Annotated in this window: 52 protein-coding genes (2 of these 52 only partly in view); 35 read left to right on the plus strand and 17 right to left on the minus strand. The window is 48.2% G+C overall.

Annotated elements, in window-relative coordinates; translation table 11 throughout:
• Positions 1–471: the 3' portion of a trehalose operon repressor gene (gene treR, locus HAP68_RS03615; RefSeq protein ID WP_014304613.1), read on the plus strand. 246 nt of this gene lie to the left of the window's left edge; 471 of the gene's 717 nt are visible here — the last part of the coding sequence; its start codon lies beyond the left edge, outside the window; its stop codon occupies positions 469–471.
• Between the two features lie 133 nt (positions 472–604).
• Positions 605–1,270 carry an NAD(P)H-dependent oxidoreductase gene (locus HAP68_RS03620; protein WP_003155588.1) on the plus strand — a complete coding sequence of 222 codons (666 nt, stop codon included), beginning with the start codon at positions 605–607 and terminating at the stop codon, positions 1,268–1,270.
• 35 nt (positions 1,271–1,305) lie between these two features.
• Here HAP68_RS03620 and HAP68_RS03625 read toward each other — a convergent pair whose 3' ends face one another.
• The 3 genes from HAP68_RS03625 to HAP68_RS03635 all read right to left on the minus strand — a co-directional run bounded on the left by HAP68_RS03625 (position 1,306) and on the right by HAP68_RS03635 (position 7,705).
• Entirely contained in the window at positions 1,306–2,067 is a 762-nt protein-coding gene (locus HAP68_RS03625; protein WP_024085008.1) for a YibE/F family protein, read from the minus strand.
• Positions 2,064–3,203 carry a YibE/F family protein gene (locus HAP68_RS03630; RefSeq protein WP_024085009.1) on the minus strand — a complete coding sequence of 380 codons (1,140 nt, stop codon included), beginning with the start codon at positions 3,201–3,203 and terminating at the stop codon, positions 2,064–2,066. Before HAP68_RS03630 ends, HAP68_RS03625 begins: the two co-directional genes overlap by 4 nt.
• 209 nt (positions 3,204–3,412) lie before the next feature.
• On the minus strand, positions 3,413–7,705 hold the full coding sequence (locus tag HAP68_RS03635) for a multifunctional 2',3'-cyclic-nucleotide 2'-phosphodiesterase/3'-nucleotidase/5'-nucleotidase (protein WP_024085010.1): 4,293 nt from the start codon (positions 7,703–7,705) through the stop codon (positions 3,413–3,415).
• Positions 7,706–7,925: 220 nt separating this feature from the next.
• Between HAP68_RS03635 and HAP68_RS03640 the strand changes: the two genes are divergently transcribed.
• Positions 7,926–8,441 carry a type 1 glutamine amidotransferase domain-containing protein gene (locus HAP68_RS03640; RefSeq protein ID WP_003155578.1) on the plus strand — a complete coding sequence of 172 codons (516 nt, stop codon included), beginning with the start codon at positions 7,926–7,928 and terminating at the stop codon, positions 8,439–8,441.
• A gap of 20 nt (positions 8,442–8,461) precedes the next feature.
• On the opposite strand, the gene HAP68_RS03645 is transcribed toward HAP68_RS03640, so the two are convergent.
• From HAP68_RS03645 to HAP68_RS03665, 5 genes are all read right to left on the minus strand, one after another.
• The gene (locus HAP68_RS03645) at positions 8,462–9,493 is read right to left on the minus strand and encodes a LacI family DNA-binding transcriptional regulator (RefSeq protein ID WP_024085011.1); all 1,032 of its coding nucleotides are present in this window, start codon (positions 9,491–9,493) and stop codon (positions 8,462–8,464) included.
• 137 nt (positions 9,494–9,630) lie between these two features.
• Positions 9,631–10,515 (minus strand): shikimate dehydrogenase, encoded by an 885-nt coding sequence (locus HAP68_RS03650; protein ID WP_024085012.1) that lies wholly within the window; start codon positions 10,513–10,515, stop codon positions 9,631–9,633.
• 64 nt (positions 10,516–10,579) lie between these two features.
• Positions 10,580–11,341, minus strand: coding sequence for a type I 3-dehydroquinate dehydratase (gene aroD / locus HAP68_RS03655; RefSeq protein ID WP_024085013.1), 762 nt, complete (start codon positions 11,339–11,341; stop codon positions 10,580–10,582).
• 26 nt (positions 11,342–11,367) lie between these two features.
• Entirely contained in the window at positions 11,368–12,561 is a 1,194-nt protein-coding gene (locus HAP68_RS03660; protein ID WP_024085014.1) for an MFS transporter, read from the minus strand.
• Between the two features lie 334 nt (positions 12,562–12,895).
• Positions 12,896–13,111: a DUF1128 domain-containing protein gene (locus HAP68_RS03665; protein ID WP_003155571.1), complete on the minus strand. Its 216-nt coding sequence runs from the start codon at positions 13,109–13,111 to the stop codon at positions 12,896–12,898.
• 155 nt (positions 13,112–13,266) lie between these two features.
• Between HAP68_RS03665 and HAP68_RS03670 the strand changes: the two genes are divergently transcribed.
• Genes HAP68_RS03670 through HAP68_RS03680 form a run of 3 tightly spaced genes read left to right on the plus strand, consistent with a single transcriptional unit; the run spans position 13,267 to position 14,931 of the window.
• Positions 13,267–13,740, plus strand: coding sequence for a low molecular weight protein-tyrosine-phosphatase (locus tag HAP68_RS03670; RefSeq protein ID WP_014304622.1), 474 nt, complete (start codon positions 13,267–13,269; stop codon positions 13,738–13,740).
• A 13-nt stretch (positions 13,741–13,753) separates the two neighbouring features.
• Entirely contained in the window at positions 13,754–14,080 is a 327-nt protein-coding gene (locus tag HAP68_RS03675) for a hypothetical protein (RefSeq protein ID WP_021493870.1), read from the plus strand.
• 11 nt (positions 14,081–14,091) lie between these two features.
• The gene (locus tag HAP68_RS03680) at positions 14,092–14,931 is read left to right on the plus strand and encodes a YihY family inner membrane protein (protein WP_003155567.1); all 840 of its coding nucleotides are present in this window, start codon (positions 14,092–14,094) and stop codon (positions 14,929–14,931) included.
• 185 nt (positions 14,932–15,116) lie between these two features.
• Here HAP68_RS03680 and HAP68_RS03685 read toward each other — a convergent pair whose 3' ends face one another.
• Positions 15,117–16,295 carry an MFS transporter gene (locus HAP68_RS03685; RefSeq protein ID WP_014304624.1) on the minus strand — a complete coding sequence of 393 codons (1,179 nt, stop codon included), beginning with the start codon at positions 16,293–16,295 and terminating at the stop codon, positions 15,117–15,119.
• 158 nt (positions 16,296–16,453) lie between these two features.
• Here HAP68_RS03685 and cax point away from each other — a divergent pair, with 158 nt between their 5' ends.
• Positions 16,454–17,509 carry a calcium/proton exchanger gene (gene cax / locus HAP68_RS03690; protein WP_003155564.1) on the plus strand — a complete coding sequence of 352 codons (1,056 nt, stop codon included), beginning with the start codon at positions 16,454–16,456 and terminating at the stop codon, positions 17,507–17,509.
• Positions 17,510–17,579: 70 nt separating this feature from the next.
• Positions 17,580–18,374: a YfkD famly protein gene (locus HAP68_RS03695; protein WP_088005349.1), complete on the plus strand. Its 795-nt coding sequence runs from the start codon at positions 17,580–17,582 to the stop codon at positions 18,372–18,374.
• Positions 18,375–18,402: 28 nt separating this feature from the next.
• On the opposite strand, the gene HAP68_RS03700 is transcribed toward HAP68_RS03695, so the two are convergent.
• Positions 18,403–19,236: a mechanosensitive ion channel family protein gene (locus HAP68_RS03700; RefSeq protein ID WP_015388541.1), complete on the minus strand. Its 834-nt coding sequence runs from the start codon at positions 19,234–19,236 to the stop codon at positions 18,403–18,405.
• Between the two features lie 6 nt (positions 19,237–19,242).
• Positions 19,243–20,364: a radical SAM/CxCxxxxC motif protein YfkAB gene (gene yfkAB, locus HAP68_RS03705; protein ID WP_003155560.1), complete on the minus strand. Its 1,122-nt coding sequence runs from the start codon at positions 20,362–20,364 to the stop codon at positions 19,243–19,245.
• Between the two features lie 145 nt (positions 20,365–20,509).
• Here yfkAB and HAP68_RS03710 point away from each other — a divergent pair, with 145 nt between their 5' ends.
• Both HAP68_RS03710 and pdaA read left to right on the plus strand, forming a co-directional pair.
• On the plus strand, positions 20,510–20,695 hold the full coding sequence (locus HAP68_RS03710) for an SE1561 family protein (protein WP_003155558.1): 186 nt from the start codon (positions 20,510–20,512) through the stop codon (positions 20,693–20,695).
• Positions 20,696–20,795: 100 nt separating this feature from the next.
• Entirely contained in the window at positions 20,796–21,587 is a 792-nt protein-coding gene (pdaA, locus tag HAP68_RS03715; RefSeq protein WP_003155556.1) for a delta-lactam-biosynthetic de-N-acetylase, read from the plus strand.
• Positions 21,588–21,621: 34 nt separating this feature from the next.
• On the opposite strand, the gene HAP68_RS03720 is transcribed toward pdaA, so the two are convergent.
• The 3 genes from HAP68_RS03720 to corA form a co-directional block, all read right to left on the minus strand.
• Complete coding sequence (locus HAP68_RS03720) at positions 21,622–22,482, minus strand: NAD(P)-dependent oxidoreductase (RefSeq protein ID WP_024085015.1); 861 nt, start codon at positions 22,480–22,482, stop codon at positions 21,622–21,624.
• A gap of 50 nt (positions 22,483–22,532) precedes the next feature.
• Positions 22,533–23,180, minus strand: coding sequence for a hypothetical protein (locus HAP68_RS03725; RefSeq protein WP_024085016.1), 648 nt, complete (start codon positions 23,178–23,180; stop codon positions 22,533–22,535).
• Positions 23,181–23,243: 63 nt separating this feature from the next.
• Positions 23,244–24,203: a magnesium/cobalt transporter CorA gene (corA, locus tag HAP68_RS03730; protein WP_003155549.1), complete on the minus strand. Its 960-nt coding sequence runs from the start codon at positions 24,201–24,203 to the stop codon at positions 23,244–23,246.
• Positions 24,204–24,309: 106 nt separating this feature from the next.
• Here corA and HAP68_RS03735 point away from each other — a divergent pair, with 106 nt between their 5' ends.
• The 19 genes from HAP68_RS03735 to cyoE all read left to right on the plus strand — a co-directional run bounded on the left by HAP68_RS03735 (position 24,310) and on the right by cyoE (position 47,636).
• Positions 24,310–25,173 carry a DNA-3-methyladenine glycosylase family protein gene (locus HAP68_RS03735; protein ID WP_024085017.1) on the plus strand — a complete coding sequence of 288 codons (864 nt, stop codon included), beginning with the start codon at positions 24,310–24,312 and terminating at the stop codon, positions 25,171–25,173.
• A 145-nt stretch (positions 25,174–25,318) separates the two neighbouring features.
• Complete coding sequence (gene rlmD / locus HAP68_RS03740; RefSeq protein ID WP_024085018.1) at positions 25,319–26,719, plus strand: 23S rRNA (uracil(1939)-C(5))-methyltransferase RlmD; 1,401 nt, start codon at positions 25,319–25,321, stop codon at positions 26,717–26,719.
• A gap of 740 nt (positions 26,720–27,459) precedes the next feature.
• Positions 27,460–27,741 (plus strand): YfzA family protein, encoded by a 282-nt coding sequence (locus tag HAP68_RS03745; RefSeq protein ID WP_088005350.1) that lies wholly within the window; start codon positions 27,460–27,462, stop codon positions 27,739–27,741.
• A gap of 809 nt (positions 27,742–28,550) precedes the next feature.
• The gene (locus HAP68_RS03750; RefSeq protein WP_003155542.1) at positions 28,551–29,534 is read left to right on the plus strand and encodes a tRNA dihydrouridine synthase; all 984 of its coding nucleotides are present in this window, start codon (positions 28,551–28,553) and stop codon (positions 29,532–29,534) included.
• Between the two features lie 157 nt (positions 29,535–29,691).
• Positions 29,692–30,171 (plus strand): DUF6884 domain-containing protein, encoded by a 480-nt coding sequence (locus HAP68_RS03755; RefSeq protein ID WP_003155541.1) that lies wholly within the window; start codon positions 29,692–29,694, stop codon positions 30,169–30,171.
• A gap of 275 nt (positions 30,172–30,446) precedes the next feature.
• Positions 30,447–31,448: an acetoin:2,6-dichlorophenolindophenol oxidoreductase subunit alpha gene (gene acoA / locus HAP68_RS03760; RefSeq protein WP_003155540.1), complete on the plus strand. Its 1,002-nt coding sequence runs from the start codon at positions 30,447–30,449 to the stop codon at positions 31,446–31,448.
• A gap of 1 nt (position 31,449) precedes the next feature.
• Positions 31,450–32,478 carry an acetoin:2,6-dichlorophenolindophenol oxidoreductase subunit beta gene (acoB, locus tag HAP68_RS03765; RefSeq protein WP_015388536.1) on the plus strand — a complete coding sequence of 343 codons (1,029 nt, stop codon included), beginning with the start codon at positions 31,450–31,452 and terminating at the stop codon, positions 32,476–32,478.
• A gap of 14 nt (positions 32,479–32,492) precedes the next feature.
• The gene (locus tag HAP68_RS03770) at positions 32,493–33,686 is read left to right on the plus strand and encodes a dihydrolipoamide acetyltransferase family protein (protein WP_024085020.1); all 1,194 of its coding nucleotides are present in this window, start codon (positions 32,493–32,495) and stop codon (positions 33,684–33,686) included.
• A gap of 14 nt (positions 33,687–33,700) precedes the next feature.
• The gene (lpdA, locus tag HAP68_RS03775) at positions 33,701–35,080 is read left to right on the plus strand and encodes a dihydrolipoyl dehydrogenase (protein WP_024085021.1); all 1,380 of its coding nucleotides are present in this window, start codon (positions 33,701–33,703) and stop codon (positions 35,078–35,080) included.
• Between the two features lie 106 nt (positions 35,081–35,186).
• The gene (locus HAP68_RS03780) at positions 35,187–36,995 is read left to right on the plus strand and encodes a sigma-54-dependent Fis family transcriptional regulator (RefSeq protein WP_024085022.1); all 1,809 of its coding nucleotides are present in this window, start codon (positions 35,187–35,189) and stop codon (positions 36,993–36,995) included.
• A 65-nt stretch (positions 36,996–37,060) separates the two neighbouring features.
• The gene (locus HAP68_RS03785; RefSeq protein WP_024085023.1) at positions 37,061–37,243 is read left to right on the plus strand and encodes an H-type small acid-soluble spore protein; all 183 of its coding nucleotides are present in this window, start codon (positions 37,061–37,063) and stop codon (positions 37,241–37,243) included.
• A gap of 170 nt (positions 37,244–37,413) precedes the next feature.
• A complete protein-coding gene (gene glvA / locus HAP68_RS03790) occupies positions 37,414–38,763 on the plus strand; it encodes a maltose-6'-phosphate glucosidase (RefSeq protein ID WP_024085024.1) in 1,350 nt (449 codons plus the stop codon).
• 68 nt (positions 38,764–38,831) lie between these two features.
• Complete coding sequence (locus HAP68_RS03795) at positions 38,832–39,593, plus strand: MurR/RpiR family transcriptional regulator (RefSeq protein WP_003155531.1); 762 nt, start codon at positions 38,832–38,834, stop codon at positions 39,591–39,593.
• A 16-nt stretch (positions 39,594–39,609) separates the two neighbouring features.
• On the plus strand, positions 39,610–41,196 hold the full coding sequence (locus HAP68_RS03800) for an alpha-glucoside-specific PTS transporter subunit IIBC (RefSeq protein WP_024085025.1): 1,587 nt from the start codon (positions 39,610–39,612) through the stop codon (positions 41,194–41,196).
• A gap of 137 nt (positions 41,197–41,333) precedes the next feature.
• Complete coding sequence (locus HAP68_RS03805) at positions 41,334–43,067, plus strand: ABC transporter ATP-binding protein (protein ID WP_024085026.1); 1,734 nt, start codon at positions 41,334–41,336, stop codon at positions 43,065–43,067.
• Positions 43,048–44,865 (plus strand): ABC transporter ATP-binding protein, encoded by a 1,818-nt coding sequence (locus HAP68_RS03810; RefSeq protein WP_024085027.1) that lies wholly within the window; start codon positions 43,048–43,050, stop codon positions 44,863–44,865. Before HAP68_RS03805 ends, HAP68_RS03810 begins: the two co-directional genes overlap by 20 nt.
• A gap of 167 nt (positions 44,866–45,032) precedes the next feature.
• Complete coding sequence (locus HAP68_RS03815; protein WP_003155526.1) at positions 45,033–45,437, plus strand: DoxX family protein; 405 nt, start codon at positions 45,033–45,035, stop codon at positions 45,435–45,437.
• 16 nt (positions 45,438–45,453) lie between these two features.
• Positions 45,454–46,311, plus strand: a complete 858-nt coding sequence (gene catE / locus HAP68_RS03820; protein ID WP_024085028.1) for a catechol 2,3-dioxygenase — start codon at positions 45,454–45,456, stop codon at positions 46,309–46,311.
• A gap of 377 nt (positions 46,312–46,688) precedes the next feature.
• On the plus strand, positions 46,689–47,636 hold the full coding sequence (gene cyoE / locus HAP68_RS03825; RefSeq protein ID WP_024085029.1) for a heme o synthase: 948 nt from the start codon (positions 46,689–46,691) through the stop codon (positions 47,634–47,636).
• Between the two features lie 37 nt (positions 47,637–47,673).
• Here cyoE and HAP68_RS03830 read toward each other — a convergent pair whose 3' ends face one another.
• Positions 47,674–48,225: a PadR family transcriptional regulator gene (locus HAP68_RS03830; RefSeq protein ID WP_024085030.1), complete on the minus strand. Its 552-nt coding sequence runs from the start codon at positions 48,223–48,225 to the stop codon at positions 47,674–47,676.
• Positions 48,226–48,458: 233 nt separating this feature from the next.
• On the opposite strand from HAP68_RS03830, the gene HAP68_RS03835 reads away from it, so the two are divergent.
• The 5 genes from HAP68_RS03835 (at position 48,459) to bstA (ending at position 53,671) form a co-directional block, all read left to right on the plus strand.
• Entirely contained in the window at positions 48,459–49,061 is a 603-nt protein-coding gene (locus HAP68_RS03835; RefSeq protein ID WP_003155520.1) for an NAD(P)H-dependent oxidoreductase, read from the plus strand.
• Positions 49,052–50,140, plus strand: a complete 1,089-nt coding sequence (locus HAP68_RS03840; protein WP_024085031.1) for an acyltransferase family protein — start codon at positions 49,052–49,054, stop codon at positions 50,138–50,140. Before HAP68_RS03835 ends, HAP68_RS03840 begins: the two co-directional genes overlap by 10 nt.
• A gap of 256 nt (positions 50,141–50,396) precedes the next feature.
• Entirely contained in the window at positions 50,397–52,808 is a 2,412-nt protein-coding gene (locus tag HAP68_RS03845) for a PEP/pyruvate-binding domain-containing protein (protein WP_014304651.1), read from the plus strand.
• 22 nt (positions 52,809–52,830) lie between these two features.
• Complete coding sequence (locus HAP68_RS03850) at positions 52,831–53,103, plus strand: ribonuclease inhibitor Barstar (protein ID WP_003155515.1); 273 nt, start codon at positions 52,831–52,833, stop codon at positions 53,101–53,103.
• Positions 53,104–53,128: 25 nt separating this feature from the next.
• The gene (bstA, locus tag HAP68_RS03855) at positions 53,129–53,671 is read left to right on the plus strand and encodes a bacillithiol transferase BstA (protein ID WP_003155514.1); all 543 of its coding nucleotides are present in this window, start codon (positions 53,129–53,131) and stop codon (positions 53,669–53,671) included.
• Here the strand turns inward: bstA and HAP68_RS03860 are convergent.
• Together HAP68_RS03860 and HAP68_RS03865 are read right to left on the minus strand one after the other, a co-directional pair.
• Complete coding sequence (locus tag HAP68_RS03860) at positions 53,631–55,223, minus strand: MFS transporter (protein ID WP_003155513.1); 1,593 nt, start codon at positions 55,221–55,223, stop codon at positions 53,631–53,633. The genes bstA and HAP68_RS03860 overlap by 41 nt on opposite strands.
• A gap of 108 nt (positions 55,224–55,331) precedes the next feature.
• Positions 55,332–55,814: a MarR family transcriptional regulator gene (locus tag HAP68_RS03865; protein ID WP_003155512.1), complete on the minus strand. Its 483-nt coding sequence runs from the start codon at positions 55,812–55,814 to the stop codon at positions 55,332–55,334.
• 168 nt (positions 55,815–55,982) lie between these two features.
• Between HAP68_RS03865 and mprF the strand changes: the two genes are divergently transcribed.
• On the plus strand, positions 55,983–57,671 hold the 5' portion of the coding sequence (mprF, locus tag HAP68_RS03870; RefSeq protein WP_015388528.1) for a bifunctional lysylphosphatidylglycerol flippase/synthetase MprF. It continues 882 nt past the right edge of the window; the window shows 1,689 of its 2,571 coding nt (coding positions 1–1,689); the start codon lies at positions 55,983–55,985; its stop codon lies beyond the right edge, outside the window.

A 57,671-nucleotide genomic window follows, 5' to 3' on the forward strand; every position in this document is an offset into this window, starting at 1 on the left:
AGCTTCAAAGAGCTTTCGGAAACGCTCGGAAAAGAGACGCGAACGGAGGTTCACCGTCTCGGGCTGATCCTGCCTCCCTCAGAAGCCGCAAAAGAGCTTGGTACAGTGGCGGATGAAAAGGTGTGGGAAGTCGTCAGATCAAGACGGATTGACGGAGAACATATTATTTTGGACAAGGATTACTTTGTGAAAAAACATGTGCCTCTATTAACGAAGGCGATTTGTGAAGATTCGATCTATGAGTATCTCGAAGGAGAGCTCGGCCTGTCCATCAGCTACGCGCAAAAGGAAATTGTCGTGGAGCCGGCGGGGGAGGAAGACCGGAAGTATTTGGATCTCGGCGGGTTCAGCCATATGGCGGTCGTGAAAAACCGCGTCTTTTTGGAGGATACCAGCCTCTTTCAGTACACGGAAAGCCGGCACAGGCTCGATAAATTCCGTTTCGTCGACTTTGCGAGAAGAGAAAAATAAAAACGGACTGCCGCGGCAGCCCGTTTTTTTGTCAGTATCAAAATGAATACTATCCAACAAAAATGTGCGTACTGGTACTTTTAAAAATAATGGCTACAATAGTACATAACGAGATAAAAAGGAGAGATCATGAATGTCAGATAAAAAACAGCAGATCATCGAAGCGTATCAATTCAGACACGCTACAAAGGAATTTGATCCTGAGAAAAAAATTTCAGAAAGCGATTTTGAATTCATTTTAGAAACGGGAAGATTATCCCCAAGCTCACTCGGTTTGGAGCCTTGGAAATTTGTCGTCGTTCAAAATCCGGAGCTTCGTGAAAAACTCCGCGAGTTCACATGGGGGGCGCAAAAGCAGCTGCCGACCGCAAGCCATTTCGTACTTCTGCTTGCCCGGACGGCAAAGGATATCCGTTTTGACGCCGACTATGTCAAAAACCACTTGCGGGAAGTCAAAAAAATGCCGGAAGATATGTATGAAGGCTATATCAGCAAAACGGAAGACTTCCAGAAAAATGATTTCAATCTGCTTGAATCAGATCGCGCGCTGTTTGACTGGGCATCCAAACAGACTTACATCGCCCTCGGCAATATGATGACAGCCGCTGCGCAGATCGGCATCGATTCCTGCCCTGTTGAAGGCTTCAACTACAAAGAGATCCACCGGATTCTTGAAGAAGAAGGGCTTCTGGAAAACGGAAGTTTCGACATCTCTGTCATGGCCGCATTCGGCTACCGTGTCAGAGAACCGCGCCCGAAAACAAGATCTGCCTCAAAAGACGTTGTAAAGTGGGTATAAGATAAAAAAAGCTGCCGGGCGTGTCCCGGCAGCTTTTAATGTTTATTTGGTTTTGCTAAAAAACAGGCGGTGATCCAGGACGTAACGGGAATGATGATGCCGATCCCGATTCCGGCGCAAAGAATGGTGACGGCTTCCGCACTGAATACTTTTGAGTTCACTATTTTTTCAGCTGAGTATGATAAGTCTTTAAACCAGATAATTAAAGCCAAATAGCTGCCGAAAAAAGCAAAGAATAACGTATTCGTATTCGTTCCTAAAATATCTCTCCCGATGCTTAATCCGAATGTGTACAGTTCTTTTCTGCTCATGGACGGATTATGACTGTAAATCTCCCGCATGGGTGAAGTAATGGAAATCGCGACATCAGTAATCGCCCCAATCGTGCCCATGATGATCATAGCTGCGGTAACCTTCACAAAATCCACCCCGACAAACAGTGTGAATATGCCGATATCCCCCAATTCTTCTCCACCGAATCCCTGAATCGAAGTATGTTTTGTTACGGACATAATAAAAAACAGCAGCAATGCAATGGTCAGCATCGCAGAAATAAAGGCGGTTACGGTTTTGACGTTTCCTCCATTAATATAAAAAAGAGTAATGCTGCAAATCACGGCGGAAGAGAGCAATGTTAAAACAATCGGATTGATATGCGGATCTGTCATGAAAATAATGGTGAGAAAGAGAACCCCGAAATTTAAGAATAACGCAATAAAAGACCTCGCTCCTTTTTTTCCGCCGATAATGACCATTAATAGAAATAAAATCGCCGCGAGAATTACGATGACATTCATGAGCTTGCCTTCTTTCGTTTAATAAAAAAGACAGAAGCATACAGACTGGCGGGTATGGTTAATACAATTCCGATCCCCCCGGCCAATGCTCTGGCTATTTCCAAGGAAATGTTCATAGAAAGAGTGAATCCTATCGGGGAATCATTTTTCAAATACAAAAGCATCATCGGAATAGAGCCGCTTATATAAGCAAAAAACAGAATATTGGTCATCGCTCCCATGATGTCTTTTCCGATCTCCATCCCGGAACGTCTGAGAGCTTGTAATGAGATACCCTTGTTTTCTTCATATAATCCGAAGACAGATGACGTCATGGTAATGGCTACATCCATGACCGCTCCCAGTGATCCGATAAATACCCCGGCCATAAACACCGTGTGATAAGGGCGGGTTAAATACTGCATTTCCTCATATCTGAGACCTTTCTCTCCGGTTGCCAGCATCACCAGATACGTAATCAGCAGGGAAACGAAAGTGCCTGCGAGCGTCGCGGCTATGGCGGCGTATGTTTTCGCGTGAAAACCGCTGACAAGCAGCAATGATATGACCGTAAAGATGAGAATACAGATACCGCAGATAAAAATTAACCCTATATTAGGATGCTTCCTGTACAAATCTAATGCAAACGACAGTAAAACGGCGTTAAACATCAGGCTGACGATCGAAAAGAAGCCTTGTTTTTTTCCGACGATAAGCAAGGTGAAGATGAAAACCCAAGCGATCAGCAAAAGCTGTTTATCCCGTTTTTTATCTATAATGCTTCCCGATATATCTTTGTTTGATGGTTTCCCTTTATCAATAGAAACGAATACTTCATCGCCAATCGAATATTTCTGATCATTCGCTCCGGATAAAGAATACTGATTGGACAAATGAATGAGCTGCCCTTTCTGACTGCCGTTTTCAAGTCTGGCAGTGATCGTCTGATTGAAAATCTTATCTTTGTTTTTATGCATGTCCTGTACGTCAGACTGGTGTTCCAAAGTTGTTTTCGTCACTCTGGCAATCGGCCGCTCATAAAAAGAAGCGTTGTGAGTGACAAAAATGATCGAGCTGATAAAACAAAGCGCTGTTATCACGTAAAACAGCTTTTTCTTGTAAGACATGCGGTTTCGTTTGTTTCCTGTAATCTTCAAAAAAAGTCCTCCAAACAGGCGGCGCCGTGTAAAAGAGAGGCTCCGCCGTGAAGTGTTAAACGATGCGGATGCAGTCTTTCGCGAATAACGTTCATATTTTATCACTCGGCCGTACGGCTGTCGACTCAGAGGGGGACCGGCAGAAAAAGCTCTCCTGATATCAGATCAGGAGAGCTCTTGGGATGAACCGCCCGATAAAAGCGGTCTTTTTATGCTTCGTTCACTTTTTTTGCTTTTCTTCTTTGGTACAGATACAGTGCCGTTCCGAGCGCGCTGATGAGTAACCCGGCAAGAAGGATGGAATACATCGTTGTGGCTGTATCAGGAAGCAGGCCGCCTGGCGATACTCCGTCCTGCGCAGGGCCGGATGACGGTTTTTGTCCGCTTGGCTGCTTTCCGGAGCCGTGATCTCCGCTTGTCGGCGGCGCGCTCTTCGTGTTTGCGTTTAATATGGTGTATTCACTGAAATGATTTGTATAGCCCGTGACGAGATCGTGTGAAACCGAACCGTTGTCTGTTTTTGTATAGACGTTCTTTTTCCGGTCTACATGATAAATGCCGGGCTGTTTCGCCTTTTTCATATTCTCAATGCGCAGGGTGAGCTTTACCGGCGCTTTGAATGTTTTGATGTCTTTGTTTTTCTGCTTCATTGTAAAGTCGTATACATTTGAAAGCGCCCCGCTAACTTTTCCTTTCGGCGCCACGCCGAATCGTGTATCAGCTGAAGCGGCGTTTGCCATCGGCATTTTCATGCTGAACTTGTCATGCAGGATCGTAAGGGAAGAATCCGATGTTCTGTCCTTTAACAGGCCGATTTGTTTTTTGGTCACGCTGAGATCAATCGGCTTTTTGGCGCCGTCATTCTTATCGTAATACACGATCGGCGTGTTGGCGTTTTTGGCATAGACGGCAAATGCGCTGTCATCTTCAAGCGTCCACGAACCGTTTTTTTGTTTTGTCGGCAGGTACACTTCCTGCGCGCGGCCGTCAACTTTCGGTTCCACCGCTTTTCCCGCTTTTTCAAGCTGCTCAACGAAGACCTCATAGTCGGCAAAGCCAAGGTCTTCTTTATGGGATGCTTCGTTAAAGACGGAATATCCGTCTCCGCCTTCACCGACAAAGTTACTGGTGGCGACTCTGTATGTCTTCTTATCAGAAATCGGCTTTACACTGCCGTCATCCTGTACGGCCGAAGCTTGAAGAACACGGTGTCCCGGCTTTTTATTCAGTGTAAACGTGTATGTTAAACCGGCAACTTGAGGGAAGGCGCCGCCTTGAGCCTCAATTCCGCTTAATCCTTGTTCCAGGGCTTGTTTGATCTGTTTTCCGGTTAAATCCGCGACGTAAAGCGTGTTGCCGAACGGCATTACATTCAGCACGTCGCCGAGTGTGATGTCTCCTTTATCAATGCCCGCGCGGATGCCGCCCCCGTTTGTGATCGCGATTTGGGCGCCGGCCGCTTCCTTCGCTTTTTGCAGCATGCCGTCCGCGATGAAGTTTCCGAGATTGGTTTCTTTGGAGCGGACATGCTCGCGCCGGCCGTCAAGTGCGACCTTCGTTGAACCGACTTTTTCATTTTTAACTGAGACGAGCTCTTTTTTAAACGGATCAAGCTCTTTTTTCAGATCCGGGTCTTCTTTCGTCTGCTCATTCACCGGCAGCGCTTGAAGAGAGGATTGTTCCGGCAGGACGACGCCGTTTTTGTCAAATGCGACATCGACACGGCCTAAATATTCGCCGTATTCTTTTGCCTGGGCGACGATGGTCGGCTCTTCGTTTTTGACAATTTCCATTTTATCTACAAGCGTATGCGTATGTCCGCCGACGATTAAGTCGATGCCTTTTACTTTTTTGGCGAGATCGAGATCACGCTGATGTCCGATATGGGTCAGGGCGATAATTTTATTGACATGTTCCTTGTTCTGTATTTCTTTTACCGTATCTTGTGCGGATTGGAAGGCATCATGAAAGACAATGCTTTTTCCCGGGCTTGATGTGACGGACGTATCTTCTGTCGTCAAGCCGAATACGGCGACTTTTTCTCCGTTTACATCAAGCAGAATATATGGATAGATGCCTGCTTTTTTCTTTTTCCCTGCCGTAAATGTGTCTGCTTTTTTCATGAATGGTCTGAGTTTTGACTCTTTGGACACATCGACATTTGAGCTGACGAGCGGAAAGTCAGGTGCTTGAAAATTGTATTTCCCGGACGGGTCAGACGCGCTCCCGTTACCGCTCAGGAAGCTGGCGAGAGCCCCCGGACCTTTATCAAACTCATGATTTCCGAAGGTCATTGCGTCGTAGCCCATGCTGTTCATCAATTTTAAATCAGCCAGCCCCTGCCACTTTGTGAAATAGAGATCGCCTGAGAAAACGTCTCCCGCATCCAGCAAAATGCTGCGGTCGGTTTCGCTTCTGATTTCTTTGATTTTCGTCATCCGCCTCGCCGCGTTATCAAGGTGGGCGTGCGTGTCATTAGTATGCATAACGGTGAGTTTCCATGCGTCATCTTTCGGCGGATCTGTGCCCGGTTCATCATCTTTGAATTGGAGCTTGTACTGTCCGTAGCCCGCGTTTTGTGATTCACCGATATAGGCGACGTCATCTGCGCGGTCGGCAAACGGCTTTGCGGCCAAGGAAGATTCAAATGTCAGATTTGTCCCTTTGACCGGAAGGATGGACCAGTTATGATCAGCCTGCGGATTAATCGTTTTCTGCTGGATGATGTAATCCATTAAGACCTGCCTGTTCTCATCGGCAGAAGAGTATACGATTTTGTCATTGCTTAAGTGAGGGAATCCTCCGCCGCCTGAAGCGCGGTAATTATTTGTGACGATCAGAAATTCCTGCTTGGCGCTGACGGGCTTTCCTTGATAAGAAAGGTTGACGATCCGGCTTGCATCGGGATGAATGACTGTTCCGTTTTCGTTGTATTTCGCCGGTTTTGTGACATCGACCTGATAGGTGACACCGTCAATGACATCAAAATTGTATGAGCGGTAGGCGTCATTTAAAAGCGCTTGGCTGCCGCCTTTTGCCTGATCGATCTGATTAAATTGCCCCGCGGACATTTCGAGCCAGTCTTTCACTTCGCTTCCGTTCAGCTTGACGATCTGAACCGTGTTGTCATACAGGTACAAATCGCCGATGTTTTTGATGGCGAGGTCGCCAGCGGAAATGTTTGTATAGTAGTTTGAGCCGTTCCGCCCGCCGGCTTTAAACGGGGCGCCCGCCGAGAGGATAGGCAGATCTTTGTACTCCGTATCCTTCATCTTATTTTCGGCGTACCATTTTTGCGCATCCGTTACGATTTGAATGGACGGATCATCTTTGACTTGGGCGAAGAAACTGTTGATATCGGCTTTTGTCTGGCCGACGGGTTCTCTGATGTATTTCAAAGTGCCTTCGTGCGCTTTTTTGACGGTATTGACGACGGTTTCGTTTTCCGAATTCACATTGCCGGCAATCGGCTCGATGCTGCCTTTTGCATCTTCCACATGCCACGCGCTGTCTGTTTTTTCAAGCCGGAGGTCGATGACGCCCGCATATTTGCCCCAGCTGCTTGACATAACAACGGGGATGCCGTTAATCGTGCCTTTATCGACGTCGAATTGAGCAGCGCCTTTGTATTCGGCATCAGGGAAAAGCCCGTGCTGATGGCCGGATACGATCGCGTCAATTCCGCCGACTTTCGTTGCCAGGTCAAAAACGGCGTTTTCCGCTCCGGAAGACTGCGCTTTTTTTTCGATGCCGCTGTGGGCGAGGGCGATGACGATATCGGCTCCTTCAGCTTTCATTTTCGGAACGGTTTTCTTTGCGGATTCCACAATGTCCTCGACCTGAACGCGGCCTTCGAGATTTTTCTTATCCCACGTCATGATCTGGGGAGGAACAAAGCCGATATAGCCGACTTTTAGCTGATGCTTGCCGCCGTTTTCATCCGTGACGGTTTTGTCTTTTATGACATAAGGCGTATAACGGTTTTCGCCGCTTACTGTTTTCACATTGGCGTTAACGATCGGATAATCAGCGCCTTTGATTGTCCCGTCCAGGAATTCAAGCCCGTAATTAAATTCATGATTGCCGAGTGTTCCTGCGTCATAATGCAGACTGTTCATCACTTCAATGATCGGATGGGTCTTTGCGCCTGAAATGATATCATTTTTCTCATATTTTACGGCGTATTCTCCGAGGGGATTCCCCTGAATCAGGTCTCCGTTATCGACAAGCAGCGTATTCGGGTTTTCGCGCCTGTGCTTCTCAATAAGCTGAGCCGTTCGGGCCAGCCCGAATTCCGTTGTCGGTTTGTCGCTGTAGTAATCGTAGTCCATCATGTTAGCGTGAACGTCAGTTGTGGCTAAAATGCTGAGATTCACACTGGAGGATTTGTTTTCTTCTGCTTTAATGGGTGATGTTGGGAGGATCAGACTAAGTATCATAACTAGGGGCAGCAGAATACGGAGTGTCATATTGACGCTGCATCGTCTTTTCTGTATTCTCACCTGTTCTCCACCTTTCAACAAATTTTGTCATGCAGTACCATTGTAAGAATATTTTGTGAAAGTTTATATAGATTTCATGATGATTCTTGTGAAAAGATAAAAAATGAGGATAATGACCTATGTAAAACAGGCGGGCGGTAAACGCGTTACCTATGTTTGATGTTAGTGTGGCTGGGGTACATGGATTTATGTAGACTTCATCAAGCAGGAGGTAGTAACTATGGGTAAAAAAATTGCAGTTGTATTAACGGATTACTTTGAGGATGTCGAGTATACTGAACCTGCGAAAGCTTTTAAAGATGCGGGTCATGAATTAACCGTAATTGAACAGGAAAAAGGAAAAACAGTCAAAGGAAAACAAGGGGAAGCGGAAGTGAAAGTGGACGCGTCCATCGATGATGTGAATCCGAAAGACTTTGACGCATTGCTGATCCCGGGCGGATTCTCACCTGACATGCTGCGTGCGGATGACCGTTTCGTCCAATTTGCCAAAGCGTTTATGGATGATAAAAAACCGGTGTTCGCCATCTGCCACGGCCCTCAGCTTCTCATCAACGCGAAAGCATTGGACGGGCGCAAAGCGACAGGATTTACTTCAATCCGAATCGATATGGAAAACGCGGGCGCGAATGTGGTGGATGAAGAAGTCGTCGTCTGCCAGAACCAGCTGGTCACAAGCCGCACACCGGATGACATTCCGGCATTCAACCGCGAATCATTAAAACTGCTTGCGTAATATAAAAGCGGAACGCCGTATCAGGCGTTCCGCTTTTTTTGTGAAGATTCCCGGATGACCAGCTCAGGCGCCAGAATAATGCGTTGTTTTTTGTGCTGGGAATTGGTGATTTTATGATGCAGCAATTGAGCCGCTTCTTTTCCCGACTGCCGCGGAAAGGAAGAAACGGTTGTAAGCGGAGGATAAGAAATTTCAGCTTCCGGCACGTTATCAAAGCCGACAATGTCAATATCTTCGCCCGGAACGAGCCCGGCTTTTCTGATCCCTTGCATGACGCCGAACGCGACCAAATCACTGAAGCAGAAAATCGCGGTCGGGCGCTCAGACCGGCGGAGGAGCTCCGTCACGGCGTCACAGCCTGCTTCGCGGGTCGGCGCGCTGTCAATGACATATTCATTTTTCACTTCCAGATCCGCTTCACGGAGCGCTTTTTTAAACCCTTTCATACGCTTCGTCCATGTTGATGAGTGCTTCACGCCGCCCAGAAACGCAATCTCCTGATGGCCTTTCTCAATGAAATGACGCACTGCCTTATAGGTGCCTTCCTCATAATCGGCTCCGACAAAATCACAGTTGGCATCGGCAATCTCCCTGACGGCGAGCACGACCGGAATGTCAAGCTGCTCAAGGCGGGAAAGGGTTTCCTCAGCCGTCCCTGAAACCGGACACAAAATCAATCCGCCGACCCTGTGCTCCAGCATGGTCGAGATCAGCTGCTCCTGCTTGGCGACGGAATCAAATGTCGTGCCTAACAGCACCGTTAATCCGACTTCCTCAAGCGTATTCTGAACGCCGATCAGAAACTCTGAGAAAAACGTATTGGAAATGTCAGTGATAATCAATCCTACCGTTGTGGACGTCTGTGATCGTAAATTCGCGGCGATCCGATCATATACGTACCCCAGCTCCCGCATGGATTGCAGCACTTTCTCACGGGTCGCTTCGGAAATTCGGGGATTATTGCGGACAATTAATGAAGCGGTGGATGTTGAGACGCCGGCATGTTCGGCGACCTGCTGCAATGTCACCCGGCGTTTTTTTTGCTGTTTCATACGTCGCATTCCTCACTTGGTTTTTATTCGTTACATCCATTATAAGCGTTTTGGCGCATGAGAAGAAAGAGAGAGGAGGGGGAAAAAGATAAAGCGCCGGAAGACGGATTGTCCTTCGGCGCTTCTGTCACAATAGGTTATTCAAACATTTGCTCTTTAATATACTGAACCGGCATTTCACGGCCTGTCCAATATTCAAACGCCATGGCGCCCTGCCAAAGCATCATGCCGAGACCGTTAATGGTCTTGCAGCCGGCTGCTTGAGCTTGTTCAAGCAATTTCGACGTAACGGGGTTGTAAACGACGTCTGTCACAATCAAATCCGGACGGAGCATGGATGTATCTTCAATAACACTCAAGCCTTCAAGCGGTTTCATGCCGACACCTGTTCCGTTTGTGAAAATATCGCTTGAAGCGATTTCAGCACGCAGCGCATCTTGATCTTCGAGCGGGAAGACTTTCGCTTTACAAGAAGATCCCTTCATTTCTTCATTGATGATGCGGACATTTTCTTCCGCTTTTTCGAAAAACGCGTCATTGCGGGCGAAAATAGAGATTTCTCCGAGGCCTTCCAATGCGGATTGAATCGCTATCGGAGTGGCGGCCCCGCCGGAACCGACCAGCGTCATTTTTTTCCCTGTGATATCGATGCCGTGTTCTTTTAAGTTGCGGACGTATCCCATACCGTCAGTGGAGTGTCCGATCAGTCTGCCGTTTTCATTAACGACTGTATTTACCGCGCCGGTAAATTTCGCTGAATCCGCGAGTTCATCGAGATAAGGGAGAATGTTCATCTTGTTCGGCATCGAGACATTGAAGCCTCTGACGTTTAAGGCGCGCATTCCCGTTACCACATCTTCCAGCTGTTCATTGCCGACTTCAAACGCGAGGTAAGCGTAGTTCAATCCTAATTTTTTAAACGCCAGGTTGTGCATCGCCGGAGATAAAGAGTGTCCGATCGGTGTCGCGAATAATCCGATAAGCTGAGTTTTTCCGTTAATCCGTCCTAATTCTTTCTTCATGATGTATTCCTCCGTTAGTCCATTCATTTGTTTTTCCTCCCGCTTTGAGGGCAAAAAACGCTGATTACATATGTTTATTTAAAATGCTGAGTACGCTGCGCAATTCCTCAACGGGAATCTGCCCGGGCGCTGATGCTTCTTTGCCCGCTCCGAACGTGCACGCTGAGCCGAAGACTTCGCCGGCCAGCCGGCTGATCAGGCCTGTTCCCGCCATTGACATCGTGATGATCGGCCGGTCTGCGTATTGTGTTTTCATCGTGTGAGTGGCATCCAATAAGACGAAAACATCTTCAGTGCTTTGCGGCATCACCGCGATTTTCGGAATGTGCGCGCCGTACGCCTGCATGTTCCGGAGCCGGGAAATGATTTCTTCTTTTTTCGGTGTCTGATGAAAATCATGATTGGACATGACGACATATACGCCGTTGTCTTCAGCGGTTTTCACAATTGATTTGACTTCCGCTTCTCCCGTAAACAGCTCAACGTCTGCAAGGTCAATGTGTTTTGTTTCGATGGCGGTTTTAAGCAATTCAATGTAAAAGCGGTCATCAATAACTTTATTTCCGCCTTCTTTATGGGTTCTGAATGTGAAAAGCAGCGGTGTTGCGCCTGCGGCTTTCCGCAGCTTTTCAAGCATGCCTTTTACGGCGTCCAGGCTGTCAACATGCTCGTATACATCCGCCCGCCACTCAATGATATCCGGGCGAAGCCTGTTGACGGCTTCAATTTCTTCGAGCAGTTCTTTCTCTCCGGCCGCCATCAGCGGCACAATGATCTTCGGAAGCCCTTCACCGATGACCGTGTTTCTGATTGTGATAGATTGCATGATAAATCCTCTCCCTTAAAAAATAGTCAGGCTTTCATCACTTGCTTAAAGCGGATTCCGATAAACAATGCGAGGAGGGCGCTGACGGCCGCAATTCCGATATCAAGCAGAAAAACAGGCGTCAGGCCGGCGGCTTTGGATATCGCTCCCGTTACAAGCGGAATGACAATAAAAGATAAGCTTGATGCTATATTAACAAAAGATGTGATTGTACCTTTATTTTTAGGGAATAAAACAGCCATAACCGTCATCGCCAATTGCAGAATGCCCGCAGTTGAAAGTCCGATGACAAAGGAGCTGATGACCGATACGGCCGGCTGCTGAATGAAAATCAGAGCAAGCAGCGCGATTGCCGCGATCACAGGGTACAGCACCATTACCGTAATCGGCTGAATCACTCTGTTTAACAGCACAGCCAGCAATAACACGGACACAAGCGCCCCGATGCTGTAATAGCTCAACAATTTGACGGCCTGCACCTCAGGCATGCCCAAAACGGATTGCCCGAACTTAGGAAGCCATACTTGAACGAGCATAAACAGCGCCGTTGATGAAAAGCCTAACAGAATGATCGCAACGCCTTCGCGCCATATCGACGGCTGTGATGTGAACGCGTCATCAGACGGAGAGGCTTCCGTCCGGCCGCCGTCTTCTTTTTGCTTATGATTCGGAAACGGAACTTTCAACAGGAAAAAGCCGTTCAGGAAGAAAATAATGCCCGGTACGAAAAACGTCCAGCCGTAAAACAAATGCCTGTCCGCAATAAACGCGATAAAAAACGGAAGCACCGTCGCGCCGATTGATACAAATGCTTTGATTAACACGGTTGCAGAGCTTGCGTTTTTCGGAAATCCTTCAATAAGCGCCGGATATGTCCCGGAATCCAAAAAGGAATTGGCGATCCCGGCGAAAATGGCGAAGATAAACGCGGCCGTATAGTTTGTCGAAAGCGGAATCCCGATTAGGAAAATCAGATACAGAAAGGCGCCCGACACGATAAACGGCCGTCTCCCGAATGTATCCGAAAGCTTCCCGGCAAACAGAAGCGAAATCAGCTTCCCGATCCCGATGGCGGAGACCAAATAGCTGACACCGGCTGCGGAAGTATGAAGCTGTTTTGATAATGCCTCCATATTGGATGCGATAATAATATTGATCATGCCCAGCAGGAAATAGTTAATATAAAGACCCGCTGCCATTTTGGTGTATATGTTTTTCATGATGACATCCCCTAATGCGGTTAATAAAGAATTAAATTATTTTTTTAATTGATAAAAGCACAGCACCATTCCCCTTTATTGAACCACTGCCTTTCTTTGAAAACTGTTTGATACAACGGTTGCATAGACAAACTTGAATAACGCTGATATCACAATGAGTATATCGTTCTACTAAACAAAAAAAGATAAGCGGCCCGCTCATTTAGTATATCGTTCTACCAAGTTCACAGTTACTATACTCCTTCTTTTTATATGTGTCAAACCGATGAACTTTTATTTTTTACTTTTTTAAATCAAAAAAGACCCGCCGTTTTTCGGCAGGTCTGACATGGGTTTATTTCCTGAGAGAGGCGAGCTCCTCGGCAATGGCCTGCATTTCACTCGGACTGAATGATGCTTTTTTCATGACCATTTGATGAAGGTATGTAAGATCTTCTATTTTTTCATCACTGAAATCTTCCGCTCTGATGACGCCGACATTGAGCATGTTGAGCTTTTGCGAAATATCTTCAATCATTTTATTTAACGTTTCTGTTTGTTGGCTCGGCAAATTCATGCATCCTTTCATGACCGTTTTCGTACCCTTTATTCTAACAGAATTCATTTAGAATAAAAGCTTATTTCCACAGCCGCAGAAAAATTGCTAAGATGTTGATAAGGTTTTTGATCCTCAAAATGCGGGGAAAGAATAGGGAGGTTATCGATATGATACATGTGCTGTTTGTCTGTCTGGGAAATATTTGCCGGTCGCCTATGGCAGAGGCGGTATTTTCTGATATGGTGAAGAAAAACGGGCTGAACGGGCAGATTAACATTGATTCAGCGGGAATCGGCGCCTGGCATGCGGGAAATCCGCCGCATGAAGGGACAAAGGAGATCCTGAAGGAGAAAGGGATCAGCGCAAGCGGCATCACGGCGAGGCAGGTCCGTGAGTCTGATCTGACCGATTTTGATTACGTCATTGCGATGGATGCAGAAAATATCGGACATCTGCGCAGCATGGCCGGTTATAAAAAAGCGGCGCCGCGTATTGCAAGGCTGCTTGATTATGTACCGGAGTCAGACCTTGCCGACGTGCCCGATCCGTATTATACCGGAAATTTCAGCGAGGTGTACGCTTTGGTCGAGTCCGGGTGCCGTCATTTGCTGGAGACAATAAAGAAAGACCATCATTTATAAGGGGGATTGACCGATGAAGCAGACACGCATCATGGCAAAAGCCATTCTGATCGGCGCTGCCGCCGGCGGAGCACTGTCCTTATTACATAAGCCGACGAGAGAGGCATGTTTCCGGAACATGGACGCGTGCAGGCGGCGTGCGGCATTTTACCGAAAACATCCTGAAGCCCTGAAGCAGCAGGCTTCCGCAAAAATGGATCAAGTGAAAATCTTCGCCAATACCGTATCGGAAGATCTGAGTTTTTTAAACGGGCAGATCACCAAGCTGAAGCAGACGACACCGCAGGTCATTGACCTGTTAAAAGAAACGAAGGAGCATTTTTCGAAAAACGATCATTGAGGTGGGATGTCATGAGTTTTATAAAGGAGCTGTTTGCAAGGTTTTCTCTGCATGAAGGACAAAGTAAATCGGCGGAGCTGGCGTATTTTTTCCTGCTGTCATTGTTTCCGTTAATGATTTTCATGCTGACGCTCACCGCCTATCTTCCCATATCGGCAGAAGACGTGCTCGGGGCGGTCGATCAATACGCGCCCGACAGCGCCATGTCCATGGTGAAATCCATAACGGAGCAAACGCTGAACAAGCGCAGCGGCGGGCTTTTGTCATTCGGGATTATCGCCGTCATCTGGTCGGCTTCGAATGGTATGAACGCGATTGTCAGAGCATTTAACCATGCCTACGAAGTCGAGGAAAACCGCTCATTTATCATCATTCGCCTGACCTCAATTTTTTTAACCATTGCGATGGTGGTTACGATTTTAATCGCACTGCTTCTGCCGGTGTTCGGCAGAGAAATCGGAATGCTGGCCGCGGATTTCATCGGCGCCTCGGACCTGTTTTTGCAGGTGTGGTCGGTTGTCCGCTGGGGTATCAGTCCGCTTATCCTTTTAATCGTGTTTACCGCGCTTTACATATTCGCGCCGAATAAAAAGCTTTCCCTCCGTTTTGTCCTGCCGGGAGCTGTATTCGCGGCAGCCGGCTGGATTATCGTCAGTATGCTGTTCTCATTTTACGTCGGCACCTTTGCCAACTACAGCGCCACATACGGGAGCATCGGGGGAATTATCGTCCTGATGATCTGGTTTTACCTTACGGGAACCCTTCTGATTTTAGGAGGAGAAATCAACGCGCTTTTACATAAACGTAAAAAGCTTCCTGATGAAAATCCGTACCGCGGGAGCAAGCTATAGAGGAACGGATGACGTTCAAGCTGAAAAACGGAGGGAATCGGCTATGACCAAGCATACGAAAAAAGGCGGAAGCCATAATAAACAAAACTCAAAAAACGGCCCGAAGAATAAAACAAGCGGAAGCGCCAACGGGCAGAACGGATACCACTAGAAAGAAGCCGCCTGGCTCAGATCAGGCGGCTTTTTTATGTGGCTGGAAAAGAATGGGATTCGGAAGCGGGGCTGTGCTTTGTTTTCCCGAAGACGAGCGCAAGCCAAATACAGACCAGAATCACCGTAATAAAGTAAAACAAGTTGGCGCTTTCAAACCGCTGCATATACCAGCCGCCCGCCACCGGGCCGATCATGCTTCCGAGACTGAAGGAAATGCCGCAGAGCAGGTTGCCCGCCGGCAGCAGATGGGACGGCAGCAGGTCGCTCATATAGCTGATGCCGAGGGAAAACATACTGCCGACCGCCATCCCCGCCGTGAAAAAGCAGCAGCCGATGACAGAAGGCGACGGAAACAGTCCGGCCGTCAAAAAGCAAAGGGCACCCGTTAATAAGATGACGAGCAGGACACGTTTTCTCCCGAATCGATCGCTTAATAAACCGAGAGGGAACTGGAATACAATACTTCCGATGGCAAAAGCGGGCAATATCAGCGCGACGGCATCCACGGATATGCCTAAACGAAGGGCGTACACGGGAAAGCTTCCGTTCAGCGCCGTTTCTAAAAAACCGTACCCGAAAGCCGGGAGAAAAGCGACCCAGCCGAAAAGAAGGGCGCGGTAAAACCGTTTTGCGCTGTTGTCCCCGGATGTTTCATCCGGACCTTGCGCCGGGTACTCGTTACGTAAGGCAAACACAAACAGCCAGGCACAAAGACTGATACAGCCGGATACGATAAACGGAAGGGACGGACTTGTTTTCACAAGAGGGACCATGAACGGACCGACAGCGAATCCAAGCCCGAAGGACAGTCCGTACAGCGAAATGTTTCTTCCTCTGTTTCGGGGCGTTGACTTGGAAGTCACCCACGTTTGGGTTGAAAAATGCAGCATATGATCCCCGATTCCGATAAGCAGCCGAAGAAAAAACCATAACCATATGGATTGAAGCCAAATAAAACTGAATAAGCTGATGATAACAAGAAATCCGCCCATGACCATCAGAGGTTTGAATCCGAGCTTGCGCAGCGGGGCCTCCATAAACGGCGACGCCAGAAGCACGCCGATATAAAGGCCGGTTGCGTGAAGTCCGTTTATGGCTGCGGATTCTCCGTTCGTTTCAAAAATGACGGAGATCACCGGCAGAAGCATGCCTTGGGAAAATCCGGAGATGGAAACAAGCAGAACCAAAATAAAGAAGTACAGTCGTGACATCGCGTATTTCTCCTTCTTCAGTATCTTTCTTGATCGTACACGGATTTGCCGCGTCCGGCAACCTGAAAATGCCAATTCGGGCTGCCGAGGAAGTGTAATTGAGGGAGTTTTTGAGAAGGATATAAAAAGACTTATTCGAAAAAAGGAGCCAGGCAGATATGAATCGGATTTTTTTCTTTACGGCTGCGGCGGGAGTGCCGCTTTCAGTCATCGGCGGCCTGATGCACTGGCCGTCAGCGGTTTTGTTTATTATTTATTGCTTGACGATTATTGCGCTTGCAAGTTATATGGGGAGAGCGACTGAATCTCTTGCCATTATCGCGGGACCGCGGATCGGCGGTCTGCTGAATGCCACGTTCGGCAATGCGGTAGAGCTGATTATATCGATTTTCGCCTTAAAAGAAGGGCTGACGGGCATCGTGCTTGCTTCACTGACCGGTTCGGTGCTCGGCAATCTTTTGCTCGTCGCGGGATTGTCATTTTTTATCGGCGGTTTGAAATACAAGCGGCAGGAATTCAATATTCATGATGCCCGGCATAATTCAGGCCTGCTGATTTTTGCCATTATCGTAGCTTTTGTCATTCCCGAAGTGTTTTCCATGGATATGGGGGAAAAAAACAAGCTTGATTTGAGTGTTGGCATCAGCATCATCATGATCCTTTTGTACGTGGCAGCTCTTTATTTCAAGCTCGTCACCCACCGCGGTGTTTATCAGCCGAATCAGCCGGAGGCAAAGGAAGAAGAGGAGCAGCCTGAGTGGTCGGGGAAAAGAGCGACAGCCGTCTTATTTATTTCAACTATTATTGTCGCCTACATATCTGAAAACCTTGTCCATACGTTTCATGCGGTGGCTGAACAGTTCGGCTGGAGCGAGCTGTTTATCGGGGTGATTATCGTCGCAATTGTCGGAAATGCCGCAGAGCATGCGTCGGCGATTATTATGGCGTACAAAGACAAGATGGATGTCGCCGTTGAAATCGCGGTAGGTTCGACTTTGCAGATCGCCATGTTTGTAGCCCCGGTTCTTGTGATCTGTTCTATCTTTTTTCCGGTCAATATGCCGCTTGTATTCACATTGCCCGAGCTTGTGGCGATGATATCATCCGTCCTTTTGATGACGATGATTTCAAATGACGGCGATTCGAACTGGTTTGAGGGGGCTACGCTCCTTGCCGCTTATGTCATCATGGCGATCGGTTTTTTCCTGCTTTAACCTGTAAAAAATGCGGATAACAACGATTGCGGAGGAAAAGACTAAAGGAAAATGCTATAGAAAGAGTGATATGATGAGAAAGCTGTTTCATGCCACACTGATTCTGCTGTTATCCTTTAGTTTTTTCGCAATGCCGTCTGCCGGTGCAAAGAAACCGTTTAAGGTTCCCAACTCTGTCGTAAGCATTTCAAAGGAAAATACGTATCCGAATGCTTCACAGGACCAGCCGATGCTTCAGCCGAGCAAACTGGCAAAGGAATTGTTAGATACATCCGAGATCAACATCGAAAATCCGCATCTGATAAAAATGCTGAATGAATCCTCGGTTTCCGGTTCACCGCTTGCCATCGGCTACCGGGCGACAATATTTCTCGGGAAATGGGCGCTCGGCTATCAATCGAACGAAACGGTCGCCAACTGGGAATATAAAAAAATCAATACGAACAGAGCGGATAACCGGGGCGGACAGCAAACCGCGGTTATCTCATACGCCCAGGAACAGCAGTACAAAATTAAAGGCGGGCTCACAGCGAAAGTGCCGAACGCAGAAGACGTAAAAAGCATGATGATGCAAAAAGCGATGAAGAAAACAAAACTGCCGCTCGCGTTTGAAACGGTTATCGGCGCAGGCACAAAACGCGATCAAACCTACAAAATTTCTCCGCAGCGGCTCGGCTACCTGCACGCCTACGCTCCGGCCGTTAATGAAAAAGGAAAAGTAACATACGGTGAAGTGTATTTGGTGCTGAAAGGCAGCAAGCGGAAACTTGTCGTCAAAAATGTGACTTCGCAAGGAATCGGGGCTTGGATTCCGGTGCAGGATCACGTCACATTCGGTTTTCAAATGACAGCGCAGCCGAGATAAATAAAAAAAGCTGATTCCGGTTCGGGAATCAGCTTTTTTGTGTGTGATACATTTCCTCAAGCAATTGCACATTGTTGTTGTACAGCTCCCGGGCAAGAACGCGTCTCACCGCAAGGCTTGCCGAGAAGTATTCTTTATCTTGAACCATGCCTTTGACGGTAAATTCTATGCCTCTCGTCAATTTGTTCAGGCTCATGATTCCATGCACTTGAAACGGCTCCGTCGCATTGAGAAATTCATCCCGCTTCAGTGAATCGCGAAGCTCATCATTGAGCATGTCGCAGGCTTTTTCTAAGACGGCATATACCCGCTCGGGATCTTCCTTGTAACTGATCACGACGGACTCGGTAATCCGCATAAAATCAATGTTATAGTTTTGAAGCTGTCTGACCTCACCGTTTGAAATGGTAAGCAGCTTGCCGGTCCACTCACGGATCTGGAGGGAACGGAGCCCGATTTCTTCGACTGTGCCGTTGAACAGATTGTTAATTGTCACGTAATCGCCTTTATGAAGCTGGCGTTCGTATATCAAAAAGACACCGGCCAATATGTCCTTGATTAACGACTGGGCGCCGAAACCGATGACGATACCGGCAACACCCGCCCCGGCTAAAATTCGGCCGAAATCATGAACGAATAACGAAATGACGTAAAAGATAAAACCGATCGTCGCTGTATACTGGGTGATGGATCGGACGAGGCTTTCAATCGTTTTCCCTTTCCGTTCCTCCAAGAAATCTATGCGTTTAAATAACACCTGGACAAAGCGGTTGATCAGAAAAACACCGGCGTAAAGCACGAGAGCGACGATGATGATCTCAACCACTTTGCTTTTCAAAATATCCGTAATTGTCGTTTCCATCTTCTGTTAACCTCTGGCTTTTCGTAATGAAAAATCCGTGTCCTGATAATAACTGTTTTTGACAAGGACGTTCGGTCCGAGGCACCGGACGTTTGTGCAGCGGCAGTTCAGCTCCTTGCTCAGCTTCGTCTGTCTCCACTTGTCATATGCATCGGGAAGGCTGTCTGTTTTAATATTGCCGAGCGGCGGTGTATCGCCGAAATCCGTGACAATGATATTTCCGTCAAAAATGTTGACGTTCAGGCGGGAGCGGCCGTCAGGGTCGTTTCGCACCGTAACGTTTTTCGCTTCCCGCAGGCGGCGGAGGAGCTTCTGGTCTTCTTCATCAGGGCTGCATGCGTAAAACGGGAGCGTGCCGAACAGCATCCATGTCTCTTCATCGCGAATGTCGAGCAGATGATGAATGGCCTGTCTCATGTCCTTCAGGCTGAGTGATTCAAGCGCGCTGGCGAAATCACTCGGATACATCGGATGGACTTCGTGCCGCTGGCATTTCATTTCTTCCGTAATCTGCCGGTGAATATGTTCAATATGCGGCAGCGTCCGTTTGTTCAGCATCGTTTCCGCTGAAACCATTACGCCTGCTTCGACCAGCGTGCGGCTGTTTTCAATCATTTTGTCAAAATAGCGCGCCCGCTGTTCAAATGTCGGTTTCTTCTCCATCATCGCAAATCCGATGTCGGCAAAGTCCTCGACCGTTCCCCAGTTGTGGGAAATGTGAAGAACGTCCAAATAAGGAATAATCCGTTCGTAGCGCCCGATATCAAGCGTCAGGTTTGAATTGATCTGTGTGCGCACGCCGCGTTCATGCGCATATTTCAAAAGCGGGACGACGTATTCCTTTACCGATTTCAGCGAAAGCATCGGTTCGCCGCCCGTAATGCTGATAGAGCGCAACAGAGGAATTTCATCAAGCCGCTTTAATAAAAGGTCGATCGGCAGCGCATCCGGGTCTTTCGGCTGGAGCGTGTACCCGACGGCGCAGTGCTCGCATCTCATATTGCACAAAGTCGTCGTTGTGAATTCAACGTTCGTCAGTTTCATATCTCCATACTGGTCGACATCCATGTACGCTTCCCAAGGATCGTACTCCGGTGTGATCGGACGCAGTGCTGTGTTTTGTGTCATGACTATCTAACTCCTTTATAAATGGGCATACTAACGTCTGCCAACTGTTAATTTTAGACCTGATCTGCCAAGATCGCAAGTAGCGGAACCATTGAAAAACGTCAAAAAATACGCTACCATTATAAAAAATGAATGGAGTGGAAGTATGGGGAATGCAGTAAACAGCAAAGATCAGCAGCTCGATTACCTGAAGAACAGACTCGATATGTTTATGAATGTCATTGATTCATTAGACCCTGAATCAACGGACGTTGAAGATATAGACCGGCTCATCGGCATGCTTGATGATCTGGAAGCAAAATACGAACGCTTTAAAAAGGATTGGGAATAACCCCCGGCGGATGCCGGGGTTTTTCTTTTTCCATAATGCGGCTGTATAAAAGGGCAGGGCCTACTGCAAAATAAGGAAAAATGCAGAAGGAGTGCTGGTCATGAAATGGTTTTGTTCAATTTGCTGCATGGCCGTTTTACTTGCAGGAGGCATCAACAGCGCAGAAGCCGTGCCGAATGAACGGATAAACTGGGGATTTAAACGCAGCGTCAATCATCAGCCGCCCGATGCCGGCAGACAGCTGGACAATCTGGTCAAAAAATATGATGCCTTTTATTTGGGCAATACGAAAGAAAAGACCATCTATTTAACGTTTGATAACGGATATGAAAATGGGTACACCCCGAAAGTGCTTGATGTGTTAAAAAAACATCACGTCACGGGCACTTTTTTTGTCACGGGTCATTTTGTGAAAGAGCAGCCTGATTTGATTAAACGGATGTCAAAGGAAGGCCATATCATCGGCAATCATTCTTTTCATCATCCTGATCTGACGACAAAAACGGGCGATCAGATTCAAGACGAACTCGATTCCGTCACGGAAGCTGTGTACAACATTACCGGAAAGCGGGACAACCTGTATCTCCGTCCGCCGCGCGGCGTATTCAGCGAATATGTCCTCAAAGAAACGAAGCGTCTCGGCTACCAAACGGTTTTCTGGTCCGTCGCATTTGTCGACTGGAAGGTTAACGAGCAAAAAGGAAAACAATACGCCTATGATCACATGATAAAGCAGGCGCATCCCGGCGCGATCTACCTTCTTCACACCGTTTCAAAGGACAATTCAGAAGCTCTGGACGATGCCATTACCGATTTGAAAAAAGAAGGCTACACGTTTAAAAGCATTGATGACCTGATGTTTGAGAAAGAAATGAAGCTGCCGCGCCTGTAGAAAACACCTCTCCTGGTAATGGAGAGGTGTTTTGTTATTTGATACATTTAATCAATGCCGCCCAATCCAGATCTCCGCAGCCTTGTGCGATCCCGCTTTCAAAATGGCTCTTCGCCAGTTCGGCAAGAGGGAGTTTTGCGGAAACCTGTTCTGCGGCGGCGAGCGCCAGAGTGGTATCCTTCAGCCCTAAAGACATTTTGAAGCCGGCCGGCTCAAATTTCTCCTCAGCCATGATCGTGCCGTAATTTTGATAGACGGGAGAGCCAAAGAGCGCGTTGGCGATTTCTAGAAATTGTTTTTGTTCTAAACCGAACTTATCCATCATTAAGAATGATTCAGATAACGCCTCCAGCATAGAAACGAGCAAGAAATTGACGCTGATTTTCGCGGCATTGGCCGTTTTTGTTTCTTCACCCGTGTCAAATACTTGCTGACTCAGGATGTTAAACAGCGGTTCGGCCTTTTTCTTCGCTTCTGCCGGTCCGGCTGTGATGATGCGAAGCTCGGCCTTCTCGGCGGCATCGGGGCGGCCGAGGACGGGAGCGGCAATAAAGGACTGCCCTCTGCCCGAATGTGCGGCGGAAAGCTGTTCTGACAGCGCCGTACTGATCGTGCTCATTGAAATATGAATGCCGTTTTCAGATAACCCGGCAATAATGCCGCAAGCTCCGAACGTCACGCCTGTTACAGCTTCATCGTCTGACAGCATTGAAAGCACAATGTCCGCATGTTCAGCTGCCTGGCGGGGCGTTTCGGCATATTCGGCCCCTTTATCCAGCAGGTCAGCCGCTTTTTCTTTCGTCCGGTTATATACAGTCAGGCTGTATCCGGCTTTCATGATATTTTCGGCGATGGGGCGGCCCATATTGCCGAGTCCGACAATGGCGATCTTCATTTGACAGTCCCTCCAATGAAAAGTTTTCCACCATTATACATGCAAAATGGTTAATCTGCTGTGTACAGGATTGCCACTTTCAGTTCAGGTTCTGAAGACCATCCGGAGTCTGATGCGGCTGTCCCCTTATAAAATCCGGTAAATCGGGTTTTGATGATTGTTTTTGAACGGGGTTTTACAGTGAATGTTTTTGATTTGAATGTGACGTCCTTTATGTTTTCTGATAAATCCGGCGTGACAGAAATGGTTTGTTCCCCTTTTCCGTAATGATTGATATAAAGCGTGCAGCTCATGCCCGCTCTTTTTCGTTCAATCAGATGACTGCATTCGCTGCGGTGCTTCAAATATTCGACAAACTCTTTTTCGGGCGCGAACTGTTTTAAGGAAAAAGCGGCATATTCGGTGGCAGGACTGATACCGGAAGCGGCCCCCATACTGAGAAAGATCAGAAACAGCCCCGCCGCGGGAAGCATCCGCCTGAACGCGGCGGCACACCAGATTAACGCCGCAAAGTAAAGGACGACCCCGGGAATGACGGAGATATGGGCTCCGTCTTCAGACCAGGAAGAAAAGCCGAGCGACTCAAAGATGTAATCAGACACCGTACAGCCGTTATACAGCGGGGCAATGGACATGACACTGAAAAGCAGGAGGACAGAAGAAATGATTTTATGAGAAAGGATGGTAACGGCGCACACCTCTTTACGTTTTTTTCCAGACTATCATGTTTTCTCAAAAAAAAGAACAGCCGGCAGCCGTTCTTACTTGAAAATATTAAACCAGCCTTTGCGGGCGAACCAAAACAGCATGGCGGCGACAAGAACGGCCATGACGCCCAAAACGATAAAATACCCGTATTTCCAATGAAGCTCAGGCATGTTATCGAAATTCATGCCGTAAACCCCCGCGATGAACGTCAGCGGGATAAAAATGGTCGAGACGATGGTTAATGTCATCATAATGGCGTTCATCCGGTTTGAATTCAGCGTCACATAGCTGTCCCGCAAATCTGACGTCATATCACGGTTTGACTCGATCAGCTCGGCCAGTTTTAACAGATGGTCATAAATATCGCTGAAATACGCCTTCGTTTCACGGCTTTCTTTTACATGGTCAAGGCTCAAAATCCGGTACATTAAATCGCGCATCGGAATGATCGTCCGTCTCAGGTTCAAAAGATCAGTCCGCAATTCAAACACTTCATTCATTAAAGTGCCGTAAGATTTATGTGTTCTGCTGTCTTCAATTTCATTCAGCCGGTCTTCAATTTTGTACAGCACGGGGAAATATTCATCGACAAGCTGATCCATAATCATATAAGTGATGTGCCCCGGCCCTTTTTTGGCTAATCCCGGAGAAGCGAAAAACCGTTCTCTCACCCTTGAGACGCCGGGGGATTCGTGCAAATGGAAGCTGACGATGAAACGGTCGGACTGAAAAATGTCCACCTCTTCCATTTCCAGTGTGTCCGGGTTCAAGGCGTGGAGCACATAAAAACGGTAGCCGTCATAATGGTCGATTTTCGGCCGCTGCATATGCTGAAAGCAATCCTCGATCGCAAGCGGATGAAAGTGAAAATAATCCCGCAGCAGCTCGGTTTCATGCATCTCAGCGCCGAAAAAATCGATCCAGTACCATGCGATGTCCGGTTGTTCTGTACGTGATAGGGGGATATTATCTAATATCTCATTATGTGTTGTGATTGCGGTTATATGTATCATAAACAACCCTCCGCCTGCCATTATATCATGCGGCGTTATGAAGAAAAGTATACGAATTGCCGCCCGCCCGCTTCATGATATACTTGGACAAAAAGGGGTGGAGCATATGTGGAAGGAAACCGTTTCGGTCACGCCGCCGTATCATTTTGATAAAGTCCTTGAAAGGCTGTCGCTCGATCCGCTGAATGCGGTCGATCTTCATGCAAGATCAATCAAAGTGCCGCTCAGAACACGGGACGGCAAACTGTCCGTCATCACGGTTCAAGCGGAAGGCACCGCCGCAGACCCGGTCTTCCTCGTCAGCGGAGAAACGGACCGCGAGGAGATGATTGAACGGATCAAACACATTTTTCAATGGGAACAGCCGCTTCAGCCTGTGCTTGATCATTTCTCAAAAACAAATCTGTCGGCGCTTTTTGAGGAGCATGCGGGAACCCCGCTCGTCTTGGAATATGACGTCTACAACTGTCTCATGAAATGCATCATCCACCAGCAGCTCAACCTGTCTTTCGCATTTACCTTAACGGAACGGTTCGTCCATGCCTTCGGTGAACAAAAAGACGGCGTCTGGTGCTATCCCGAGCCGAAAACGATCGCGGCGCTTGAGTATCAGGACTTGCGGGAGCTCCAGTTCAGCATGAGAAAAGCGGAATATGCGATTGACATTTCACGCATGATTGCAGACGGAGCGCTCAATCTGGCGGAACTTACCCATTTATCGGATGAAGACATTATGAAAAAGCTGATCACCATCAGAGGCATCGGCCCGTGGACCGTCCAAAACGTCCTCATGTTCGGCCTCGGCCGCCCGAATCTGTTTCCTTTGGCGGATATCGGCCTGCAAAATGCCATCAAACGCCGCTTCGCCCTTGAGGATAAACCGTCAAAAGACGTGATGCTTCAGGTAAGCAGCGAATGGGCGCCGTATTTAAGCTATGCGTCCTTGTATTTGTGGAGAAGTATTGAATGAAAAACCGCTTTGATCATTTTTTGGAAACTTCCAGTGAAAAACATGAAGGAACCGCCGGCTGCATGTTATACTGAAAAGATGTGATATTTCAAATCAGCCGCTTTCCCAGGAGAAAGGCTTTATATAGAAACGGAGAGAAAAAAACGTGAATCAACACCAAAAAAAGGCGCCTGCCGAATTGAAAATCGGGCAGACATTTCCGCTGACCATCAAACGTCTCGGCATTAACGGAGAGGGCGTCGGCTATTTTAAGAAAAAAGTTGTCTTCGTTCCCGGCGCTCTGCCCGGGGAAGAAGTCGTTGCCGAAGCGACAAATGTGCAGCCGAAATTTTCAGAAGCACGCGTCAAAAAAATCCGCAAGCCGTCTGAACACCGCGTCACGCCGCCATGCCCGGTCTACGACCAGTGCGGCGGCTGTCAGCTTCAGCATCTGGCATACACCCAGCAGCTTCGCGAAAAACGCGACATCGTCATTCAGTCTCTGGAACGTCATACGAGATTCAATGTCGAAGAAATGAACATTAAAGATACGATCGGAATGGACAACCCTTGGAATTACCGGAACAAAAGCCAGTTCCAAGTCGGACGCTCGCAAAGCGGCAGCATCATTGCCGGCTTATACGGACTTGATTCCCATAAAATCGTCCCGATTAAGGAATGCATTGTCCAGCATCCGGCGACAAACAAAACAACGGGTATCGTCCGCCGTATTTTGGAAAAACACAACGTATCCGTTTATAACGAACGGACCAAAAAAGGCGATGTCCGCACCATCGTGACGAGAGTCGGTTTTGAAACAGGCGAAGTGCAGGTCGTGCTTGTCACCGCGAAAGAGACACTGCCGAATAAAGACGAGATCGTCAAAGCCATTCAGAACCGGCTGCCGGAAGTGAAATCGATTATTCAAAACGTCAATGGCGCGCGCACATCCGTCATTTTCGGTGACAAAACAAAAGCGCTGGCAGGAAGACATGCCATTCAAGAAGTGCTCGGTGACGTGTCATTTGAACTGAGCGCCCGCGCCTTCTTCCAGCTCAACCCTGAGCAGACGGTCAAGCTGTATGACGAAGTGAAACAAGCGGCTCAGCTGACAGGAAAAGAAAAAGTCGTAGACGCGTATTGCGGCGTCGGTACGATCGGCATGTGGGTTTCAAGCGGCGCAAAAGAGATCCGCGGCATGGACGTCATTAAAGAATCAATTGATGATGCGAAGAAAAACGCCAAAAAACACGGCATCAAAAACGCGGCATATGTCACGGGAACAGCCGAACACTGGCTCCCGAAATGGACGAAAGAAGGCTTCCGTCCCGACGTGGTCATCGTCGACCCGCCGCGAACGGGCTGTGACAGAACATTTTTAGATACCATCAAAAAAGTAAAACCGAAACGCTTCGTCTACGTATCCTGCAATCCTTCCACACTGGCGAAAGACTTGCAGGCGCTGTCGAAAGACTATCGCGTCGAATATATTCAGCCTGTTGATATGTTTCCGCAGACGGCCCATGTGGAAGCTGTGGCGAAGCTTGTGTTGAAATCGTCTAACTAAAATAAACAATTCGTAATCAGACCTGGATTTCGGTATAAACATTTCCGATTTCCGGGTTTTTTTATGCGCAGCCTTTGCCCTGGCTGTCTTTTCTAAACTTTATCTTCCCTCTTTTCTCGGAGATCTTTAACTTAAACTGACGAAAAGAGTTGAAAAAACGTGTGGGAAAGCGAGGGAAAACAGCCAATTTTGACCTCGTTTGTATAATGACGATGTGGTTTATTATGACATTACTGGGATAATGTAAAATAATTTGATATCATTGGTTTGAGATGAAGTTGTAACATTATTCAACTGTAAAGTATTTATCATGCCAAAGTAAGTAGGTCTTTAATAAATGATAATAAGGAGGTGAAACCGAACGAGAGATATTGGGATTTCAACAACTGAACGAAGGTTATGAAGTAGAAGCTGTAAAAGGCAAGGGTGCTTACTTTCACTAAATCACAGCGGCAGTTGGCATATCAACAACTGTCGATAAAAGATCAAATACACTAAAAAAGCATGTTTGGTCGTTATATATAATATGAAAGCCTAAACAGGAAAAGGACCCCAACTATTCCTCTTGTTCTAAAAAAAGGAATAAATATAAGGCGGAAACGCAAGTGATAACAACTATTACAGTAATACCTGCGATGGTTATATCCTTAATAAGTAATTATTGCGACAATCATGCTTCATCATATAATGATGTTAGATTGACACTAAAAAGTATTGCAGAAAAGGAAATGGATAAAGAAATGGGTAAAGTATATAAAAGAAGTTGGTTTCACACGTTGTTGGCATTTTTAGTATCACAGCTTTATTTTAACTTTGTAGAATTAACGGGATGGGGTCCTAATTATAGAGAAATGAATGGATTCCCAGCAAATATAGCTGAACTGGATTTCTTTCAAACATATCTTTCATTCTATGATAATCCATGGTTTAATATTGTCACTGTTTTCTTGGGGGTTTTCACTGTTATACAAATCATTAAAGGTATAACAAAGAATATCCGAAATGAAAGCAATAACTTCTGATGCCTTATTTAATGATGAAAGAACATGAACACTTTCTAATTAATCTTATGAATGAAGACTGCGGCACTTAGTCAGCAGTCTATTTTATTGGTTTTGGATCAGGATTACCGAAGCGTAACCTTATACAAATATATATAGGTGATTGTATAAAGATATTAACATACGGGGTTTAAAAGCCGATCAACCCTTAGTACATATACTGTATAGAGCCAAGCCACTTGCGGCGTTGGTTATCCCATCCCATCTTCTTTACTCCATGTAATTCACAAGCGGCAAGTTAAGGCTTTTTCTTTTTACATTCTCTTCAGTACTCAGATATACCCCCCCAGCCCCATTTGCTTAATCAACTTATTTCTTGAAATTTGTTTTATGGTAATAGGGAGAACTCATATGATATTCTATTTAGGTTGGAATCCTTTTTATCCAAAAAGAGCAAAAGTAAGGCCGCTAAGAAAGATGAAGGTCAGCGCTAATCTTAATAAACCACAATATAAATAAAAATTAGGTGTAGATAATCATCACACTTTTCTCTCTCAAACCCTTTTAAAGGTGAAGGAGTTGACTGAGTTGATCAGAAATAAACGATATGGGGTTAACTATAGCGGTAGTCTATTACGTTAACTCAATTAATGTGTTCTACTCCAGTTTGCTTTTTTACTTTTAACGTGTAAAAAGTGAAATGTTCAAAATTTACTATCGTTTGATAAGAAGTGCTGACACATGCTATAAGTGTAAAAGAAGCATGGTCAGTTTTTAATTTTGGGATAAAGGTTTCGCTGTATCCCATCATGAAAGGATTTGGATTTGTTATGACAGATAATTTCTGGCGTGAATTACCGCGGCCATTTTTTGTACTGGCACCAATGGAAGATGTGACGGATGTCGTTTTTCGCCATGTTGTGAGTGAAGCAGGCAGACCTGATGTGTTTTTCACAGAGTTTACAAACTCAGAAAGCTATTGTCACCCGGATGGGAAGGATAGTGTGCGCGGCCGTTTGACTTTCACGGAGGATGAACAGCCGATGGTTGCCCACATATGGGGAGATAAGCCTGAAAACTTTCGCCAAATGAGTATTGGAATGGCGGAATTAGGGTTTAAGGGCCTGGATATCAATATGGGCTGTCCTGTACCTAATGTGGCGGGGAATGGAAAGGGAAGCGGCCTGATTTGCCGTCCTGAAGTTGCAGCCGAATTAATACAGGCGGCGAAAGCAGGAGGTCTGCCGGTAAGTGTGAAGACGAGACTTGGCTACACGGATGTTGACGAATGGCGCGGCTGGCTGACACACATACTGAAACAAGACATTGCGAATCTTTCCATTCATCTGCGTACAAGAGCGGAAATGAGTAAAGTAGATGCGCATTGGGAGTTGATCCCGGAAATCAAGAAACTTCGTGACGAGATTGCGCCGGATACCCTTTTGACGATCAATGGGGATATTCCTGACCGTGAAACCGGCTTGAAACTTGCTGAACAATACGGTGTTGACGGGATTATGATTGGACGAGGCATTTTTACTAATCCGTTCGCCTTTGAAAAGGAGCCGAGAGAGCATAGCAGTAAGGAATTGCTTGATCTTTTGAGATTGCATCTGGATCTTCATGATGAATATTCAAAAGCAGAAGCCAGAGCATATAAACCGCTCCCCCGCTTTTTCAAGATATATCTCCGCGGGTTCCGGGGAGCAAGTGAATTAAGAAATCAATGCATGAATACAAAGTCAACAGATGAAGTGCGTGCATTGCTCGATGACTTTGAGAGAAAGTATCTTGATGGGATGGAGCAAGAGTGACATAAACAACTCATCATCCGGCCCGGAGTTCGGTTTGAATTCCGGGCCTTTTTGTGTGCAGCTTTTACCCAGACAGATCCATGGCCGGTTTCGTCATGCAGAAATAAACGAATAATGGTACATTGATAGAAGATACATCATAAAGGGGGAGAGAAAAATGAAACGACTGTGCATCATCCCCTGCGGCAAGAAAAAAATTTGGGATGTCCATTCAGATACAGGGCCGGTAAGGGCGGAAGACGCTTATCTCAGCCCGTTTCATCAGGCATGCGAGCGATATGCGAAAGCATTTTTCGATGAGTGGGTGATTTTGTCGGCGAAGCACGGATTTCTTCGTCCGGATGATACTGTTCCCGGAAATTACGATGTCACTTTTGGAACCGGTCACCCGGAGATCATGGAAGCGGACGAGCTGCGCCGTCAATTTCATGAAAAAGGCTTTTCCGACGTCGAAGAGCTTGTCATGCTTGGCGGGAAAAAATACCGAAGCGTTCTAAACGCCGTCATCGGAGAGCATCAGCATATCACCTGGCCTCTGTCATCGTATAAAGGCATTGGTTACATGCTTCAAGCACTGAATCGGGCTGTTGAAGAAAAGGATGAACTGCAGCGCGTGGATATGAAAAAAAGAGTGTAACCATTCAAACGCCGCGATGGACTGTATGCGGAAGAATGAAGCAATAAAAGATTTCCGAGGAAATAAATACGTCGATCATTGTCAAAGACAGGGTGATGCCCGGTCTTTTTTGTATGCCATAAAACGAGACAAAGGGAACGGATCGAGACAAAATGAGACACCTGTCTCAAACTGTCTCCATTGAAAAAATAAAAACATTCATTTTACGGGATTCAAAGGCTGGCATGCTTCTTGCATTTATAAGTGTGAACCCTAAATAGAAGGAGGCGCACAAAATGGAATTGTTAAAACGAGAAGGCTTGTCATTAACTGAGGAAAAAGCGCTGTGGATGTACCAAAAGATGCTGGAAATCAGGGGCTTTGAAGACAAAGTGCATGAACTTTTCGCGCAAGGAGTGCTTCCCGGATTCGTCCATTTGTATGCCGGTGAAGAAGCGGTAGCTGCGGGGGTGTGCGCTCATTTAGATGATGGCGACAGCATTACAAGCACACACAGGGGACATGGCCATTGTATCGCCAAAGGCTGTGATCTGGACGGCATGATGGCGGAGATATTCGGAAAAGCGACCGGACTGTGTAAAGGCAAAGGCGGTTCTATGCACATTGCGGATCTTGATAAAGGCATGTTAGGCGCAAATGGAATCGTCGGGGGCGGATTTACGCTCGCATGCGGATCAGCGCTCACGGCTAAATATAAACAAACTAAAAATGTAAGCGTTTGCTTTTTCGGGGACGGAGCCAATAACCAAGGCACCTTCCATGAAGGGCTGAACTTAGCGGCAGTATGGAACCTTCCTGTCGTGTTCATCGCCGAAAACAACGGCTACGGCGAAGCCACGACATTTGAGTACGCGTCAGCCTGTGATTCAATCGCCGATCGGGCGGCTGCCTACAACATGCCGGGGGTCACGGTGGACGGAAAAGATATTTTAGCGGTTTATCAGGCAGCCGGGGAAGCGATAGAAAGAGCAAGAAACGGCGGAGGCCCGTCTTTGATTGAATGTATGACTTACAGAAACTACGGCCATTTCGAAGGCGATGCCCAAACTTATAAAACAAAGGATGAAAAGACTGAGCATCTTGAAGAAAAGGATGCTATCCAAGGCTTTAAAAACTATCTTCTAAAAGAAACAGATGCAAATAAATTGTCAGACATCGAACAGCGAGTCAGCGAATCGATTGAAAAAGCCGTCTCGTTCAGCGAAAAGAGTCCATATCCGAAAGAGTCAGAGCTGTTGACAGACGTCTACGTGTCATATGAAAAAGGGGGAATGTGAGATGGCGAGAGTCATAAGCATGTCGGACGCGATCAATGAAGCAATGAAGCTTGCGATGAGAAGAGACGACAATGTGCTTGTAATCGGTGAAGATGTCGCCGGGGGAGCGGCGGTCGATCATTTGCAAGATGATGAGGCATGGGGCGGTGTACTCGGGGTCACAAAGGGTCTCGTACAGGAATTCGGGCGCAGCCGAGTGCTGGATACACCGATTTCTGAGGCGGGCTATATGGGTGCGGCCATGGCTGCGGCATCCACGGGGCTGAGACCGATTGCCGAGCTGATGTTTAACGATTTTATCGGAACGTGCTTTGACCAAGTGATTAACCAAGGGGCGAAATTCCGCTATATGTTCGGCGGTAAAGCGCAAGTGCCGATCACCGTCCGCACCACATACGGAGCCGGGTTCCGGGCAGCCGCTCAGCATTCGCAGGCGCTGTATGGCCTGTTCACCAGCATCCCGGGTCTGAAGACGGTTGTGCCGTCCAATCCGTATGACGCCAAAGGTTTGCTGCTGGCGGCAATAGAAGACAATGATCCGGTATTCTTTTTTGAAGACAAAACGTCCTACAGCATGAAGGGCGAGGTGCCGGAAGATTATTATACAATTCCGCTCGGAAAAGCGGATATCAAACGCGAAGGCAGCGACATCACGCTGTTTGCGGTCGGCAAGCAGGTTAATACCGCGCTTGAAGCGGCTGCACAGCTTTCTGAGAAAGGCATCGACGCCGAGGTGCTTGATCCCCGGAGTCTGTCTCCTTTAGATGAGGAAGCGATTTTCACATCGTTAGAAAAAACAAACCGGCTGATCATCATTGACGAAGCCAATCCGCGCTGCAGCATCGCCACGGATATTGCTGCGATTGTCGCCGATAAGGGCTTTGATTTGCTTGATGCGCCGATTAAGCGGATTACAGCGCCGCATACACCGGTGCCGTTTTCGCCGGTGCTTGAAGATCAATATTTGCCGACACCAGACCGTATTGTCAGCGTCACACTTGAATTGCTTGGCGAGCCGGCAATGAATTAAAGGAGGGATATAGAATGGCTGTAAAAGTAGTAATGCCGAAGCTGGGAATGGCGATGAAGAAAGGTGAAGTATCCGTCTGGAATAAAAAAGTCGGCGACCCGGTAGAAAAGGGAGAAAGCATCGCCAGCATCAACTCGGAAAAAATAGAAATGGAAATAGAAGCGCCTGAAAGCGGCACGCTTCTTCATATTAAAGTCAAAGAGGGAGAAGGGGTCCCGCCGGGAACACCCATCTGTTATATCGGGGAAAACGGCGAAGAAGTGCGGGAGAAGGAGGCGCCGGCTCCTGAAAAAGCAGGGAAACCGCAAGCTGAACCTGAACATATTCCCGCTCCAAAAGCCGGGCAAAAGCGCAAACACCGCGTGAAAATATCTCCCGTTGCCCGAAAAATGGCGGAGAAAGCCGGGTTGAAAGTCGATACGCTGAACGGGACGGGGCCCGGAGGCAGAATCGTAAAAGCTGACGTCATCAAGGCGATGAAGACAGAAGCTGAACCGCAGTCTTCGGTTCAGACAGCACAGCCGGAGGGAAAACCGGCTTCAGCGATGAGAAAAGTGATTGCAGACCGAATGCACAAAAGCCTGCAAAACAGCGCCCAGCTGACGCTGACGATGAAAGCGGACATTACGGAGCTTATAAAATGGCAGCAGCAGCTCGCCGACAGCGCGAAAAAGCGGAGCGGTGTTAAACTGACGGTCACACATTTCGTATCCCGGGCCGCGGTGCTTGCGCTGAAACAGCATCCTGAGCTGAACAGCTCTTATCAAGAGGAGCGGATCATCACCTATCCATATGTCCACCTCGGGATGGCGGTTTCTCTTGAAAACGGTCTCGTCGTGCCGGTGATCCGGGATGCGGAAAAGCTTTCATTCCTTGAGCTTGCGGATCACATCAGCACATCGGCACGCCGGGCGCGGGAAGGCAATGCTTCCGGAGATGATCTCCACGGTTCGACATTTTCTATTACAAATCTCGGGGGTTACGGAATTGAGCATTTCACCCCGATTCTTAATCCGCCTGAAGCCGGTATTCTCGGAGTGGGCGCAAGCTATGAAACGCCGGCGTTTAAAGGAGATGAGCTTGTCAAAAGCATCATGCTGCCGCTGAGCCTTACCTTTGATCACAGAGTATGTGACGGCGCCCCGGCTGCGGACTTCCTGAAAACGATCAAAGCGCTGCTTGAAGAGCCTGCCGGTTTGATTTTATAGAGAGAGGTGAAAAAATGAAACTAGCCATTATCGGCGGCGGGCCGGCCGGATATGCAGCTGCCGTGACTGCCGCGCGGAGGGGAGCAGAAGTCGTTCTGATCGACAAAGGGCCGCTCGGAGGCACTTGTCTCAATGAGGGGTGCATCCCGACAAAGTCGCTTTTGGAAAGTGCGAATGTGCTCGATAAAATCAGGCATGCAAATACATTCGGCATCGAACTGCCGCAAAACATTACACTCAATTGGAACCGCATGCAGGGGCGCAAACGGCAAATCGTCAGCCAGCTCGTGCAGGGAATTCAATACTTAATGAAAGCAAATCAGATTAAAGTCATCAGCGGGACAGCCTCATTTCTCACAGAGCAGACATTGCTTGTTGAAGAAGAAGGAGGCGCAAAAGACATTCTGGAAGCGGACCGGATATTGATTGCATCCGGATCTGAACCGGCGGAGCTGCCGTTTGCCCCATTTGACGGCGATTGGGTAATCGACAGCAAAGATGCGCTTTCTTTACAGAAAATCCCTTCGTCTCTGCTCATTGTCGGGGGAGGTGTGATCGGCTGCGAATTTGCCTCTTTATTCAGCCGGTTTAAAACGAAAGTGACGGTGATTGAATCGGCTGACCGGCTGCTCCCGGCAGAAGACGGGGAAATCGCCGCCGTTTTCGAAGACTCTTTAAGAGACAGCGGGGCTGATATTCAGACAAAAGCCGCCCTTCAGCGGATTGACAAAGAAAGGAAAACCGCCGTGTGGACAAAAGACGGAAAAGAAATTGAAGCTCAGGCTGATCACATTTTGGTTGCAATCGGCAGAAAACCGCGTTTGCAAGGGCTGAATTTGGATCAAGCCGGCATCCGGTATTCTCCGCGCGGGATTGAAGTCAATGACCATATGCAGACCAATGTGCCTCATATATATGCGTGCGGCGACGCGGCCGGAGGGATGCAGCTCGCGCATGCCGCCATTCATGAAGGAATCACAGCCGCCGCGCATGCCTCGGGAAAGGACAGCAAAGTCAATATGCGGGCGGTGCCCCGCTGTATTTATACATCGCCGGAAATGGCAGCTGTCGGGCTGACGGAAACACAGGCGAGAGAGACATACGGAGATGTGAAAATCGGAGAATGCTCATTTTCTGCTAACGGAAAAGCGTTAATTAAGCATCAGCACGGCGGCAAAATGAAAATCATTGCCGAGCCGGAATTCGGAGAAATCGTCGGGGTGTCAATGATCGGGCCGGACGTGACGGAATTGATCGGTCAGGCGGTCATGTTGATGAACGGTGAAATGACGGCGGATATGTCGGAGCACTTTATCGCGGCGCATCCGACCCTGTCAGAAACGCTTCAGGAAGCCCTGCTGAATGTCACCGGAATTGCGGTGCATTCCGTATAACCGGAATACCCTTTCTCAGATGAGAAGGGGTATTTTTCGTTGAAAGCGCTTTACTTTTCCCCTACAATATATGAAAAGATGGTCTGAACAGGGGGGAGCGAATACAATGAATGTCATTCGGAATGATTTTAAAACCTGGAAGCGTTTTGTGAAAGAAGGCGTGCTCGATGAATCCCGTATTCAGAAGCGGGTGGCCGCCTCATGGCACCGCTGCAAAAAAGCCGACGTCAACCCTTATCTAGAAAAGGGACCGAATGTAATGCCGGCAGATCATTTAGAAAGGCAGGCCGAAAAGCATGCGTTATTTTTAGCGGCCTCAATGCCGCACGCAGAAAGAATGAAAACGGCGATGCGGGAAATGGAAATGATGGTTCTCCTGATTGATTCAGACGGCGTTGTCCATTCAGTTGACGGCCACCCGCGCACCATTCATGAAGCGAACCGCATCAATTTCTTAAAAGGCGCCCGCTGGACGGAAACGGCCGTCGGCACGAATGCGATCGGGACGGCTCTTTATACAAATGAACCGGTCATGATACACGGCTCTGAACATTATTCGCTCGCTTCTCATCAATGGAGCTGTTCCGCCGCGCCCATCCGTTATGAAGACGGGCGGCTGGCGGGTGTCATTGATATTTCCTGCCCCGCCGCCCGCGCTCAGCCTTTTATGCTCGGAATTGCCTCCTCCATCGCTTATACGGCGGAACGGGAGCTTGCCCTAAAGATCAAAATGACAGAACTTGACATGATCAGCAAATTCGCCGGGCTTACCCGGTCTCATGATCCGATCGTGCTTTGCAATGAAATGAGCCGGGTTATCGCTGCAAGCCGTCCCGTTCAGCATTTTACCGGACATATGCTGCGCGAGCTTGAGGAACAGGGCTATCATATCAAGCGGACGAAGCGGGAGGAGAACGGCTTCACATGCGTTTACTTATCCAAACGGGAAGAAAAGCCGTCGTTTATATTTCATGGTGCGGCAGGCAAAAGCCCGTCATCCCGACATATGCTTGAGCAGCTGGAGCTTGTCGCCCGAACGGACGCAACCGTTTGTCTTACGGGAGAAACCGGGACGGGAAAGGAGATTGCCGCCCGGGCGATTCATAACAACAGCTCCAGGAAAAACGGCCCGTTTATCGCTGTTAACTGCGGGGCGGTCCCCGAAAAGCTGATTGAAAGCGAACTGTTCGGCTACTCGGAAGGCGCCTTCACCGGGGCCAAACGGAAAGGACATAGCGGCGCTTTGCAAAAAGCCGATAAAGGCACGCTTTTCCTCGATGAAATCGGAGAAATATCACACTCCATGCAGGTCGCTCTGTTACGGGTGCTGCAGGAGCGGAAAGTCACCCCGGTCGGCGGGACAAAAGAGATTCCCGTTGACATCAGAATCATCACTGCCACCCACACTGATCTGAGACAGCTTGTCGAATGCAAAAAGCTGAGAGAAGATTTATTTTACCGGCTTCACGTCTGTCCGATCCACCTCCCTCCATTAAGAGAACGCACCGAAGACATTCCCGGACTCTTCCTTGAATTTCAGCGAAATCGCGGCTGGCGGGGGGAGCTTCCTGTTGACTTTTTAGACGTATTAAAGAGCCGGAAATGGCCGGGGAACATCAGGGAATTGTTTAATGTATTTGAACGTCTTTCCGTCATGTTCCCGGACGGACGGTTGTCAGGGCGCCCCATCGCAGCCCTGCTTGAAGCGTCAGGTCTTAAAGAAGCGGCCGAGTCTTATGAACAGGAAGAAGCGTCCTCTGTCTCCATCCGGGAGCACATTCAGAAAAACATCATCGTAAACGCGCTTGAATCAGCGAAGGGGAATGTCACGCTGGCTGCCAAAATGGCCGGAATCCCGCGGAGCACGTTTTACAAACGCCTCAAAAAATTCAAACTCACCGCCGGACAATTGTAAGAAACAAGCATACTTCTCTTGGCTGCCGGACACGTTATGTGTGAGGCCTAAAGGAGGTTTGAGACGTGAATACACAGCGTGCGAAAGACATTTCGGAATCCGCCGCCAAGGCGTATGTGACGTATGAAGGAGTCCCGATTTATATTCAGCATGTCAACGAAGACAAGGAAACAGCCAGGATTTTTCCGATCGGAAATCCACAATTTGAGCAGGAAGTGCTGCTTTCTGATTTACAAGAGCATTTTTGAGAAGGGGTCTGCTGATGACAGCAGGCCTTTTTCGTACCTGTGGGAACTTTCCCGCTTTTTGAGAAAAGTAACTAAAAATGATCAAATGATCTAACTCCTTCAAACCCGGTACAGATCGGACCTTCTCATGATATAAATAAAATGTAAACGTTATCAGAGGAGGGCTTCACATGACAGACAAATCATTCTCAATCGTTATTGCAGGCGGCGGCAGCACATTTACCCCCGGAATTGTATTAATGCTTTTGAATCACCTGGAAGAGTTTCCGATCAGAAAGCTGAAACTTTATGACAATGATAAAGAAAGGCAGGAGCGGATTGCGGGTGCGTGTGAGGTATTCATAAAAGAAAAAGCGCCGGACATTGAATTTTTGGCGACTGATGACCCAGAGACGGCTTTTACGGATGTTGACTTCGTCATGGCGCATATCCGCGTCGGAAAATACGCGATGCGCGCGCTCGATGAACAAATCCCGCTGAAGTACGGCGTGGTCGGCCAGGAAACATGCGGGCCGGGCGGAATCGCATACGGCATGCGCTCTATCGGCGGTGTTCTTGAGATTCTTGATTATATGGAAACGTACTCGCCTGACGCATGGATGCTGAATTACTCCAATCCGGCGGCGATTGTGGCCGAAGCTACACGGCGCCTCAGACCGAATTCAAAAATATTGAACATCTGCGACATGCCGGTCGGAATTGAGGATCGCATGGCGAACATCCTCGGATTATCTTCACGAAAAGAAATGAACGTCCGTTACTACGGCTTGAACCACTTTGGCTGGTGGACGTCCATCACGGATCGAGAGGGCAATGATTTAATGGCGAAGCTGAAAGAGCATGTCCGTGAATACGGCTACGTTCCGAAGACGGAGGCCGAACAGACTGAAGCAAGCTGGAATGACACCTTCAAAAAAGCGCGCGACGTACAGGCGGCTGATCCGGATACGCTTCCGAACACATATCTGCAATATTACTTATTCCCGGATGATATGGTGAAAAAATCAAATCCGAACCATACGAGAGCCAACGAAGTCATGGAAGGGCGCGAAGCTTTCATTTTCAGCCAATGCGATATGATTACGCGCGAGCAATCATCGGAGAACAGTGAAATTAAAATTGATGATCATGCTTCCTATATCGTCGATCTTGCCCGGGCCATCGCTTATAACACCGGGGAGAGAATGCTGTTAATCGTTGAAAATAACGGCGCGATCGCAAACTTTGATCCGTCAGCCATGGTTGAGATTCCTTGTCTCGTAGGTTCAAACGGACCGGAACCGCTCTCAGTCGGGAACATACCGCAATTTCAAAAAGGCCTGATGGAACAGCAGGTGTCTGTCGAAAAACTGACGGCTGAAGCGTGGGAAGAGCGGTCATTTCAAAAGCTGTGGCAGGCGCTGATCCTGTCAAAAACAGTGCCGAATGCCCGTGTGGCAAGACTGATTCTTGAAGATCTGATGGAGGCTAATAAGGACTACTGGCCTGAGCTTGATGTAAGCCCGTCTCCTATTTCCTGATGACAATCTTCCCCGTTTTCTTTATCTGTTATTCTATATAATAGAAAGAAAACGGGGGGATTTTTGGGATGAGTCTTGAAGAACTGGTTAATCAGCATTACGCGAAATTAAATGACAACGATTTTTATATTTTAAAATATATATTGAATCATAAACATACGTGCTACCATCTCGGTATCAATGACATGGCGAAAGCCTGTAATGTCTCTCGGTCTTCCATCCTGCGGCTCGCCCAAAAACTGGGCTTCAGCGGCTATAGTGAATTCCGTGTTTTTCTGAAATGGGAGGATCAGCCTGAAGAGGGCGAGAATATGACGTTTGAAAAGCTGCTGGATGATATTGAAGCCAATGTAAAATACGTGAAGTCAAAAGATATGACGGAGATGTGCCGGCTGATAGATGAAGCAAAACGGATTTTCGTTTACGGATCGGGGACGGCTCAGAGGGTGTGCGCCCGTGAGCTGCAGCGGATGTTTGTATCCCGGCGGAAGTATCTGATTTTAATTCAGGACATCACAGAGTTTAATATCATGTGTGATGATTTTAAGGTTGATGACGTATTCATCATTATTTCTTTATCAGGCGAAACACCCGAATTAATTCCGCAGGTAAGGACCCTGTCCGCAAAGGGAGTTCCGTTTATTTCAATCACCAATCTGAAAAACAACGTACTGGCGCAAACGACGCCGTATAATCTTTATGCGACCAGCAAGCCGGTGACGTTAAGCGATAAAACGGAAATCGTCGCATTTGCCCCGTTTTTTCTGGTGGGCGAAGCGTTATTCCGTGCATATGTTGATTATAAAGAGCTCGAAAATTTTGATAAATAGCGGGAGGTCACGTGAAATGATGCAAAAAGTCCAGCGCTTCGGCAGCGCTATGTTTGTGCCTGTTTTATTATTTGCATTTTCCGGTATTATTGTCGGTCTGAGCACGCTGTTTAAAAATAAAACGCTGATGGGGCCGCTGGCTGATCCTGACGGGCTTTGGTATCAATGCTGGTACGTCATTGAACAGGGCGGCTGGACCGTCTTTAATCAAATGCCGCTCCTGTTTGCGATCGGCATCCCTGTCGCCTTAGCGAAAAAAGCGCAGGCACGGGCTTGTTTGGAAGCGCTTACAGTTTATCTGACATTCAATTACTTTATCAATGCGATTCTGACGGTTTGGGGCGGGGCTTTTCATGTCGATATGACTCAGGAAGCCGGCGGAACGAGCGGGCTGACGATGATCGCCGGCATCAAAACGCTTGATACGAATATTATCGGCGCCATCTTTATTTCATCTATTGTCGTGTATTTGCACAATCGTTATTTTGATAAAAAACTGCCGGATTTTCTGGGGATTTTTCAAGGATCTTCCTACATCGTTATCATTTCTTTCTTCATTATGATACCGATTTCACTTGCGGTGGCATACGTATGGCCGATGGTTCAGTCCGGAATCGGATCGCTGCAAAGTTTTCTCGTTTCTTCCGGGGCGATCGGCGTGTGGATTTACACATTCCTGGAGCGGATTTTAATTCCGACCGGCCTGCATCATTTTATTTACTCGCCGTTTATTTACGGTCCGGCTGTGGCTGAAGGCGGTATCGTCACCTATTGGGCCCAGCATCTCGGGGAATACTCTCAAAGCGTCAAACCGCTGAAAGAATTGTTCCCGCAGGGGGGCTTCGCGCTTCACGGCAACTCGAAAATCTTCGGCATTCCGGGAATCGCGCTCGCTTTTTACGCCACGGCTTCAAAGGAAAAGAAAAAAATCGTCGCCGGCCTTTTGATCCCGGTCACCTTGACGTCCATTGTAGCGGGGATTACAGAGCCGATTGAATTTACATTCCTTTTTATCTCGCCGTTTTTATTTGCGGTTCATGCTTTGCTTGCCGCTTCCATGGCAACCGTCATGTATATGGCAGGCGTCGTCGGAAATATGGGAGGCGGTTTGATCGAAGCTGCGACCTTGAACTGGATCCCGCTGGCGTCAAGCCACGGTTTGACGTATGTATACCAGATCATCATCGGGCTGTGTTTTACCGCTGTTTACTTTTTCGTCTTCCGTTTCCTCATTCTCAAATTCAACATCGCCACACCGGGCAGAGAAAAAGAGGAAGGGCAGGAAACAAAGCTCTATTCGAAAAAGGAGTACAGAGAACGGAAGCAGGCTTCAAAAGAAACGGCTGCGGCAGACGAAACACAGCGGGATACAGCCGCTTTGTATATTGAAGCGCTGGGCGGAAAGGACAATATTACGGAGGTCACCAATTGCGCCACCCGTCTCCGCGTCACTGTCGCTGATGAATCAAAGGTCAAAAATGACGCCGATTTCAGAGAGCTGGGAGCCCACGGCGTCGTCAGAAAAGGCAGGGCGCTTCAGGTCATTGTCGGATTAGGCGTTCCGCAAATGCGGGAGCGTATTGAACAGCAATTGGATCAATAAGGTCAAAACCTTCCCCTCCCCGGGAAGGTTTTATCTTTTTCGCAGATTATTGAAAAAACGGCACACCAAATTTCTTTATTCATTTGCCGGAAAGGCATAAAATAATAATATTGAACAAAGGATTTGGAGGCTTACACATGTCAAAGGCTTTATCATATGTAAAACCGTATTCCCTTTTGGCGGGAATCGCTCTGTTTTTCATGCTCATCGAGCTTGCGGTAGAGCTGATACAGCCCCTGCTGATCGGGAAAATCATTGACGAAGGAATTTTAAAGCAGGATCTCGGTACGGTTTGGCTGTGGGGCGGCGTGATGATCGGGCTGACCGCTGTTTCATTCGCATCGGGAATTTTAAATTCATTCTACTCCGCCCACATCAGCCAAAGCTATGCGTATGATACGCGAAAAGGGCTTTTTCAAAAAATTCAATCCTTCTCTTATTCGACGTTTGCGCAATTCTCATCTACGTCGTTTATCACCAGGCTGACAAACGATGTGACGCAGGTCCAGAATATGCTTTTCATGAGTCTCCGGTTTATGCTCAGGGCTCCGTTAATGATTGCGGGGGGCATTATTCTCTCGCTGACCGTCAATGCGAAACTCGGGTTTTTTCTGCTGATCACGGTGCCGGTTTTGCTTTTGTTTTTGCTGTGGGTGCTGAAAAGAGGCGGCGCGCTGTTTCGGTCCGTGCAAAAGCGGCTTGATCAGGTCAACACGATCATGCAGGAAAACCTGACGGCGATCAAACTGATTAAAGCGCTCCTCCGTGCAAACCACGAAGTGAAACGTTTTTTGAAATCGAATACGAAGCTGATGGAAAAAACGGTTTCCGCTTTTCGTCTCGTGGAAGCGGCGATGCCGATTTTAATGCTGCTGATGAACAGCTGCATTTTGTTTATCTTATGGTTCGGCGCCAAAAGCATTGCTCAGGGCGGAGCGCAGGTCGGCGATGTCGTTTCCGTCATTAACTATGCGACGCGGATTACAGGCGCGCTGTCCGTCCTGCCATTTCTCATTATGGTATTTTCCCGGGCGAAGGCTTCCGGGGAAAGAATCGGCGAGGTGCTGGAAACAGAAGGCGGCGAGGGAACGGGGCACGACCCGGCGCGGGCGCTAGCAGGCGGGATTGAGTTTCGCGAAGTGTCCTTCCGCTATCCGGACATGGAAAAAGACGCGCTGCATCACGTGTCCTTTTCAGCCAGCCCGAAAGAAACGGTTGCCATTATGGGCGCGACAGGTTCAGGGAAATCAACGCTTTTTCAGCTGATTCCGCGCCTGTACACGGCTGATTCAGGCAGTATTTTCATAGACGGCAAACCGATCGGTGAATTCTCCGCTTGCGGGCTGCGCAGGGAAATCGGCTATGTGCCGCAGGAAGTGCTTCTGTTTTCGGGCACAATCCGTGAAAATATCGCCTGGGGACGGGAGGAAGCTTCACTAGATGAAGTAATGGAAGCGGCCAAAGACGCGCAAATCCATGACACGATTATGAAGCTGTCAAACGGGTACGACACGGTGCTGGGACAGCGGGGCGTCAATTTGTCAGGCGGGCAGAAGCAGCGGATTTCCATCGCGCGCGCTTTTATCAGAAAACCGTCCCTCCTGCTGTTAGATGACAGTACGAGCGCGCTCGATCTTCAAACGGAAGCGAAGCTTTTACAAGCGATCAGATCCTATGAATGCACGACACTGATTATTACGCAGAAAATAACCACCGCGATGAAGGCTGACACCATCTTATTGCTTGAAGACGGCGAATTGCTGGCAAAAGGCACGCACAAAGAGCTGATGGCACAGTCTCATCTGTACCGGCAGATTTATGAATCACAATTCGGAAAGGAGGGAGCTGACAGTGGAGAAAGACATTCGTAAACCTTTCCGATATCCGAAAATACCGCTCAAATCAAATGAAGGCGGCAGAAAACGCGCGAAAGCAAAAGATACAAAAGGCACGCTGCGCAGAATCTGGTCGTATGTAGCCGAAAAAAAAGGGCTTTTAACCCTTGTGATCATCATGGTAGTCATAAGCGCCATATTCGGCCTGCTCGGACCGTTCGTCATCGGGAAAGCAATTGATCATTTTATCGTCGGACGGACGACGGACGGATTGGCGGGTGTACTGTTCATACTGTTTGGGATTTACCTCGTGCAATCATTGTCCTTATGGTTTCAAAACTATTGGATGATCAATATCTCGCAAAGCACCGTGTTTAAAATGCGGAGCGAGCTGTTCACCCATCTGCATGAGCTGCCGATACCGTTTTTTGATAAACAGCGCCTCGGCGATTTGATGAGCCGGGTTACCAATGATATCGAAAATGTCAGCTCCACTTTAAATACATCCGTCATTCAAGTGCTGTCGAGCGTCATTACATTCGTCGGCACAATCGCCGTCATGCTGTACATGAGCCCGCTTTTAACATTGATCACGCTTTTGATTATTCCGATCATGCTTTTGAGCATTAAATGGATCACCAACCGGACGGGACTCCTGTTTAAGCAGCAGCAGAAAAACCTCGGCGAGCTGAACGGTTTTATTGAAGAGTCGATATCAGGAGCGAAGGTCATTAAAGCCTATTCGAGGGAAGACCGCGTCATGGAGCAATTTTTAGAAAAAAACGCGGCGTTACAATCATCAGGGTTTTGGGCGCAGACAATTTCGGGATTCATTCCGAAAGTCATGAACTCTTTAAACAATTTAAGCTTTACGATTATAGCGGCGGTCGGCGGGCTGTTTGCGCTGAAGGGGTGGATTTCGATCGGTTCCATTGTCGTATTCGCAGAATACTCGCGGCAGTTCACGCGCCCTTTAAATGATTTGGCGAACCAGTTCAATACGATGTTATCGGCCATCGCCGGGGCTGAGCGGGTGTTTGACGTGCTGGATGAAAAAGAGGAGCGGGAAGATGAAGAGCATGCGACGCACCAGCCGATCAAAACGGGAGAGATTGAATTCCGAGATGTCTCCTTCGGCTATCAGGAAGACAGCCTGATCTTAAAACATCTGTCCTTCAGCGTTCCGAAAGGACAGTCAATCGCCTTCGTCGGACCGACCGGAGCGGGTAAAACAACCGTTACGAGCCTGATCGCCCGTTTTTACGAGCCCAATAACGGAAAAATCCTCATTGACGGAACGGACATCAAAAAACTGACGAGGTCCAGTCTGAGAAAAAACATGGGGTTTGTCCTGCAGGATTCCTTTCTCTTTCAGGGCACCATCAGGGAAAATATCCGTTACGGCCGTCTGGATGCATCTGATCAAGAGGTGGAGGCAGCCGCAAAAGCCGCCAATGCCCACGGATTCATCGAACGGCTCCCGAAAGGCTACGATACCGTCCTTACCCAAAACGGCGCGGGCATCAGCCAAGGACAAAAACAGCTTATTTCCATCGCGAGAGCTGTGCTGGCGGACCCGGTGCTGCTCATTTTGGATGAAGCGACGAGCAACATTGATACGGTGACGGAAGTGAAAATACAAGAAGCGCTCGGCCGTTTAATGGCGGGCAGAACAAGCGTCATCATCGCTCACAGGCTGAACACGATTCAAAAAGCCGATCAGATTCTTGTGCTGAAAGACGGCGAAATGGCTGAAAAAGGAACCCATGCCGAACTTCTCAGCCAGAACGGGTTTTACCGGGAATTATATGAGAGCCAGTTCCGGGAATCATAGGTAGGGAAAAAGACCTCCGACAGAGTGCGGAGGTCTTTTTTTTGCGAAGACAAATAGTACTTTTAAGTTATTTTCGTTAAATGTAACAAAATTACTTGACGTAAATAAGTTATGTATATATACTAGCTTACATAAAGTAAGTGATAATAATTTTCAAGGAGGATTTTATGAATAAATCATTCGAAACAGGAACACTGCTTTTAAGGGTTGTAACAGGTATTATCTTTTTTGTTCACGGTTTATCCAAGTTTCAAGGGTTGGAAGGAACTACGCAATTTTTCCAGAGCATCGGGCTTCCGGCCTTTATGGTCTACGTCATCGCGACGATTGAGCTTGTCGGCGGGGTTCTGATCTTTTTCGGTTTGGCGACGCGCATTATCGGCGTTCTGTTTGCCGTCACATTAGTCGGCGCCATTTTCACGGCGAAGCTTTCCTCACCATTTATGGGCGGATCGGAATTTGATTTCATCTTACTGGTTGCGTCAATTCACTTAGCGCTTTCAGGAAGCCGTCTGCTTTCATTGGATCAGCTCCTTTTCAAATCAAAAAAGGGAGAAACTTTTTCAGCATAAGAAAGAAGGCGTTCAAATGACCGGCATTCATCAAGATACAGCAATCGGTTATGTCAAATTGACGATTAAAAATATGGAACGCTCGCTCGGCTTTTACCAAAATGTCATCGGCCTTCAAGTCATCTCGCAGACAGATCGTTCTGCAGAACTGTCAGCAGACGGAAAACGCGTCCTGCTGGTGCTTGAAGAAAATCCGAGCGCCATCGTTCTCCCGGAGCGGTCTGTCACCGGCCTTTACCATTTCGCGATACTTCTGCCTGACCGGAAAGAACTCGGCATCGCATTGGCCAGGCTGATTGAAAACGGCATCGCGCTCGGTCAGGGGGATCACGCGGTCAGTGAGGCTCTTTACTTGTCTGATCCGGACGGCAACGGCATTGAAATATACGCCGATCGTCCCCGCAGCACGTGGCAGCGCGATGCAGAGGGCAATTATGTCATGCAAACGGCGCCCGTCGATGTGGACGGGCTTTTGGAAGAAGCCGGAGCTGAACGGAAAAGCCGTCTCCCGGAAGGAACCGTTATCGGCCACATCCATCTTCATGTGACGGATTTACAGAAAGCCAAAGCGTTTTACACCGATATCCTCGGTTTTGACATTGTCGGTAATTACGCGGGAATGTCCGCTCTGTTTGTTTCGGCGGGAGGGTATCACCATCACATCGGTCTGAATATATGGGCCGGAAAACATGCGCCGCCGAAACCGGGAAATGCAAGCGGGCTGGATTATTACACCATCGCGCTGCCGCATCAAAAAGAGCTGTCACGTGTGACAAAAGCGCTGACCGATGCCGGCTTTGAGATCGAAGAAAGAGAAGAGGGCGTATTCGTCAAAGACCCTGTATCAGGGGCGGATATCGCATTTACACTGTAAGAAAAAACCCTTGCCGTCTAACCGGCAAGGGTTTTTATTTTTCTAAAGGCTCGGGAAAGAAGAACGTCGATTTGCAATATACACCCGGCTTTTGTGTGACTGAAGAGAGCGAACATCTCAGTGAGGCGCAAAAATGACGCGTGGAGCCCGCCATCGCCGGCCCGAACTCAGGGCATCCGCTGGATTGAAAAAGGTGTCCGTTCGGCGGATCAGGGAGCTGTATGGGCAGACTTTGAATAGAAAAAGGGAAGAGCCGCATCCGGTCACAAGATGCGGCTTTTCATATACAATTTACAATTGTGTGAAAAATGCCCAAAATAAATTGTGCTTCCTGATTCTTCCTGATATGATAAGCCGAAAAAGGAGAACCTCCACAAATGAATTCAAATGCAGCACAGACGGAACAGTCTATGAAGCATAACGGAAACCGGATGACGGTCAAGGACTTTATCATTCTTGCCAAACCGGGGATTATCATCTCAAATTCACTCGCCGCATTAGGCGGATTTTGGATCGCGTGGCTTCAGTCGGAAAGGACGGGCGGAGGGCCCGGTATATTTGCCGCCATGGCGGCTGCCATGATCGGAACGGCGTTAGTCATGGCGTCAAGCACTGTTTTTAATAACTTCTTTGACCGCGGCATGGACGCAAAGATGGAGCGAACCCGCACCCGCGCCAGCGTCACGGGAAGAATACCGCCGACGGTCATGGTCCTGTACGGCACATGTCTCGGCGTATGCGGATTCATCATGCTTGCTTCGCTTAATGTACTGACCGCCGTTCTTGGCCTGCTTGCATTTTTGCTTTATGCCGTCGTTTATACGCTTTGGTTTAAAAGACAATCCGTCTGGAGCACATTTGTCGGCAGCTTTCCGGGGGCGGCTCCGCCTTTAATCGGTTATTGCGCGCTGGCCGGGTACATTGATATGCCCGCGATTTTGTTATACGCGATTATGTTTTTGTGGCAGCCGCCGCATTTCTGGGCGATCGGAATCAGGCGAAAGGAAGAGTATCGTGCCGCCGGCATTCCGCTTTTGCCGATCATAAAAGGCAATCGCGTCACAAAAATAAAAATGCTGCGCTATATCGCCGTTTTGACTGCGGTTTCGCTGCTCGTTCCTCTTTATATAGACGTCAGCCCGTTTTATACCGCGTCCGCTCTCCTGCTCGGGGCCATCTGGCTGTATCGGAGCGTCAAAGGCTTTCAGGCGGCGGATGACACGCAATGGTCGAAGGGGATGTTTTTTTATTCGATTGTTTATTTCAGTCTGCTTTTTCTTATTTTAATGGCTGATTCGTTTATCAATGTGATTCTCAGAACGTAAACAGGCGGCCTGCAGATACAGAGCCGCCCCGTTTTGTTTATGCTTTTTTGATGAGAGCCAAAATATCTTCAAGCCAGGAAATATAATTCCGTTCCCGCTCAAGCGCTTTTGTCAGCACGAGATAATGGCCGAAATCAGGAGAAGAAAATGAATCCGCCTCCGCGGACGATGTCAGCAGTTCTTGATAACTGTTTTCCAGATCGGACAATTTCTCCTGCCGCTTTACGAGCTGATCGGTGAATAGCTCATCCGCTTCTTCCTGCGTCAAAGCTGAGATGAAATAAGCCTTCAGCATAAATTCATCCTTCACCGTTTCCGGAATCGGGTCTTTTTTCGTCAGCCAGGCAGCAAGCTCCAGCTCTCCCTTGTCAGTCAGCGTGTACATTTTTTTCTCAAGCTTCGTTCCTTGAATCGCAGTGCGAAACGTAATAAATCCCTCAGCCGTCAGTTTTTTTAATTCCGGATAAATCTGGCTGTGCTTTGCGCTCCAAAACTGGCCGAGCTCTTCCTTAAAATAGCTCGATATATCATATCCGCTCAATTCGCCTTTTCGCAAAAGCCCTAAAATCGCGTACTTTAAAATTCTCATGTTGTCCTCCAAGCCCATTCATTTGACAGCTAGTATACCATACGGCCGCTCAAAAACGCAGAAGCGCCGGATGCTTATCATTGAATCCGCGGAGCCAAAATCAGCAAAAATATGCAGAAAGGGGTTATCGAAACGGCAGCAGAACTGGAAAAAGCCTTTCTCGTGTCTTTGCCTCATTCATATGACATCATGATATAATCATTGTAAAAATTAATAAATACTGGGAGGGACATATGAAGACGGTGATTGTGTATGCAAACCCGGATGAGAACAGTTTCAATGCGGCTCTCGTAAAATACGTCGCCATGGCTTTAAAGGACAGCGGCCAAAGCTATACGGTCATTGACTTATACGCCGATCAATTTGATCCCGTGCTGAAGTACGGCGGCGAAAAAAAGCGCTCTGACATGAACCGGGACGCTGAAACGAAGAAATACCGGAAACTGATGAAAGAAGCGGATCATCTCATTTTCATCTACCCGCTGTGGTGGGGAGGCGTTCCGGCGATTATGAAAGGCTTTTTTGACAGAGTGCTTGTCGCCGGAGAAGCCTACACATATGAAAACGGCCGCGTAAAAGGACTGCTCCGGGCAGAGACGGCACAGGTCTTTTATACGGCGGACTCCCCGGGCTGGTACTTAAAGTGGTTCCGGAAAAACTCGGACTGGATTACGCTGAAAAAAAGCATTCTGCAATTTTGCGGCATTCAAAAAGCCGAGCGGAACCTTTTTTCTGTCGTCAGAACGAGCACACCCGAACTGCGGGAAAAATGGCTGCGCCAAGCATACGCCAAAGTCCGGCGCGCTTGTGAAAAAGGAGCGGCCGCATGCAGATAAAAGAAATTTTCGTGATTCGCTGCCTGTCCTGTTTAAGTGTCGTTCTGCTTCACGCAGTTTCAATGGTGCTGATGATTCAGGAAGAGTCCTTAGCCAGTGCCGCCCATACGGTTGATGCGTTTCGGACCCTGTTGATGTTCAGCACGCCGGCGTTTATCTTTATTTCGGAATTTCTGCTTGCCAGGTCATACCCGAAAGGCGTTCCAGCGGGTTTTTTAAAGAAAAGGGGCAAAGTCATTTTCGTGCCGTTTCTGTTTATTGCCGCGGTGGATGCCATTTTAATGAAAAGCGTGGCGGAAGAAGGAGCCGGATTCGTTTCAGTGATCGGTAAATTTTTAGAAAATGTGTTTTTAGGAAACTTCATCGGCTACTTCATTCTTGTGATCTTTCAATTTTACATTCTCCATATGCTGCTGCATCGCTGGCTGAACAACACATCCCCCGTGTGGGTGATGTCTGTTTCGTTTATCATCAACGCCGTCTATCTGGCTTACTTTTCCATCTTTCATCCGCCGGCATCATCGGGGCTTGATTCTATTTTTCCGTTCTTTTGGGTTCCGTTTCCGGGCTGGGTGTTTTATTTCTGTCTGGCATTTTATTGCGGAAAGGAATATCCGCGTTTTTTATCGCTCATCAATCAGTACCGTTATGCGGTTTACTTCAGTGCGGCCGTATCGGCAATATTGATTGTGGCCGTTTCATATATCAGCGGCGGCTCCATTTCCTCTAAGCGTCCGGATATTATGATTTACGCGGTCAGTATGATCTTTCTGTGTTTTCATCTGTTTTCAAAGCTCAAAAAAGTGCCCGCGATTGTGATGATGATCAGCAACTATTCGTTTTCAATCTATCTGCTGCACTCCTACTTTTTAATCAGCGGATATCTTCTGGAAGGCTATTTGCGGTCAATGCCTTTAGCGGCTGCCATCCTTCTTTTATTTTTGATCTGCACGCTCGGTCCCATTTTCGTATCGTGGGGGTGCAACCATTTCAGATACGGATACCTGTTTGTCGGGAAAGTGTATCAGCCGAAGCAGACCAAAAGAAATACGGCGGCGCATCAAGGCCGCACAGTCTGAAAAAAAGGCGGCGCTTCGGCCGCCTTTTTGATACGGGTCCGCTTTATCCGGCACGAGGACGGATAGTTGTACATCCTGCATACAAAGCCCCCGCCTGCGGCTGTTTTGACGGATGCATTTATGACAAAATAACGCCATCGATTTTCTCCCCTGTGAAGACCGATATATTGTATACTTATAGGAAATACTTTCAAAAAAAGTGAAAAAGAGAAAAACTGTGAGCTTGGATGAACGACTAAAAAGGAGCGGGGACATTATGAATGACTGTGTCAAAACATTCGGAGAACTTCCGGCCGAACTTTATTCCTTTGCGGGAGGAAAAGGAAGCATTCTCTCTAAAATGTATCAAAGCGGGTATCCTGTGCCTGAAGGGTTTGTGATTTTGCCGTCAGCCTTTCAGGACGGACAGCTCCGCCATCAGGCGAGAGAGGCTGTTGATCAATATGTGAATTCCATCCGCAGCCGCCATGCATCTGCGTTGTTTGCCGTACGCTCATCCGCGCTGAGCGAGGATTCCGCTCAGGCTTCCTTTGCCGGAGAATTCGATACGGTGTTGAATGTCAGAACAGATCAAGACATGTCCAGGGCGATTGATGAAGTCCGCCGGTCGGTACAGTCAGAAAGGGTAAAAGCGTACAGCGCCGTTCAGGGAATGGAAGATGAGCATGAAATCGCAATCGTCATCCAGCTGATGATACCGTCTGAGATATCCGGAGTGCTGTTTACCGCAGATCCGATTACGGGGAGCAGGCGGGAGATGACAGGCAATTACGTCTACGGTCTCGGGGAGCAGCTCGTTTCCGGGGAAGCCGATGCCTATTCTTTTAAACTGGCACGGCCCAAGAAAAAATATGACGGCCCCGGGGAATTTCGCAAATATGCGTCAAAGCTCTATAAACTGGCGAAAAAGCTGGAAAAAGATCTTGGAGGGCCGCAGGATATTGAATGGGCCGCCGCGGGCGGGACATTGTATATTCTTCAATCCCGCCCGATTACGACCTTACAAGCCGGAAATCTGGAAACCTATGAATGGAACGATTCTTTCAGCGGTGATTTTTTATGGACAAACACAAATATAGGAGAAGCGATTCCCGATGTGATGACGCCGCTGACATGGTCGCTCCTCCGGAATCTGGATGAAGAGTCGGGCATCATTCCGGGCTATTATGTCTGGTCCGGCAATATTTGCGGCAGAGCCTATAACAATATGAGCCAGCCTCTTTCCGTTCTCGCCGCTTTCGGTCTGAATCCGAAAGGCGGAAAAATTGGAAAAATGATGAGCGATACATTGGGAGAAATCCCGGCGGAAATGAAGATACCTTTATATCCGTTCTCAAAGTATGAATTATTGAAGATCATCCCGAAAAAACTGAAACCGTATCTGTCGAAAATGAAGCAAGCGAAAAAAAACATGTCCTCCTACTTGGACGAATCACCGGAGTGGTGCCGGAATATTGAGGAAAAGCTGAAACGCGCCGAAACGGAGCAGGCATTATTAGCGATATGGAACGATGAGATCTATCCGTATTTATGCAACGCGTGGTTTGCGTTAATATCCGGCGGGCGTGATTCTGCGCAATCCTCTTCGTCGTTAACCTCTCAATTAACAAAACTCGCAGGCATAGAAGATGCGAATCTCCTGCTTTCCAATCTGAGGGGAAAAGGCGGACTGGCCAGCCTGGAGCCGATTATCGGCATTGATCAAGTCATGAAAGGCCGTATGAGCGAGGAAGAATATCTCAGGAACCAGGGCCACCGTGGCCCGCATGAATACGAACTTTCCATACCGCATCCGGGAGAAAACCGGGATTGGCTGACGAAGCAGATCAAAGAACACAAGGAGTCGGGTATTGATGCCGAACAACTGCTTTTGAAACAGCAGCGGGCGCATGAACAGGCCTTCCGAAGATTTGAAAAAAAGTTTCCTCATAAGGTCAAATGGCTCAAAGCCAAAATGGAAAAAGCGTCAGAATACGCGAATATTAGAGAAACAACCAGATCCGAATTTGTCAGAGTGTACCGGACAGCCAGAGCATTCGCGCTCAGAGCGGCGGAAATGACCGGCATGAAGGACGATATTTTCTTCCTGTATCTGCATGAAATAACCGATCTGCTCGCGGGGAAAGAGCCGGCGGTTGCGTCGATTCAAGCGAGAAAGCAAAACTATGAAACCTATAAAAAACTGCCGCCGTTTCCATCCGTTATTAACGGAAGATTCAATCCGTTTAAATGGGCTGAGGATCCTGACAGAAGAGCGGATTATTACGATGCTTTTATGCCTGCGGAAACGGATGATGCGCATACTTTAAAAGGTTTCGCGGGAGCGGCCGGGAGAGTGGAGGGCATTGTCCGTGTCCTTGATGCTCCGGAAGACGGTGATTCTTTTGCGGCGGGGGAAATTTTAGTGACGTCGACAACCAATGTAGGCTGGACCCCGCTTTTTCCAAGAGCGGCTGCCATCATAACGGACGTCGGCGCCCCTTTGTCCCACGCGGCGATCGTCGCCCGGGAACTGGGGATTCCTGCCGTTGTCGGGTGCGGAAATGCAACGTCAAAACTGAAAACGGGGGACAGGGTGGCCGTTGACGGCGGGCAAGGCATCGTCCAGCTGGAACCGCGGCAGACTCCGGTCACTTCTGAAGAGGAAAATGGTAAACTGATAGAATAGAATCATGAGAAAGGAGCCGCGCATGAATAAAGCAGTTATTAACGGGGAGCAAATCAGAAGTATGAGCGACCTGCACCAGACATTGAAAAAGGAACTTGCCCTTCCTGAGTACTACGGTGAAAACCTTGACGCTTTATGGGACTGTCTGACCGGATGGGTGGAGTACCCCCTTGTTTTAGAATGGAGACAGTTTGAACAAAGCAAGCAGCTTACAGAAAATGGCGCCGAGAGTGTGCTTGAGGTCTTTCGTGAAGCGAAAGCGGAAGGCTGCGACATCACCATCATACTTTCATAATACGAGCAGCGGGAGAGAGACAAAAATGGAAAAACAAACCCTCAGCCATCCGATTGGAGAGTATCAGCCGGCTGAATCGATTTCGGCCGGACAGAAACAAGAATGGATCAATGCGCTGGAACACGCTCCGGCTAAACTGAACCAAGCTGTCAGAGCGATGTCGGCCAGTCAGCTTGATACGCCGTACCGCGAAGGGGGATGGACTGTCCGCCAAGTGGTTCACCATCTGGCGGACAGCCACATGAACGGCTATACCCGGTTTAAATTGAGCTTAACGGAGAATGAACCGGAAATCCGTCCTTATGATGAAAAAGGCTGGGCCGCTCTTCATGATTCCAAAACCGCCGCTTGCGGGGATGCGCTTGAGCTGTTAACGATCCTGCACAGAAGATGGGCCGCTCTTTTGCGCTCCATGACGGAAGCCCAATTCAAACGGACATACTTCCATCCTGTATCTAAAGAGACGGTTACGCTGGAACAGGCGCTCGGGCTATATGTCTGGCACTCTGAACATCACATCGCCCATATTACTGAGCTTTCCCGGCGGATGGGCTGGCATCTGTCTTAGAGGATGCCGGCTTCCGGAAAAACGCCAAAACAGCCGCAGACACAATCGTGCATAATGAAATGACGGCGGCTGCCGTATAAAGATGGTGGTAGCCGCTGGAAATGCCCGCTTCAATCGCATCAGAAACCGCTTTTTTGACGGCGGGAACGGGGATTCGGCTTACCTGCTCCTGCAACGAAGAAAGTCCGCCGCCGATATCGGGCGTTTGCGCCTGATCAGCGGGAATGCCGCTTTTCGTTAAACGGTTTTTAATGTCCTCTCCGATCCGGTCAAAGCCCGCTGTAATGAAGCCGGCATATAAAGCCGGAGCGAGCGTCAGCCCGACCTGCCTTACGAGTGACAGCGTGCCGAGCGCTGTTCCTTTGTTTTGGCCCGCCGTTTCTGATACAAGCACATTCAGCGGAGCCCCGAGCAGAAATCCGAAACCGATCCCCGCAATGACACTCGCCGTGACAAATTCCCATTTATCCGTCACCCATAACGGAAACAGGCTGAAGCCCGCAAAGGCGATGGCGCCTGATACAACCGCGGAGAAGACCGGTCCTTTTTTATCCGTGACCGCCCCGCCGAGCCACGCTCCGATGCCTGACGCCAACGCGAGCGGCGTCATCCAATAACCCGCTTTCTCCGCCGATACGTGTAAATATTGCTCCGCATAAGAAGGAATAAAAATGACCGCAGCGAGCAGCCCTCCCGATAAAAATCCGATGACAAGCGTCCATTGAAACACTTTATTTTGCAGCAGCGAGTAGGCGAGAATCGGATCGCCCCCCCGGTTTTCAACCCGCTTTTCGACCTTAAGCAGCACCAGAAAGAGAAGTGCCGCTCCCAAAAGATACCCGTACACCTTTACGTCCATTATGCTTTCTGACAGCTTCGCCCCATCGAGATTCGTGATACCGATCATACAAGATAAGATCGCAAGAGACAGCAGCATTGTGCCGGCGAGATCAAGCCGTTTCGCCTCAGGCTCTTTCGTTTCAGCGATAAACAAACAGCCGCACACAACCAAAGCGGCGGCAATCGGCAGGTTAATCAAGAACAGCCAATGCCACGATCCGGTTACATCAAGCAAAAAGCTCCCGATATTCGGTCCGAGGACGGCCGCCATACCGTTCATCGCCCCTAAAAGCCCGAGAGCTTTCCCCTGTTTCTCCTTCGGAAGCACGGCCAGCACATGCGAACTCCCGATTATAAAAATTCCGCCGCCGCCAAGCGCCTGAATGAGCCGTGCCGCCAAAAACACCGGGAAGCTCTGACTGAGTGCGACAAGCAAAGAGCCGAGTCCGAACAGGCCGACTTCCATCATAAACAGTTTTTTCCGCCCGTATCGGTCCGACAGCTTGCCGACAATCGGCACACTGACACTGAGTCCCAATGTGTAAAGGGTCACTCCCCATGATCCCCATGAAGGAGAAACATCAAAAGAGCTGTTAATCGTCGTCAGAGCAGCGGAAATAATTCCGTTGTCCAGCGCCGCCATGAACACACCGATCGTAAAAAGAGTGATGGCCCGGCTCTGGTTTTTTTCTGTTTGCAATGGATCCGGCATACTGATCAATCCTTCCGTTTTTAATTCACTTCGAATATATTATTCACTTAGAGTGAATTAAATGTCAAACAAAAAAAGGCCGCCGATACCGGCAGGCCTTTTTCATCTCTATGCCTGTTTGGAAGAATCAAGGGCTCTTGCCAAGATGGCAAGTCCTTGATTGACCGTTTGTTTTTCTTCAGCGGTCAGCGTTTCCAATGAACGCTTCAATTTTACATGTCCTTTTTGATAAAGGCTGCGGAAAATATCTTTCGCGTTTTCCGTTAATTGAACGACGACTGAACGGCGGTCTTCTTCTGACGGAGCGCGTGTAATGAAACATGATTTTTCTAAACGGTCAAGGAGCCCCGTCGTATTTGAAAGAGAAGCGCCCATTTTCTCCGCTATGTCACTCACCTTAAGCGTCCCGTGGTTGTTCAGAAGCATCAGCACCTTCATTTGCGGCATGCTCATATCAAGCTTCATCCACTCCGACACATCGCCGAGTCCCGCCGAGGTCATCACTTTCATGTACAGCACCCAAATATCCCGTTCCTCAGGAGAAAAAATATCGCCGCCTAATACCGTTGTATCATGCAGATTATAATCCATCGTCTCACTTCCTCATTCATACTCCTGCATACCATATTACTGATTTTAATCAGAGAAAGAAAGTTGCAGACGAGTTTTGTTTGAATGTGAGGTGGTAGTGTATAATATGTTGGAGATTATTGGGGGAATTATAATAAATAAGCTATTTTATGATGATTGGAGAGAACATTGCTGACTAAAAAGAATGCCTTATCGATATTAAAAGTATTATTTCCTATTGCAGTTTTGCTTTTAGTCATTTATCAGTCCAAAAAGGAATTGACAGACCTTTCTTTTAAACGAACGCTGTATATTATTAACGGGATTGAGCGTTACGATTTATTTATTCTCGTTCTGCTCGGTCTCCTTGCCGTCAGCGCGATGTCCTTTTATGACTTTGTGCTGAAACGGACGCTTCGCCTCAACATTCCGAATTGGAAAGTATTCAGGGTCTCCTTTATCGCCAATTCCTTTAACAATGTCCTTGGATTCGGCGGTCTGGCGGGCGTCGGGCTGCGGACGATGCTTTACAAAGAGCATACGAATGACGTAAAACGCCTTGTCGCAGGCATCGCCTGGCTTACGTCCTCAGCGCTGCTCGGGCTGTCCGTCTTCAGTATCCTGACCATTGCCCGCATTCTGCCGGTCGGTGAGATTACAGGTGAGAAACCGTGGCTATGGGCTGTAATCGCCGGAGTGGCGCTTATTGTGCCGGCAGCCTTAATCGCCGCTTGGATCAACAATAAAAAAGCTCGCGCAGAAGATGGTGAAGCAAAACCGAGGCATCCGGTTTTTTCTTACATCGGGGCATCGTTTGCCGAATGGTTTGCGGCGGCTGTCGTCATGTATTATTCCCTGTATGTCATGGGGATTCACGCGGATGTCCGCCATGTATTCGGTGTATTTGCCATTGCCGCTATCGGGGGAATCATCAGCCTTGTGCCGGGAGGATTCGGTTCGTTTGACCTTCTGTTTCTGCTCGGCATGCAGAATATGGGCTTTCCGCAGGAGGCGGTTGTGACATCCATCGTCATCTACCGGATTGTGTATTCATTTATTCCGTTTGTGTTCGGGTTGTTCTTTGCGGCCGGCGATTTAACGGAAAATACGCTTAAACGGCTGGAATCAAATCCGAAGATGGCGCCCGCCGTGGAAACGACGAACGTGCTTCTCGTATTCCAGCGCGCCATCTTAATCAGAGTGCTTTACGGTTCGCTGTCGCTTTTGGTTTTCATGGCGGGAGTCGTTGTGCTGGCGTCCGTTGCCCTGCCGATTGACAGGGAGACGGTCATCCCGCATATTCCGCGCCCGGCGCTCCTTGCGTTTAACGCGTTATCGTTAAGCGCGGCTTTGATTCTTTTAATCTTGCCGATTGAATTATACAAACGGACGAAACGTTCTTATTCAATGGCGGTTGCTGCGCTGGTCGGCGGTTTTGTGTTCAGTTTCTTAAAAGGATTGAACATCAGCGCGATCTTTATTCTGCCTGTCGTCATCGTATTGCTGGTGCTGTTAAAGCGGCAGTTTATCAGAGAGCAGGCATCGTATACGCTCGGCCAGATGATTTTTGCCGCCGCTCTGTTTATTATCGCCTTGTTTAACTACAATCTCATTGCCGGCTTTATTTGGGATAAAATGAATCGGCTGCTGCGCCACGATTATTTCGTTCATAACAATTCGCACATTACATATGCCACGATGACGGCCATTATTGTTGTGCCGCTGTTTTTCCTGTTGTTTACGGTCTTTTATCATAAAAGATCGAAGCCGATCGGAGAAAAGGCCGATCCTGAACGGCTGAAGTCCTTTTTGGCGGAAGAAGGCGGAAACGCCCTCAGCCATCTCGGCTTTCTCGGGGATAAGCGGTTTTATTTCTCA

The sequence above is a fragment of the Bacillus sp. Bvel1 genome, assembly GCF_014872755.1.
Classification (GTDB): Bacteria; Bacillota; Bacilli; order Bacillales; family Bacillaceae; genus Bacillus; species Bacillus velezensis.

Excerpts from the sequence above, each read along its gene's own strand:
- HAP68_RS03735 (WP_024085017.1), top strand. The coding sequence starts at position 24,310 with ATGTGGAAGGAAACCGTTTCGGTCACGCCGCCGTATCATTTTGATAAA.
- acoA (WP_003155540.1), top strand. The coding sequence starts at position 30,447 with ATGGAATTGTTAAAACGAGAAGGCTTGTCATTAACTGAGGAAAAAGCG.
- lpdA (WP_024085021.1), top strand. The coding sequence starts at position 33,701 with ATGAAACTAGCCATTATCGGCGGCGGGCCGGCCGGATATGCAGCTGCC.
- HAP68_RS03640 (WP_003155578.1), top strand. The coding sequence starts at position 7,926 with ATGGGTAAAAAAATTGCAGTTGTATTAACGGATTACTTTGAGGATGTC.
- HAP68_RS03720 (WP_024085015.1), bottom strand. The coding sequence starts at position 22,482 with ATGAAGATCGCCATTGTCGGACTCGGCAATATGGGCCGCCCCATCGCC.
- yfkAB (WP_003155560.1), bottom strand. The coding sequence starts at position 20,364 with ATGACACAAAACACAGCACTGCGTCCGATCACACCGGAGTACGATCCT.
- bstA (WP_003155514.1), top strand. The coding sequence starts at position 53,129 with ATGGAAAAACAAACCCTCAGCCATCCGATTGGAGAGTATCAGCCGGCT.
- HAP68_RS03675 (WP_021493870.1), top strand. The coding sequence starts at position 13,754 with ATGAAGCAGACACGCATCATGGCAAAAGCCATTCTGATCGGCGCTGCC.
- HAP68_RS03770 (WP_024085020.1), top strand. The coding sequence starts at position 32,493 with ATGGCTGTAAAAGTAGTAATGCCGAAGCTGGGAATGGCGATGAAGAAA.
- HAP68_RS03620 (WP_003155588.1), top strand. The coding sequence starts at position 605 with ATGTCAGATAAAAAACAGCAGATCATCGAAGCGTATCAATTCAGACAC.
- HAP68_RS03840 (WP_024085031.1), top strand. The coding sequence starts at position 49,052 with ATGCAGATAAAAGAAATTTTCGTGATTCGCTGCCTGTCCTGTTTAAGT.
- HAP68_RS03845 (WP_014304651.1), top strand. The coding sequence starts at position 50,397 with ATGAATGACTGTGTCAAAACATTCGGAGAACTTCCGGCCGAACTTTAT.
- HAP68_RS03680 (WP_003155567.1), top strand. The coding sequence starts at position 14,092 with ATGAGTTTTATAAAGGAGCTGTTTGCAAGGTTTTCTCTGCATGAAGGA.
- HAP68_RS03745 (WP_088005350.1), top strand. The coding sequence starts at position 27,460 with ATGGGTAAAGTATATAAAAGAAGTTGGTTTCACACGTTGTTGGCATTT.
- HAP68_RS03650 (WP_024085012.1), bottom strand. The coding sequence starts at position 10,515 with ATGAAGAAAGAATTAGGACGGATTAACGGAAAAACTCAGCTTATCGGA.
- pdaA (WP_003155556.1), top strand. The coding sequence starts at position 20,796 with ATGAAATGGTTTTGTTCAATTTGCTGCATGGCCGTTTTACTTGCAGGA.
- HAP68_RS03685 (WP_014304624.1), bottom strand. The coding sequence starts at position 16,295 with ATGTCACGACTGTACTTCTTTATTTTGGTTCTGCTTGTTTCCATCTCC.
- HAP68_RS03755 (WP_003155541.1), top strand. The coding sequence starts at position 29,692 with ATGAAACGACTGTGCATCATCCCCTGCGGCAAGAAAAAAATTTGGGAT.
- HAP68_RS03805 (WP_024085026.1), top strand. The coding sequence starts at position 41,334 with ATGTCAAAGGCTTTATCATATGTAAAACCGTATTCCCTTTTGGCGGGA.
- cyoE (WP_024085029.1), top strand. The coding sequence starts at position 46,689 with ATGAATTCAAATGCAGCACAGACGGAACAGTCTATGAAGCATAACGGA.
- aroD (WP_024085013.1), bottom strand. The coding sequence starts at position 11,341 with ATGCAATCTATCACAATCAGAAACACGGTCATCGGTGAAGGGCTTCCG.
- HAP68_RS03865 (WP_003155512.1), bottom strand. The coding sequence starts at position 55,814 with ATGGATTATAATCTGCATGATACAACGGTATTAGGCGGCGATATTTTT.
- HAP68_RS03660 (WP_024085014.1), bottom strand. The coding sequence starts at position 12,561 with ATGAAAAACATATACACCAAAATGGCAGCGGGTCTTTATATTAACTAT.
- cax (WP_003155564.1), top strand. The coding sequence starts at position 16,454 with ATGAATCGGATTTTTTTCTTTACGGCTGCGGCGGGAGTGCCGCTTTCA.
- HAP68_RS03800 (WP_024085025.1), top strand. The coding sequence starts at position 39,610 with ATGATGCAAAAAGTCCAGCGCTTCGGCAGCGCTATGTTTGTGCCTGTT.
- HAP68_RS03750 (WP_003155542.1), top strand. The coding sequence starts at position 28,551 with ATGACAGATAATTTCTGGCGTGAATTACCGCGGCCATTTTTTGTACTG.
- HAP68_RS03710 (WP_003155558.1), top strand. The coding sequence starts at position 20,510 with ATGGGGAATGCAGTAAACAGCAAAGATCAGCAGCTCGATTACCTGAAG.
- HAP68_RS03860 (WP_003155513.1), bottom strand. The coding sequence starts at position 55,223 with ATGCCGGATCCATTGCAAACAGAAAAAAACCAGAGCCGGGCCATCACT.
- HAP68_RS03670 (WP_014304622.1), top strand. The coding sequence starts at position 13,267 with ATGATACATGTGCTGTTTGTCTGTCTGGGAAATATTTGCCGGTCGCCT.
- glvA (WP_024085024.1), top strand. The coding sequence starts at position 37,414 with ATGACAGACAAATCATTCTCAATCGTTATTGCAGGCGGCGGCAGCACA.
- HAP68_RS03830 (WP_024085030.1), bottom strand. The coding sequence starts at position 48,225 with ATGAGAATTTTAAAGTACGCGATTTTAGGGCTTTTGCGAAAAGGCGAA.
- HAP68_RS03645 (WP_024085011.1), bottom strand. The coding sequence starts at position 9,493 with ATGAAACAGCAAAAAAAACGCCGGGTGACATTGCAGCAGGTCGCCGAA.
- catE (WP_024085028.1), top strand. The coding sequence starts at position 45,454 with ATGACCGGCATTCATCAAGATACAGCAATCGGTTATGTCAAATTGACG.
- HAP68_RS03625 (WP_024085008.1), bottom strand. The coding sequence starts at position 2,067 with ATGAATGTCATCGTAATTCTCGCGGCGATTTTATTTCTATTAATGGTC.
- HAP68_RS03795 (WP_003155531.1), top strand. The coding sequence starts at position 38,832 with ATGAGTCTTGAAGAACTGGTTAATCAGCATTACGCGAAATTAAATGAC.
- HAP68_RS03815 (WP_003155526.1), top strand. The coding sequence starts at position 45,033 with ATGAATAAATCATTCGAAACAGGAACACTGCTTTTAAGGGTTGTAACA.
- HAP68_RS03780 (WP_024085022.1), top strand. The coding sequence starts at position 35,187 with ATGAATGTCATTCGGAATGATTTTAAAACCTGGAAGCGTTTTGTGAAA.
- acoB (WP_015388536.1), top strand. The coding sequence starts at position 31,450 with ATGGCGAGAGTCATAAGCATGTCGGACGCGATCAATGAAGCAATGAAG.
- HAP68_RS03835 (WP_003155520.1), top strand. The coding sequence starts at position 48,459 with ATGAAGACGGTGATTGTGTATGCAAACCCGGATGAGAACAGTTTCAAT.
- HAP68_RS03700 (WP_015388541.1), bottom strand. The coding sequence starts at position 19,236 with ATGGAAACGACAATTACGGATATTTTGAAAAGCAAAGTGGTTGAGATC.
- HAP68_RS03850 (WP_003155515.1), top strand. The coding sequence starts at position 52,831 with ATGAATAAAGCAGTTATTAACGGGGAGCAAATCAGAAGTATGAGCGAC.
- corA (WP_003155549.1), bottom strand. The coding sequence starts at position 24,203 with ATGATACATATAACCGCAATCACAACACATAATGAGATATTAGATAAT.
- HAP68_RS03695 (WP_088005349.1), top strand. The coding sequence starts at position 17,580 with ATGATGAGAAAGCTGTTTCATGCCACACTGATTCTGCTGTTATCCTTT.